The following is a 57,671-nucleotide window of genomic DNA, read 5'->3' as shown; positions in this document are numbered from 1 at the left end:
TATTTACTTTATTAAAGTATGCTGATATATCTATGTATGAGGCAAAACAAAGAGGCGGAAATACATATAAGATATTCTCAGAAGAAATGTTAGAAAATTTAAATCTAGAAAGTAGACTGAGTATGGCTATAGATAATGATGAAATTGAAGTATATTACCAACCAGTATATGATGTTAAATCTAAAAAGATAGTAGGTGCGGAAGCTTTAAGTAGATGGATTACTCCTACTGGAATAATTTCACCAATAAAGTTTATACCATTAGCTAAAAAAAATGGAGATATAATTAGAATAGATGAGTTTGTACTAAAGGAATCATGTAAATTTTGCAAAAAAATGAGAAATTTAACTGAAACTGATTTTAAAGTCTCAGTAAATATATCATATACTGCTTTAAAGCAAGTTAACTTTTTAGAGAGGATTATAAGTATAGTAAATGAATGTAATGTAAATCCTAATTTTATAAAGATAGAAATTACTGAAGATGAAATAATAGATAATATTGAGTTTACTGTAAGCATATTAAATCAGTTGAGAAAACTTGGCTTTAATATAGCTTTAGATGATTTTGGTGTAGGATATTCTTCTTTTAATTACGTAAAAACTTTACCATTAGATACTCTAAAAATAGATAGAAGTTTACTTATAAGTGTAGAAAATGACAAAAAAACATTCGCTATTATTAAAACTCTAATTAATTTAGCTCATACTTTAGATTTAGATGTGGTTTGTGAAGGTGCTGAAATAAAAAATCAAATTGAACTACTTACAAATATAGAGTGCGATAAAATACAAGGGTATTATATAAGTAAGCCTTTGAATTTAAATGATTTTAATAATTTTATATTAAATTTTAATAATACAGAATCTTGTTTTGAAGAAGTAGCAGTAACAAATTAAAGTTAAGTTTTAATAAATAAGTTTTGATAAAGTTAAAATTAATTTATATTATAGAAAGAAGGTTTTTTATGAATATAATAAAAAAAGATGGAAGACTTGAAAAATTTAATATAAGAAAAGTTAAAACTAGTATAGAAAATGCTGCAAGAGATTGTGGTGCAATGGTAAATGAGTCAGATTTAAATATATTAGTAGGTGATGTTGAAAAACTATTGTCAAAGATTAGAAAAGATTCTTTAATTACTTCTAGTTATGAGGTAATAGGTGTAATTTTTGAAGTATTAAAAAGAGATGGGTTTAATTCAATTTTAAGATCTTATGTTGAATTTGATAAATAAAATATAATGTAGAACAACTTAAGATGAATAGAATAAATTCATTTATAGTTATTGTTATGATATAATTTAATTAACTTTAATTATAAACGGAGGATTAAGAATGTATAAGTTAGTAGCCATGGATATGGATGGAACTTTACTTAGGGAAGATAAAAGTATATCTAATAGAACTAAGAGGGCTATCCAAGCAGCAAGAGATAAAGGTGTTACAGTAGTTTTAGCAACTGGAAGACCAATAGAAGGTGTTTCAAGATATTTAGAAGAATTAGATATGCTAACAGAAAATGATTATGTACTTAGCTATAATGGAGCCTTAGTACAAAAAACAAAAAGTAAAGAAGCAATAAATAAGGTAGCATTAAATGGTGCTGATTTACATTACTTAAAAAATTTAAGTGATGAATTAGGAGTTAATATTCATGCCTTTTGGGAAAAGAAAGGGTTAATTACTCCTAAAAATAGCAAATATACAGAAGTTGAAGCTCAAATTAATAATATAGAGATTCATGAAATGAATATAGATTCCATAGCTGATGATGAGGTTATGATAAAAATTATGATGATAGATGAGCCTGAAATACTAGGACCAGCTATAGAAAAATTACCAAAAGAAGTATATGAAAAATATACTGTTGTAAGAAGTACACCATATTTCTTAGAGTTCTTAAATAAAGATGCTAATAAAGGTGTTGGAGTTGAATTATTAGCAAAGCATCTAGGTATAAAGAGAGAAGAAATAATAACTTTAGGTGATGCAGGTAATGATATACATATGTTAGAATACGCAGGCCTTGGAGTAGCTATGGGAAATGCTTTTGATGAAATAAAAGAAATGGCTGATTATATTACAGACACAAATGAAAATGATGGGGTTGCTAAAGTAATAGAAAAGTTCATACTAGAAAATAATTAAAAAATCAGAAATAATTAAAAATGAAAAATTATCAAAAAATGAAAAAATATTAAATTAGAACGGGCTGAGTATTAGCGGATAAAAGATCCTTAATCAGTAGCCCGTTTTTAACTTTTATAATATATTAATAAAAACATTTAAGATATACTAATAAATAATTTTATAATTAAATAAAATTACATACTGATTAATCACTTAATTTAAGTATAGGCAAAAAACATGCTACAAATTATATTATATTTTATTATTAATATAAACTAACAACTTATAACAATACTATATATTCATTTCTAAATATATACAGATGTGTTTTAAAAAAATGTTGTTAATAAAAAGAGTTAGATTTTAATAGTAAAAATAGAACTGTATAATAATACAATACAAAATTAATAATTACCAATACAATTATATTGATATAATAATTTGAAATTTTGAAAGTCCTTCACTTTTAACAATATATTTTCACAATTTAATTTTTTAAATAATGAAATTTGATTAGCACAGTTAAGAGAAAAGTTGAATTTATAATCAAGTATATACCAACTTAAATAATTTTCTAAGTATTTAGTTGCAACCCCTCTAAATCTAATAAGCCATCTATAAATGTTAAAAGTAAATTTAGATACTGTTGGTAATCTATTATAATAGCTACTAGGATTTTCAGCATTAAAATTTTCAACTGTATTTTTAGTATAATTTTCTATTTCATTTTTAGATAGCTTAGAGTTGTGATTTTTGGCAAAAGCAATTAAGCATCTATCATTAAAAGCAGATAAAAATGCTGATTTATCTAAATTAGGATAAAAATTTTTAGATATTGATGCCAATGAAATAGAGTATCTACCTATTGCCTTAGATAGAATTGAATTATTATTATCAATAGCACAGACTACAAAAATCTTTTCTTTGCTTAAGTATTTAGCATCTCTATTTCCTTTAAAGTTTTCGTTTAGCATTATTTTGTTAACTTCAACATAATTTTTTAGGGTTTTGAAATTATTATTAGAAGCTGCTGCAACAAGAATTTTATGGCGCCAATAAAATGATGTAGCTAGGTTTATGCTCAAAATACTTGAACAATCTCGTAAAGAAAAGCCACTATTCATAAGAACTAAGTATTTCATCCATAATGTAATATCTTTTTTTGAATAGCTAAAAGGTGAATTAGTTTTTGTAGAAAATGTTTTAGAACAATTTTTGTTTTTACATTTATAGCGTTGAATACTTTTAAATTTACCATTTTTAATGAAATTAGTACTATTACAATGAGGACAAACTTTGATTTCTTTATCTTTAAATAAATCTATTAAATTAAGTTGATTTAAATGATCAGCTATTAATTTAAAATTTCTTTTAAAATTATTTTCTTTTATTAAATTATTATTAGACTCTAGCCTTTGTTTAATAATATACTCCATTTCACTCACCCTTAACTTAAAAGTATAAAAAGAATAATCATAGTTTAAGTGCATATAATATGTATTTTTATTCTAGACAAATATGGTAGAGTTTAATCAACAAACAGGTTATTATATTTAAAACAACACGTTTTTAAAACACATATTCATATGGTACAAAATATTAATTATAGGTAATTAGGATTAAAAGTTATATTTATTTTTAAATTAATTATGCACTCAGTTTAAAGAGTTAACTTTAAGTGATACAGTTTTTGATTTAAAGTATCATTTTTTATCATTTCATTTCTTATCATTTTATCATTCTTTCACTTTTTCACCGTATTTTTAACGAACTATTGTCAAAACATAATCATATAACTATATATAATAGACAAATAGAGAAAGAAGGATGATTATGTGTGGAATAACAGGATTTGTGAATTTTAAGGAAAACATCAAAAATAATATAAAGACCTTAAAAGAGATGACAGATACACTAATTAATAGAGGACCCAATGCCGAAGGTACTTATATATCCAATAATGTAATGTTTGGACATAGAAGACTTATTGTAGTTGATCCAGAAGGTGGAAGGCAACCAATGAAAAAGGTTGTTAATGGAAAAGAATATGTAGTGGTATATAATGGTGAATTATATAATACAGAAGATTTAAGAAAAGAATTAATAAATGACGGATATACTTTTGAAGGGTATTCAGATACTGAAGTATTACTTATTTCTTACATTAGATGGGGAATAGATTGTATTAAAAAATTTAATGGTATATTTGCATTTGCAATTTATGATGAAAGAGAAAAGAGAGTTTTACTTGCAAGGGATACTATGGGAGTTAAGCCGCTATTTTATACAATGAAAAATGGTACATTTATATTTGGATCAGAAATAAAAGCTTTATTTAAGCATCCATATGTGGAACCAGTAGTAGATAAAGATGGTTTAACAGAATTATTTGCACTTGGGCCAGCAGTAATACCTGGAACAACAGTATATAAAGATATTGAAGAAGTTAAACCAGCACAATATATAGTTGTTAATGAAGATGGAATTAAGAAAGATATGTACTGGGAATTAAAAGCTGAAGAATTTAATGAAAGCGAAGAAGAAGCAGTGGAACATGTTAGAGAATTACTTATCGATGCAATTAATAGGCAATTAGTTGGAGATGTTCCACTTTGTACCTTCTTATCAGGAGGATTAGATTCCTCAGCTATATCAGCAATAGCTGCAAAGGAATATATAAAGAAAAATAAGACACTTACAACTTATTCAATAGATTATGAAGATAACGAAAAGTTCTTTAAATCATCATTATTTCAACCAACATCTGACCAGCATTTTGCAGAATTAATGGCTGAATATATTGGTAGTAACCATAGGACTGTTGTATTAAATCATAGAGATTTAGCAAATGCATTAGATGATGCAGTACTTGGAAGAGATTTACCAGGAATGGCAGATGTAGATTCCTCTTTATATTTATTCTGTAAGGAAGTTAAAAAGGAATTTGTTATAGCATTATCTGGAGAATGTGCTGATGAGTTATTTGGAGGCTATCCATGGTTTACTAATGAAGAGATGATAAATGCTAATACTTTTCCTTGGTCTAGATTTATAGGTGAAAGAAAGGCGATTTTAAGTCCAGATTTAAAAAAATTAAAAATAGAAGAAGTTGCTCAAACTGCTTATAATGATACTTTAAAGGAAGTTCCTCATCTAAGCGGAGAAAGTAAGTTAGAGTATAGAATGAGAGAATTATTTTATTTGAATTTACGATGGTTTATGGTTAATTTATTAAATAGAAAAGATAGAATGAGTATGGCAAATAGTCTAGAGGTTAGAGTACCTTTTGCAGATTATAGAATAGTAGAATATGCATTTAATATTCCATCAAATATAAAATTATTAGATGGAAGAGAAAAAGGATTATTAAGAAAATCATTAGAAGGAATATTACCAGATTCAATAATATATAGAAAAAAGAGTCCATATCCAAAAACTCATAATCCTATATATACAGACATGGTTTGTAATACTATGACTAAAATATTAAATGATAAATCTTCACCTATTTTAGATATAATAGATACAACAAAGGTAAAAGAAATAGTCGATACAAAAGGGGCAGCATATAAAACACCATGGTATGGACAATTAATGACTGGCCCACAAATGATAGCATATTTAATACAAGTAAATAATTGGTTGAAATTTTATAATGTAAAATTAATATAGTTTTATGATTATCTCTATAAAATATATTTTAAAATAGAAACTTATATAATTTTTATAAGCATCTTGTAAATTCAAATTTGTGAGATGCTTATTATTTTTGTTACTTTCTCCAATTTATTAATAACTATATTAGTAGTACAATTTAATAAAGAATACAAGGGGGAGAGATAATGGATAAGAAATTAGAATTAATTTTGGAGGAAATAATAAGTGATTTCAAGGATATAAAAGAGGTAGCGGCTATAAGTTTTGCAGGTTCGTCTACATCCAAAAGAAATGATAATTTATCAGATATAGATATTGATGTATTTACTTACTCAGATATTCCAGTAGAGATAAGAGAAAATATAGTTAGTAAGTATGCAGATTATAAAGAGGTTGGAAATGACTATTGGGGACAAGGTGATGAATTTATACTAAGGGATACAAATACGCCAATAGATATAGCTTATTTTAGTATAGATTGGATAGAAGATGTAATAAACAATATATTAATAAAACAAAATGCATCTGTAGGATATAGCACATGTTTTTGGCACAATGTAAAAAATTCTAATATTATTTTTGATAGAGAAGGAAGATTAACTCAATTAAAGAAAATTACAAATTGTAAATATCCTACGAGACTTAAAAAAAATATTATAGAAAAGAATTATCCATTATTAAAAAGAAATATATCTTCTTATTATAATCAAATAAGTAAAGCAATAAATAGAGGAGATTTAAATAGTATTAATCATAGATTATCAGGATTCCTAGCAAGTTATTTCGATATAATATTTGCTATTAATGAAGTGCCTCATCCAGGAGAAAAGAGATTAGTAAATATAGTTAAAAATACATGCAGTAAAATTCCAAAGAATTTTGAAGTGGATATTAATAACGCGTTAAAGTCAGCTGGAAAGTTAGATAAAACTTTGTTATCAAACTTAGATTCACTTATAAGTAATTTAGATAACATTATATAAATAGTTATCTTCTCATACGTAATATTTTGCGAAGCAAAATAGTGAAAGAGGAAATGGTGAAGAGTAAAAAAGTTAATGTGAAAAGTCATCGGAAAATTTTTGATTAGAATATGTTTCATATAGTTATAAATCTAAGTTTTGCAGCGAAAAACATCCTAAATAATTGTATATTAATTTTATTGGAACTATAATATAAATAAAAACTTTAGGTGGGATGATAATATGGCAACAGCGATTTATATAAATGGAGATATAAAAGAAAATATAGATATTAATAAGAAATCACCTAATATAGCTGGATATTTATATAACTCTAATAATTCAAAAAAAGTAAGCAATAGGAGTTTTACAAATATTCATAAAGATATAATAATAAAGAATAAAGAAATGGTAATTTTAAAGATACCTGTTGTAATTGATGGGGAAAAGATTATAGTAGATGCATTTATTAATAAAAATGAATTTATAATAAATTATGAAACTGATATACTAATAGAATTTTTAAAGGAAAAAATATCATTACATGAAAAAATAGATAAGTATATGTTGTGCTTATTTTTATTTCAATACCTCGCATATGAGTATACAGAGGAATTATTGAATATAGAGGAAAAAGTAGATGATTTATTTCAAGAAGCAGTTTATAAGGGAAATGCAGATAATAAAGAAATCTTAGAAGTGAAGAAAAAAGTATCATTAATAAAGAGATTTACTTCGTACTATAAATCTATGATAACTTATTTAGATGATGAATTTGGTGAATTAGATCTTTATAATAAAGTTTTATTAGTTTTAGATAATACCTTAAGTTTAGTAGATAATATTGAAGCTTCAATATATTCTTGTATAGATATTTATAATTCAGAGTTATCAAATAAAATGAATAAAACTATGCAGCTATTAACAGTTATTACTGTTTCTACATTGCCCCTAACAATCGTATCAGGGATATTTGGAATGAATTTTAAAAATATGCCTTTGTTAAATAATGACTATGGTTTTCTTATATCGATTGGGATTACATTAGTAATTATATTATTAGAAATATTATATTTTAGAAAAAATAAATATATTTAAAAAATAAATATATTTAAAAAATAAATACTAAAGAGATATTTTCATACACATTATAAAAATATTTAGATACAATAAATTAGTTATCTAAATATTTTTTTTTGCATAAATTTATAATAATTATATAAAAATAGTAAAAATATGGAATATAATATGTTAAAATACAGTTAATAAAAGATGGAAGAGGAGGTAAGATGAAGGGCTTTAAATTTATATTTTTATTTATTATCCCTTTTTTTACTTTTACATCGTGTGATGTGGAAGTGGAAGAGCTTAAAGAAATAGATATATATTTTTTTAATGTAGGGAAGGCTGATAGTATTCTTATTAAAAGTAATGAAGTTACTATTCTAATCGATACAGCTAGAGATGAAAAAGGAGATTATATAGTAGAAAGAATAAAAGATTTAGGAGTTGAAAAATTAGATTATATGATAATAACTCACCTTGATAAGGACCATGTTGGTGGAGCAGATAAAATATTAGAAAAAGTAGAAGTTGGAAAGATTTTTACATCCTATGTAAATGAAGAAAAAAAGCAGTATAGAGAAATGGTGGAGGTAGCTAATAAAAAGAATATAGAAATAGCAAAGGTTGAAGTAGAAGAAAAAATATTTGATGGAGATTTAAAAGTAGAAGTTCTAGCTCCAAAGGACAATTATATTAATGAAAATGAGAATTCTATAGTACTAAATGTAAGATATGGGAAAAATAAATTTCTATTTACAGGTGATATAGAAGAGAACGCTACAGAGGAGTTATTAAGAAATTCAAAAATTAAAAATCATGATTTATTAAAAATTCCTCATCATGGAAGAAATAATGATTTTATGGTTGATTTTTTAGCTAAGGTGAAACCAGAATTTTCTATAATAACAACTGATAATGTAGAGCATACGCCTAGTAAAAAGCTTATGCAAGCATTAGAAAATATAAAAAGTAATGTACTAATTACAGGAGATGGAGAAATTCATGTTACTAGTAATGGCATTAAAATAAATATAGAACAATGAGGATATCTTAAAAAATAATGGGAGGAGCAATGGAGAAAGCTTTAAATGTAGAAAGAAAAGAATTAAAGTACTTGATAAATGAATTTAATAAGCAATATTTGTTGTCGGCATTAAAAGCTACACTAAGTGAGGATAATCACAATGGTGAAGTAGGGTATAGTGTAAGGAGTTTATATTTTGATAGTATGGATAATAAAGATTACTTTAGTAAAATGAATGGCGAAGAAAATAGAAAAAAGATAAGACTTAGAGTCTATGGAACAAATGATAAAAACGTAAAATTAGAGGTGAAAAGAAAATTTAATATAAATCAACGGAAGGATACTCTAATAATAGCAAGGAATGTAGCTGAAAGAATAATAGATGGGGATTTTTCAGTTTTATTAAATTATGATGAGCCCTTAGCAAATGAAATATATACGATAATGACAACTGGTAATTATAGACCAGTAGTTATGATTGAATATGAAAGGATAGCATTTTATCATGACTTTAGTGATATTAGAGTTACTTTAGACTTTAACATTAGAAAAAGTGAAGCAAATTTTGATTTGTTTAGTGATGATATTGTTATGGAACCAATATTTTTATATCCATATATAGTATTAGAAGTTAAGCATGGAACTTATATTCATAAATGGCTTACAGAAATTATATCAGAATGCGAAGCAGTTCAAAAATCAGTTAGCAAATATTGCTTATCAAGATCAATATTTGAAGGTTATTTTATTTAGAAAGGGAGAAAAATATGAGTTTTAGAACGTTTTATTACTATCTTATGGATAATGTTATTTTAGAAAGAGTGTTGCCTATAGCTTTGGGAATGACAGTAACTTTAATTTTATCATTATTAATTTATGTAACTTATAAGTACTGTTATAGAGGAGTTTCATATAGTAGAAATTTTAATCTTTCACTTATCATGATGAGTTTAGTTACAGCGGTAGTAATGATGGTTATTGGAAGTAATATAGCCTTATCGCTTGGTATGGTGGGAGCTTTATCTATAGTAAGATTTAGAACAGCTGTAAAAGATCCAAGAGATACTGTTTATATTTTTTGGAGCATATCAGTTGGATTAGCTTGTGGAGTTGAAATATATGATATTGCAATTATTGGTTCATTATTTATAGCAGTAGTAGTGTTTATATTTAGTATAAATACTACCTCAAGAGAAAAATATCTTTTAGTGATTCGTGGAAAAATTGGGATAGAAGAAAATATATACTCAGTAATATTTAAACAAGTTAAGCATTATAAAGTTAGATCTAGAACTATAAATAATGAAAATATGGAAATAGTATGTGAAGTAAGATTAAAGAAAGATGAAGATATAAGACTTATTAATAGGTTAAGTAGCATAGAAGGAATAAAATCTATGAATTTAGTTTCACAAAGTGGTGAAATGATAGGATAATTATGAGAAGTGGAAAAAGAACCTCAAAACCAAATTATAAGATGATTATTTTAAATATTATAAAGACTATTGCTATAGGTTGTATAGTTATAGTTAGTTTACTTTTCCTATTTAAAGTATCTCTTAAAGATTATTATGATACAAGCAAAGAAGAATCAGTTAAGTATAATTTTGATTTTCAAAGTGAATTACCATTAATAGTTATTGATACTAAAGGACAAGAGATTAATAAAGAATCAACTATAGTTGCAGATATGAAGATATATAATAGTAGGAAAGAGTATAATAACATTTCTGATGAAATTCAATTGGAGAGTGATATATTAATAAAAATTAGAGGAAATACTACCTCAAGTAAGCCTAAAAAGCAATATTCAGTTACTTTGATAGATGGCGATGGGAATAATAATCCAAAGGAAGTACTTGGTATGCCAGTAGAAAGTGATTGGGTTTTAAATGGACCATACATGGATAAATCATTAATAAGAAACCACATTGTCTATAGCGTAAGTAGAGAAATAATGGATTATGCGCCTAGAACAAAATATTGTGAGGTGTTTTTGAAAACTTCAGGAGAAGAGCAGGACTTAAAAGAAGAGGATTATGTAGGTTTATATATAATGATAGAAAAAATTAAAGTTGATGATAATAGAGTTAATTTATCAAAGCCAATTTCTTATTTAGAAGAAACAAGCTATATGATTTTAAGGGATTCTATAAAGGATGATGATATTTTATTAGACACATATTCTCAAAGACTAAAGACTGAAAATGGAAGATATGCGAATGAATTAATATGTGCATATCCATCATCGAAAAACTTAACTCAAGAAAAATTAGATTATATTACAAAGGATGTTGATGAATTTGAAAAGAGGTTATATTCACCATTCTTTACAGACAAAGATTTAGGATATAGAAATCATATTGATATAGAAAGTTTTGCTACTTATGCTGTTATAAATGAATTTTTTAGAAATGTTGACCAAGGAGCAAGAAGTGCTTATTACTACAAGGAGATAGGTGGAAAGCTTAAGGCTGGGCCAGTTTGGGATTATAATTTTTCTATGGGAAATGCAACTTATAGTGATGCATGGGTCCCAGAAGGGTTTGAACTTGAAGATATGCCATGGTTTGATCAACTAGTTCAAGATGATTACTTTGTTGAAAGTTTTGTGAAAAAATATAGAGAGCTAAGAAAAACTTATTTAAGTGAGGATTATTTATATAAGTTAATAGATAATACTGTATTATCATTAGGAGATGCAATAGAAAGGAATTTTGCTAGATGGCCTGAAGTATACGGAGAAAATGTATGGCCTAATCCAAATGATCCAGCAACAGAAAATCATGAAGAGGAAATAGAAGCTATGAAAAAGTTTATTAATAAGAGAGGTAAGTGGATGGATGAAAATATATATGAGGTAAAGAGTGAAAAGTAGTAAGGTGAAGTTATGAGTATAAAAGTTTTTTTAAAAAGAGTTTTAATAATAACAATGATAATATTAATTATTATATCAGCATTATATATATTTCAAGATAAGAAAAGATTTACTAAAAAAACAGGAACAATAAACTTTTCTACTAAAACTGAAGAGAAAAATATATTAGTAAATAAAAATGGAGAATGGGAAAACTTTTTTGTAAAGGGAGTTAATTTAGGAGCATCAAAACCGGGATATTTTCCAAATGAATATGGTGTTACTAAAGAAGAGTATCTAAGATGGTTCAATCTTATAGCAGAAATGAATGCTAATACAATAAGAGTATATACAATATTAAAACCAGAATTTTATGAAGCGTTATATGAATTTAATAAAGATAGGGAAAATCCGTTATATATAATACATGGAATGTGGGTCAATGATAATTCAATCGAAGAAACTATGAATGCATATGATGATAGGATAATAAAAAATATGAAAAGAGATATAACTTCATTAATTGATGTAGTCCATGGTAATGCATATATTCCTCAAAACTCCACACATGCATCAGGAAAGTATAAATATGATATATCACAGTATGTACTAGGATTTATACTGGGGATTGAGTGGGAAGGATACTTTGTCTATGGAACAGATTTATTTAATGAAGAGATAACTTCCTATGATGGTGAATATTTGAAATTAGAAGAAGGAACTCCATTTGAAGCATTTTTAGCTCAAGTTGGGGATTATGCTGTTGAATATGAAAGTGAGAAGTATGAAGAACAAAGAATAATTGCTTTTGCTAATTGGCCTCCTACAGATCCATTAATACAACCCTATGAACCAGAAGATTATAATGATATTGCCCAAATAGATGTAGATAAAATAAAGGGAACAGAAAAATTTGAAACAGGAATGTTTGCTTCATATCACATATATCCTAATTATCCAAATTTCTTAAATATGGAACCAGAATATACTGAATTCATTGATGATGAAGGAAAAAATAATTCATATAGAGCATATCTAAAAAAGATAAATAATCATCATGAGATTCCAGTAATTGTTACGGAATTTGGAGTTCCAAGTTCACGTGGAATAGCCCATTTCGATTCAACAAGAGGATTTGATCAAGGAAATTTAAGTGAAAATGAACAAGCAGAAATTATTCCAGAATTATATGAGGATATAGTTAAGGAAAACATGGCAGGTGCAATAGTTTTTTCTTGGCAAGATGAGTGGTTTAAAACATCATGGAATACAAATGACTTAATAGATACAGAAAGAACAGCCTATTGGTTAGATGAACAAACCAATGAACAGTTTTATGGTTTATTATCATTTGATACAGGAGAAGAACATGTTAAATCATATCCAGATGGAAATTTTAGTGAATGGGAAAATAGTAAAGCAATAATAAATGATGATGAAGCTAAGCTTTATATGGATAGCGATGAAAGTTATATATACTTTAAACTTAATATAAAGGATTTGGATTTAGAAAATGATAGCGTGTATATACCTATAGATGTAACACCTAATTCAGGAGCATATAAAAGTAGTCTATTTGGATTAGAATTTGATAGAGGTGTTGATTTTATAATAGAAATAAAGGGAAAAGAAAATTCAAGAGTATATATACATGATTATTATGATTATTTAAGATATAGAGCTAAAAGTTTACCTTCAATACAAAAGTTTACTGAAGAAAGAACTAAGGATATGGATAACTTTAATTATATATATCAATACTTAATGGAAAATGTAGATATTTATATAAAAGAGACTAAGCAAAAATTAATTAAGGATGAACAAATTTTTGAGAGTGGAAAGCTGATTTATGGTAATGGAAATCCTAATTCAGATGAATATAATTCTTTAGCAGATTTCTTTATAGTGGGCGATGAAATAGAGATTAGAATACCATGGCAGTTATTAAATTTCTATGATCCATCAAAACAAAAAGTAGCAGGAGATTATTGTGTTGAAGGATTAAATCCAAAACCAATTAGAATTAGTAAAATATATTCGGGCATCAATGTAAAGAGGGGTGAGGAGCTAGTATATAGTAGTAATCTACAATCATATAGTTGGAAAGAGTGGAATACTCCAAGTTATCATGAAAGGTTGAAACCTGCATATTATAGTGTTCAAAAGATGTTTGAAGATGAGTAATAAAAAAGGGGTGATAGATTTCAATGAATGTAAAAATAGTGTTTTTTATAGTGGGGCTTCTTGCATATATAATGTTAAGCATTATAATATTTGTATTTTTATCTAGATTGATAAAAAGAAAGAATATGAAAATGATTATTAAGGCAAGAAAAGAAATAAATCCATTAATTGATAAACAAATAGAGAATATTAAATTAAATAATAAGATAGATAATGATGCTATTATAAAAATAAATGATAGAATAAATAATCCAATTTATCTAGATGTATTTAATGATAAGATTATAGAACTTAGAAGTAAAAAGGAAGACAAGGAGGCAGTAAATGCTTTCCTAGATAACTTTAGAAAAAGATTTATTCAAGAGTTTAAGATGCTAGACAAAGATGACTATTTAAAATATGCACATAGTATTTTTGTTTATGGTGAATATAGATATCACGATATTAGAATTGTTGATAGATTGATCGAGGGATTAAATAGTGAATCAAATTATGTAAAAATAAATTCTATAAGGGCTTTAGCAAAAATAGGAGATAAAGATAAATTTATAAATTCACTAAAAATTATTTCAGATAGAAACATATATATAAATGATAAGATTTTAATTGATTCAATGGATATATTCGAAGGCGATAAAAAAGATTTTAATGAGGAATTAGGTAAAAATATAGATAGCTTCTCAGAAAGAATAAAGATTTTAGTTATAAATCACTTTACGAATAATAAATTTGAAGAGGTAAATAAGCAGCTATTTAATAAGTTAAAAAGTAATGATGAGAGTACAGAAGTTAAGTTAGCTATAATAAAATATTTTGGAAGAATTAAGTATGCTTATATGGAGATAGAATTAATAAATTTATTAAATAATGAAAGATGGGAAATAAGAGCATTAGCAGCAAAAATAGCAGTAAATTATAGTTCTAAAGTAATAAAAGAAGGGCTGTTAAAAACATTATGCGATTCAAATTGGTTTGTAAGATACAATTCGGCAATGTCCATTATAAATTTTGATAATAATACTTTACTAATTGAAAAAGCCATGAAGCTTGATGATAAGTATGCTAGAGATATTATGCTGTATAGCTTATTTAATAAAAAGCTTATAACTTATAATGAATATATAAATCTTACAGTAAAAGAGAATAATTCATTAGTTGAGGGGGGCTTTAAATGATTGAAAGTATAGTTATAGTATTAAATAAAATATTTTTTTACTACATGTTTATTTATTCAGTAATTTTCTTCATAACAACATTATTATCAACTGTGGATATAGAGAAATTTACTAAGAGGAGAAAATTTGTATCATCTTTAACTTTAAATAAGAATGAAAATTATATTCCAATTTCTATATTAGTTCCAGCTTATAATGAGGATGTAACTATAATAGATAGTATAAAATCCCTTTTAAACTTAGATTATCCTGAATATGAGATAATAGTTGTAAATGATGGTTCTACAGATAATACAGAAAAATATGTTATAGATACTTTTAATTTAAAAAGAATAATTACACCTATCAGAAAGCAAATTGATTGTAAGGATGTTATATCTGTTTATGAAAATACAATAGACAATATAAGAATTGTTCTTGTAAACAAGATGAATGGAGGAAAAGCAGATGCCTTGAATATGGGGATAAATGTAAGTAAATATCCTTTATTTATTTCACTAGATGCAGATTCTATGCTACAAAAAGATTCACTTTTAAAAATAGTTGAGCCTTTTATAGAAGATGATAGAACTGTAGCTGCTGGAGGAAGTATTCAAGTTGCTAATGGATTAACAATAAAAGAGGGGAAAGTAATAAAAGAAGTAACACCTAAAAAGTTTATCGTTTTATTTCAAATGATAGAGTATATAAGGGTATTCATAGCATCTAGAGTTGCATTTAATAAGTTTAATTTAAATATGATAATTTCAGGTGCTTTTGGATTGTTTAATAAATCAATAGTTATTTCTACAGGGGGATATAACTCTAAAACTGTAGGTGAAGATATGGAACTTGTTGTTAAGCTTCATACCTATTGTCTTAAAAATAAGAAAAAATATAAGATAGAATATGTTCCAGATGCAATTTGTTTTTCACAAGTACCAGAAAGATATTCGGATCTTAAAAAGCAAAGAAGAAGATGGCATATGGGTTTAATTCAAAGTATATGGAGGCATAAATACGTATTTTTAAATATTAAATATGGAGCATTAAGCTTTATATCATATATTTATTATTTAGTTTTTGAGGTTATATCTCCAATTATAGAGATATTAGGTTTATTATCTATATTTTTAGCTTTTATAATGGAAGTTGTAAATATAAAATTTATGCTTTTATATTTATTCTTATTTATTTTTTATAACGTAATTGTTTCTTGGGTCTCTATAACTTTAAATAACTTTTTATTTGACTATAAGTTTAGGAGAAAAATATCAGTAAAACTATATTTATTTAGTATTTTAGAGTGTATTGGCTTTAGACAATTATGTTCTCTTTATAGAATAAGTGCTTTTATAAATTATAGAAAGAATAGATATCAATGGGGAAAAATTACAAGAATCAATATGAGTGGGGGTATAGATGAAAAATAAAAGATTAATTAAAATAATAATCATAATAGTTATTTTATTAATTGTAACAATGCCTTTTTATCTATGGGAACTTAAGGGCAGTAGTGATATAAAGGCTATAATCTTAGATAAGACAGTACCTACCGAAGAATATAGGGAACACAAAAATATTATGTGGATACTTAATAATAAGAAGATATTAAATAAGTACACAAATGCAGCATTTCAGTATAATGAAGATTATTATGGATTTTTCCCATATAAATTAAAGGAAGATTCTACAGAGGATTATTTTATTAAAGAGATTCCAGAAGAATTAGATAATGACTTAGATTTAATATATTTAGCTGATACTTTTGGAGTTCACAGCAATGATTATGAACTTGATAATTTTAAATATAAGGATTTATCTTATGGAGGAATTACTGATAAAGAATTAGATGCAATATATGATGTATTAAATGGAAAGACAATAGTTGGAGAATTTAATATATTTAATTCTCCAACTCAAGGAGAAGCAAGGGAAAGGACTATGGATATCTTCGGAGTTGAATGGTCTGGATGGATAGCAAGATATTTTAAAGATTTAAGTAGGTCTTATGGAGAAGTACCGAACTGGATAATTCAAAATTATGAAAAGCAATATCAAGAAGAATGGAGCAAGGAAGGAACAGGAATAGTATATGTTCATGAAGATGGGCAAGTTATTGTTCTAGAAGATAAAAAACATTTAAATGAAAATTATGTTTATCTTTCATTTACTGACCAGGCAAAAAGCCAATATAATTTAAAAGATAATGTTAAATATTATTATTGGTATGAAGTGATAACAGTAAAAGATAATGCTAAAGTATTAGGAAGCTTTAATATAGATGTTACAGAAGAAGGAAGTAAGGTATTAAGCAAATATGGCTTAGATACATCATATCCTGCATTTATAGAGAAAAAAGGAGATTATAACTCATATTACATGGCTTGTGATGCTTCTGATAACAATAAAATTTTAAACAACTATAAAGTAGAGTTTTATGCACCTTTTATGAATAAACTATCAATAGATAATACGATTAGTAATAAAAACTTTTTCTGGAAATGTTACTATCCATTTTTTAATAAAATTTTAGATGAGATAGTGGATTAAAATAATAATAAAATATAACGGGGGTCGCGTTTCGCGCCCCCCGTTATACTTTATTAAATTTACTAATTTTAATAACTTTATACTATTAAATATGAAATTTAATACAAAATGAAAATTATATTTAATATTTTATATATAAATATTTTGTATTTTGTATTTTGCATTTTTATTTTCAAAATAGAACTTTTTACATTAGATATCTAATCCCTATAGTCTTATAATCTTTTATATATATTCTTGGAGCCCTTCTACCAATAAGGCAAAGAACTTCATAGCTTATTGTATTTATTAATTTAGCCATATCATCAGCATCAAATTTAACACTTCCATCAGATCCTAGTAATATAACTTCATTTCCAAGATGAACATTTTCTATATCAGTAATATCAACCATAAACTGATCCATACAAACATTGCCTATAATAGGTGCTAACTGACCGTTTATAATAACTTTTCCTTTGTTTGAAAGTCCCCTAGAATATCCATCTGCATAACCAACAGGTAGTGTTGCAACTATGGTTTTTCTAGTTGTTTTGAAGGTTTTACCATATCCTATATATTCATTTTCTTCAACTTCTTTTATGTGAATGATTTTAGTTTTCCATGTTAAAACTGGCTTTATATCAAAATGCTCTTTATCAACTTCATTTGAGGGATAATAACCATATTGAATTATACCAGGTCTTACACAATCATAATGACTTTCTGGCAAATCAATTATAGCAGCACTATTAGATAAATTCTTTTTATTTATATAAACACCGGCTTCTTGAAGTTTATCCAAGAAAGTATTATAAATTTCAATTTGTTTTAAAGAGTAACTCTTATCCTTACAATCAGCAGTGGAAAAATGAGAAAAAATACTTTCAATTTTAAGATTGCTTAATTTAGAAATATTTAGTATATCTTCTAAGCCCTTATCAGTTTTTCTAAAGCCAATTCTACCCATTCCAGAGTCTATAGCTATATGAATATTAATAGTTTTATTTAAGGCTTTTGCTTTTTTATTAAGATTTATAGCAAATTCATAAGTTGATATTGTAGGTTCAACATCATATTCTACTAAAGCGTCTATCGCATAATCTTCACTAATACCAAGTAGCATTATAGGAGCTGATATTTCATTTTCTCTAAGTTCAATTGCTTCAACTATATTAGCAACTGCAAGTCTATTAATACCATGATTAAGTAAAACCTTTGATATTTCTACTGCACCATGACCATATGCATTTGCTTTTACGACTCCAATTATTTCACTATTACCAGATTTATTCTTGATTTGCTCTATGTTATATATTAAATTATTTAAATTAATTTCTGCCCAAATTGGATGTAATAAATTCATATCTAAACCCCTCGCTATCATTGACTTATTAGTACTACCACTGATACTATTATATACATAAACTGAAACTTTGATAAGTGTCAGTTTGTATTAATTTAATGATGCCAGTTTTGAAGATAATATAAAGGCTACCATAACTAGATGTGTTTATTTTGTATATTCTATTTATCTTCGCTAACTTATATTTATCAGTTACTATTGCTAAATTAAGAAATATTAACATTAATGATATGTATTAAATTGGAGGTGTTATATAAAAATCGAAAAATTAATATATATCATTACGGTTAATTCGAAAGAGGTGTTTATTGTGGATTTTATTAATATTAATTTAGATACTAACAGTAGTGTTCCTTTATATATACAATTATATAATTTTATAAAGAAGGAAATTCAAAGCGGAAAGTTAGAATCGAATAGTAAGTTACCATCAAAAAGAAAGCTCTCTAAACATTTAGAGATTAGTCAAAATACGATAGAATCAGCATATGAGCAACTTATTACTGAAGGATATATAATATCAAAACCTAAGAAAGGGTATTATGTATCAGAATTTCAAGGAGTAATAAATATTAGTTCAATCAATGATAAATATGATAATAAAAAAACAGTTGGGAAGAAGTATAAATATGAATTTTTTTCAAGTAGAGTAGATTTGGAAAGTTTTCCTTATACAGCATGGAGAAAAATAAATAAAGATATAATAAATGAGGAAAATAAAAATTTATTACAAATAGGACATTCTCAAGGCGATAGAAATTTAAGAGAAGCTATTTCGAATTATTTAAAATTTTCTAGAGGAGTAAATTCAAGTGCAGATAACATAGTTATTGGAGCAGGAACAGAATATTTAGTTCAAATATTAATAAATATTTTAGGTAACGATAAGATTTATGGCATGGAAGACCCAGGTTATTACAAGATAAGAAAAATATTAAAAACTCATAATATAGAAGTTAAGCCTATAAAGATAGATACCCAAGGAATAGATGTAGAGAATCTTAGTAAAAGTAATGTAGAAATAATTCATATAACACCATCCCATCAATTTCCTACGGGAGTTATAATGCCAATAAGTAGAAGAATGCAGCTTTTATCTTGGGCAAATGAAAAGAGTAATAGATATATAATTGAAGATGATTATGATAGTGAGTTTAGGTTTGAAGGTAAACCAATACCAGCTCTGCAAAGTTTAGATACTAAGGAAAAAGTTATATATTTAGGTACTTTTTCAAAATGCTTTGCTCCTTCAATTAGAATAGGATATATGGTTTTACCTAATGAGTTAATTAAAATATATAGAGAAAATTTTAGTTTTCTTACTTGTACAGTTTCGAGAATAGATCAACAATCTTTATTTAGATTCATGGAAGAAGGATATTTTGAAAGGCATCTAAATAAAATGAGAAATATATATAAGAAAAAAAGAGAATTTTTAGTTTCATTAATAAAAAAATATCTTAAAGGAACTGAAATAATAGGAACTAATTCGGGATTACATTTGTTACTAAGGGTTAACAATGGAATGACAGAAGATGAATTAATTCAAAAAGCAGAAGAAAAAGAAATAAAAATTTTAGGCTTATCTAATTCATATTTTAAAATGAAAGATAAGATTAGTATAGTTTTTCTAGGATATGCTAGTTTAACGCATAAAGAAATAGAGGAAGCTGTAATATTATTAAAAGAAGCTTGGAAACTATAATAAAAAGGAATTAATAAAATAATATATAGGCATAATAATACAGGTAAATAAAATACCTATTTATAAGGAGTTTGTACTATGTCTTATATTAATTTTAAAGAAGAAGTATGTGTAGCTAAAATACAATTACAGAATAGAATTGATAACAATGAAAAGTTATTCAATCAAATTAAGCAATATAAAAATATATCTAGTAACTATAACCCAAATGAAAAATATAGTTTTAAAGAGTTTAACGACATTGTTTTAGGTGGAGGTCATCCACAAAGTGAAGATGAATTTCAGGAGATAAGTTATACAGATATAATTTGTGCGAAATTTATAAACTGTAGATTTTCAAATATAAAATTTAAAGGATGTAAGTTTATAGGATGCTATTTTATAAATTGTAATTTCATAGGTGGTGGCGCAGTATTTGATGAATGTATCTTCATTAAGCAAGAAAGCGATACAAAGCCTAATTTAAATAAGGAAGACAATTTGTCATGTGAATTTAATGAATGTAATATATATGCAAAGTTCTTAAATTGTGATTTAGGTCACATAGTATTTAATAAGTGCCTTTTGAATAACACTAATTTTGAATTAAGTGATATGACAAGTGGAATTATATTTGATTGTGATTTAAAGAAAGTAATAATAATAGATACTGATTTATCTGGTGCTAAAATAGTAAAATCTTATATAGAAGACTTAGAATTTAGGGATAAGTATAAAAGTAAGTTAGATGAAAAAACATTTATAGATAAAATAAAATTAAGAAAGAAAAATAGAGATGAATACGAAGGAATATATACAGTATATGAAAATATAGCAGATAAATTTAAGGAAAACAACTTAGTTAATAATTTCGGGGAGTATTATTTTTTATGTAGAAAAACACAAAGAAAGGTTTTAAAGCCTATACCAAGAATAATGTCTTTTTTGGGATTTGTAACTTGCGGATATGGCGAAAGACCATTGTATGCAGCATATTTTTCACTTTTTGTAATATTTGTATTTTCAATTATATATTTGATTTTTGGAATAAAGGTAGATGAAGAAATTATTAGATACACATTTTTAGAAAAAGGTTTTACATTTAGACAATTATTAAAGGATTATAACGAAAGCTTAAATTTAAGTGTAGGTATGTTTGCTGGAGTGGGACTTAATGAAGCTCAACCAGCCCCAATTTCATATATGCTAAGTAATATAGAAATGCTACTAGGCGTTTTAATGATGGGGATAGGAATAGGAGCATTAGTTAAAAAGATAGTAAGGTAAATTAAAAAATATAAAATCTATGTAGGTACTGAAAAGAAATTTATAGCACCTACATAACTGAGAAAAAATAAATAATATTACAAATAGAAAAAGAGATATTTTATACATCTCTTTTTTTTATTTGTAATATGAAATTTTTATGATTTCTCTTAGTTGGGTGCCTAATTTTTTAAAATGTTAAAATTTTAATTTGATATAGTTTCATACTCATAGAATTAAGTATAATGCATATGCATAATTTAAAATAATTCTTATAAAATATTACATCAGATTAATTTAAGAATATATATAGCTTATTCATAATATAAAATAAAAATATATTGTTTTTCGATAAAAATAGCTTGATAAACAATTTTGTGAATGTTAATATAATTATTAGAAAAGGAGAGATTACCATGAAGTTAAAAGATGAAAAAACTTTATCGAAGGTATTATCAATTATTCTTAATATTACTATAGTATTTGGAATAATTCTTACGGCTATGGTATTTTATATGACATTCTATAAAAGAGGAATACAAGACATTGTTATTAATGAAGTCTTAGTTACAATACTATTAATTGTTGGTATAGCTAGCTTGTTTTATATAGTATTTCAGCTTAAAGGAATAATAAAGACATTAATAATTGGAGACCCATTTGTTAGATCAAATGCAATTGCTTTCAAGAAAATATCAGTATCATCATTAATAATATCAGTCTGTTATTTAATTAATTTATTTGTAAATTCTAATTTTAAGGAATTTAAATTTATATATGTTGATAATATGGGTATTCATACAGATATGGAAGTATTTATATTTTTATTTGCTTCAGCTTTTATATTTATATTAGCGAAGGTTTTTGATAAGGCAGTTACGTTCAAAGAAGAAAATGATTTAACTATATGATGAAGGAGCACAATATGGGAATAGTCGTAAATTTAGATGTTATGATGGCAAAAAGAAAAATTTCATTAAATGAATTAGCAGAAAGAGTTGGTATAACTAATGCTAACCTTTCTATATTAAAAAATAACAAAGCAAAGGCAGTTAGATTTTCTACATTAGAAGCTATTTGTAGAGAACTTAATTGCCAACCAGGAGATATATTAGAATATATAGATGAATAATGGAGGGAGAGAAAATATGGTCAATACTGTAGCTTTAGTTTTAATGAAAGGAGATAAAATCCTTTTATTAAAACGATCAAAAAATAGGTTACCTATAATAAGTATGAAAAACGAAGAAAAACCAGAAGAGTGTATTGAGAGATGGAAAGAAGGAAGAATAGAATTTGAAGATTCTCCAATTATCAATTATAGCAAGAAAATCAATATAGAAGATTATAATGTTAATTTAATGTTTATCGATGTGACAAATTCAGAAGTTAAATTAATAGATGAAAGCTTGGTATTTGAAGAATGTAGATGGGCAAATAATATTAATAAAGTAGAAAATGATTTGCTTATAAATGTTTTAACTGAGTGTAGTATAAATAATTATCAATCTTTTGCAGTTGAGGCATTAAAAGAATTTATAAATATGAATAGTAAATATAAAGTAAGAAATTCTAAGATAGATGTTGAAAAACAAAGCATTGATACTAATAAAGCATTGATTCTTATAGCTTTTTCTTTAGGTATAGGAATATTATTTTCAAGGTTTATTTTTGGTTATCTAGGTATTTCAGTTGCTATTTTAACTATTTTAATGACAGTGATATTTATGTTAATCATAGGAGTAAAAAATAAAAGCTTTCTTGGATATTTCTTTGTAGCATCTAGTATAATTTTATCATTTACTTATGGCATTTTTACAAATGAATTTTTTAGAGTATTAAATTTAATAGTTATACCTATTTCACTATTTTCAGGATTTTTGTTATTAACATTTAAAAATATTGAATTTAAGTTAATAAGCTTTGGAGCATCATTTTTAGAAACAATTATAGGGCAATCTTTGGGGAATTCAACTAAAATTCCTTCAATATTAAACAAAGCATTGAAAAAAGGAAACATTAAAAAAGAAAATGATCATGTTAAATCTATATTAATTGGGTTAGCTATATCAATACCTTTAATTATAATACTGGGAATCTTACTTGCAGGTGCAGATGAGATATTTAGTTATTACTTGGCAAATATATGGAGATATCTTAATATAGAAAATATTTATGACTTTATACTAAAAGCCTTTATAGCAATAATAGTAATGTTTTTAGTATTTGGTTTATACTATAGTTTAAATTGCACAGAGGTAAGAGATGTAGAAAGTAATTTAATAAAAAAAGATTTTAATTCAACAACAATAATCACAATATTAATTTCAATAACTATACTTTATTTAGTATTTACTAAAATACAGATTTCATATTTATATCTAAATAAAGCTTTACCAGCTGGATTTAATTTTGCGGATTATGCTAGAACTGGATTTTTCCAACTAGTTGCACTTGTAATAGTAAACTTATCAATGATAACAATAATGAATTTCAAAACAGCAACAAATAGTAAAAACGTTAAAAATTCATTAAATACTTTATATAGCGTAATAACAGTATTAACAATGAATATGGGAGCTTCTGCTATATATAAAATGAACTTATATATAGGGGAGTTTGGATATACTAGACTAAGAATTTTAGTTCAAGCATTTACAGTTTTTTTATTTATTTCTTTAATTATATTACTTGTATTTATATGGAGAGGGAAGTACTTACTTAAGCCAATGGCAATTGTAGGATTAACTATATATTTATTTTTAAATTATATTAATATAGATAATTATATAGCAAAACAAAATATAAATATAATTAATACTAAACATGAAATGGATGATAGATATTTGACTAGATTATCATTAGATGCTCAAGATGCAGTAAAAGATGGTTATGATAAAGGCTTAATAGAAAGCAAGTATTATTATGATTGGTATAATAAAAGAGTTATTACTAAGCACTGGTACGAATATAATTACTTTAATAATAGAATATTTAAATAAAAGGTTAATTATTTTAAATTAAATTTATTAAGTTTTGAATTTATTAAGTTTTAAATTTATTTAGTTTTAAAGTTAAATATAATGAGTTGAAAACTTAGTTAGAAGATATAAACGATGAATAAACGATAAAGAACTTCCCAATTGAAACGATAATCTAATTAAGTTAAGGGGGAGATCTTATGCAGATTCAAAGAATAAATAATTGGGATAATCCAATATATAATAGGCTTAAAGAAGCTTCAGAAAATCAAAAGAAAGAAAAAGCAGAAAAAGAAAAAAGTATAACTGTAGAAAAAAGTTCGAATCAAATAATAAAAAACTTACAGCAACTAAAAGAAAATTTTAAGGAACAAAAAATAAAGCTTCAAGAAACTGAAATGGATCCTAAGGAAAAAAGAATGAAGCTTGAAGAGATAAATAAAAAAATAGCTGAAGTAGAAGCTGAAATACAACAAATGAAATTAGTGGAAAAAGAGAAAGAAGCTTTAGAAAATCAGCGTAAGCTAGAAGAAAAAAATAAAAAGGATGAAAGCATTAACTCTAAAAATAAAATAAACTTTCATGAAAATAGTGGCGGAATAATAGTTGAAGATAGTCTGAAGAAGTTAATTTCAGCTAATAATAAATTAAGAAATACAAATGATTTTGGAAAAACTAAAGCAGCAATGGAAGTAGAAAGGGGACATCTAGAGATTACTGGGAAAGAAAACTCTTTTGTTGATAAGCAATACGCTAAATTAACTAAAGGAATAAAAGGATTAGAAAATAGAATCTTATATGAAGTAGGAACAGCTAATAAAGAATCTAATGATAATTATAAAGATAAAGAAGCTTTTAAAGATAAAAACAGAGAAGAATAAAAAATGCATTATTTACGAAGTTATTTTCTTTTCTTATAATTTTTAAGTGGACATATGTAAGGTTGCATTTACCTTCAAGGAAGGGATGAAATCAAGCTTATATATGCCCACTTTTTATTTATCATTTTATTGTTATAGTAAGAAGTAATATTTGCCAAAGTGTAGAAATATATTCTTAAATTATACCTAAATCAAGTTTTAGTTTAAGAATTCTTAATACAGATTCATTTATACGATCTTCTTTAATTTCTCCATTTCTTATAGCTTCTAATACAGATGGTATTTGTATATCAAAATCAGATGCTATTATTAAATCATTACCAGCAATTATAGCAAGTACTGCTGATGTAGAGTCACCTATATATTCTTTTATAGCACTCATTTGTAAGTCATCAGTCATTATTACTCCATCAAATCTTAATTCATCTCTAATGATTTTATTAACACTTGGAGAAAGTGATGCAGGAAGATTTGCATCCATAGACTTTACTATATTATGAGATACTAATATGCTACTAGCTCCAGCCTCTATCCCAGCTTTAAATGGTAGAAAATCGGAATTTTGAAAGCTTTCATAACTTCTCTCATCAATAGATATTCCAGTATGAGTATCTACATTATTTCCATAGCCAGGAAAGTGTTTTAATGCAGACCCTATTTTATTTTCGTTCATAGTATTCACTACTGTTTTTATATATTCAGATGTTTCTAAAGCATTCATTCCAAAGGTTCTAGGGTAAATAAAATCGTTTGGATCTACTGATACATCACATACTGGGGCTAAATTCATATTAATTCCCATACTTTTTAATAGCTCTGCTTTTTCTTTAGTATCGCTAGCTATTAATGGATATCCACCTTCATTATATAATTCTTGAGGTGAATAAAAAGGAACAGCCCTAAATTCAGGATACCAGCTTAATCTATTAACAATACCTCCTTCTTCATCTATTCCAATTAGAAGTTTTATTTTAGAATTGTTTTGATAGCTTAATAATGTTTGAGTTAAGGATTCTTTAGTTTCATCCTTTATATTATTATCAAATAGAATAAATCCACCAACTTTATAATTTTGTAAATCTTCAAGTGCAGTTTCTTTTCGGCATCTAATAAAGAACATTTGTCCAACTTTTTCTTCTAAGGTCATATTAGATAATAAATCCTTTGCCTTTTTTGAATTAATTTCTTCAGTAGATGGTTTATTTGAATTATTATTTGAGTCATTATTTGAATTGCTATTGTCTATAATTGAATCAGAACTTTCTCCTCCTGGAGTTTCATTAATTTTTTTAGAATTAAAATATCTATAACTTAGAGCAAAAGAAGCTATAAACAATAAAATAATAGAAATTATTAAAATTAATTTTTTCATAATAAGTCTCCAATACAAATAAAGTTTTAAAAAAGTTTTTAATAAAGATTTTAACTTTATCCTAAACATATAAATAAGTGATAATTTTAATATAAGTTGCTAGAGTACTAGATTTATTTAAGTTTTATTAATTTATATAGTTTAATTACTGTTAAATCCTTAGTGTAACTTATATATTAATAATTATAGCTATATTATATGTATCTATACACAATTAGGCAATTTTTATTAACTATTTATAAAATTAATATTTTAAATTTTAATTCAAAATCAGAGTTTTCACCTAATTAAGTTTGAATTATATAATAATATTAATAATAATTTTTTAGAAGTGAAGTAGTATGAGTAGTATAATTCTTTATTTAGCAACAGCTATATTATTTTTAATATCATATAGAAAAGATAAGAAAAAAACTAAGAAGGCATTATTAAAAGGGTGGAAGTCAATAGAAAATATACTGCCTCAATTCTTAGGAATAATCTTAGTTGTTGGGTTGACTCTTTCAATATTAAAACCAGAGACAATATCAAATATAATAGGAAGTAATAGTGGTATATTTGGAGTGATTTTATCTGCAGTTTTAGGAAGTATTGCAATGATGCCTACCTTTGTTGCATTTTCTACTGGAGATATGCTACTTAAAAGTGGAGCAGGGATAGCACAAGTTGCAGCACTTATATCAACTCTTACTTTAATTGGCATAATTACTATTCCATTAGAAGCTAAACATATAGGTAAAAAAGCAGCTATTTATAGGAATATAATAGCTTTTGTTTTTTCAATAATAGTAGCATTTTTTGTTGAAATGGTGGTGACAATGATATGATAAAAGCTTTAGTTAAAAGATATTCCTTTTTTATTATATTACTTATAGTAACAGTAATTGTAACAATTTTTAATAAAGAGTTAGGTTTAAAATCATTTAGCACAGCTTTTTCAAGTTTTAAACAAATGATTGAGGTGGTACCACCAATAATGATAATGCTTGGGCTTATGGATGTTTGGATTCCAAGAGAAACTATGATGAAATACATGGGAGACGATTCAGGAATAAAAGGAATTTCTCTTGCAATATTAATAGGATCAATAGCGGCAGGACCAATGTATGCAGCTTTCCCATTTACAAAAGTCCTCCTTAAAAAAGGTGTTAAATTTAGTAATATAATAATATTTATGAATGCTTGGTGCGTAACTAAAATATCTACATTGATGTTTGAGTTCTCGTCACTTGGTTATGAATTTACTTTAGCAAGGCTTTTGATTGACATACCTGGAGTAATAATAATGGGATATTTAGTTCAAGTTTTAATGCCAAAGGATGAATTAGATAGACTTTATAGTGAGAATTTAGATTGAAAATTATCCTAATGAAGTGAATAGTATAAAATTATTTACAAATGCTAAATGTATAGTTATAATGTTTATGATAAACTATAAATAATAAGCAATGAAAGAGAAAAGTAGATAGATAGTCATTTAACAGAGATTTAAGTATAGGTGGAAGCTTAAAATTTGATCCTATTGAAGAAGCTCTAGAGCTATAAACTGAAACAGCATATTAAAAAAATTGCAAGTAAGTTTGTGGGATTCTCCCCTTAAAGAGAATGAGCGGATTAATTTTAATTAATCAATTTAGGTGGTAACGCGGAATTTTGTCTTTCGTCCTAATATTTATAGGATGAAGGGCTTTTTTTATGTATAGGAAATTATAAAAATGTTACCCGTATTAATAACATTTTATAATTTCCATTCTTTAGTTTTCAAGTTGGCATATGTAAGTTTGCGTTGACTTGGAGAGAAGCGACGGAATAAGTAAATTTACATATGCCAACTTTTTTAATTATATAAAATTTTAAACTACGGAAGGAAGATGAATATGAGTTTTGAAAAATTAGCAGAATTAATATTTCCAAATGTTGATAAAACACCAGAATATTATATTGCAAAGTATCCAAAAAGAAATTTAAAAGAAGGTGCTGTTGTTTCAAGATATGCACCATCACCAACAGGTTTCCAACATATTGGAGGTGTTTTTGCAGCATTAATAAATGAAAGATTAGCAAGTCAAAGTGAAGGTGTTTTCTTCTTAAGAATAGAAGATACTGATCAAAAAAGAGAAGTTGAAGGTGCTATAGCAGATACAATTCAAACAATGCATAACTTTGGAATGGACTTTAATGAAGGAATGACTGGAGATAAAACATCTAAAGGTGAATATGGTCCATATAGACAAAGTGAGAGAGCTGATATTTATAGAGCTTTTGCAAAAGATTTAATTAAAAAAGGATTAGCATATCCAGCATTTGATACACCAGAAGAATTAGCAGAACTTAGAGAAAAGCAAACAGCAGCTAAAATAACACCAGGATATTATGGAGAATTTGCTAAGGATAGAAACTTAACTCCTGAGGAAGCTATGGAAAAAATAAATAATGGTGAAAGCTACATAATTAGATTCAAGTCACCAGGTAATATAGAAAATAGAGTAGAGTTCCATGATTTAATAAAAGGAGATATAAGTTTCCCAGAAAATAATCAAGATATAGTTATAATAAAGGGAGATGGACTTCCAACATATCATTTTGCACACGTTGTAGATGATGCTTTAATGAGAACTACTCATGTTATAAGAGGGGAAGAATGGTTATCATCACTTCCAATACATGTTCAATTATTTGATGTATTAGGATTAGATAGACCTAATTATGCACATATACCAACAATAATGAAAAATGATAATGGCTCAAAGAGAAAATTATCAAAGAGAAAAGATGCTGAAGCAGCAGTTTCATATTACAAAGAAGTTGGATATCCAATGGTATCAGTAATAGAATACTTATTAAATATAATAAACTCTACATTTGAAGATTGGAGAGCAGAAAATCCAACTGTAGATTATCATGAATTTAAAGTTGCTTTAGACAAGATGAGTAAGTCAGGAGCATTATTTGATATAGTTAAGTTAAATGATGTAAGTAAAGAAGTTATTTGCAAAATGAAAGCAGATGTAGTTTATGATTACTATACAGCTTGGGCTAAAGAGTTCGATAAGGAAATGTACGATTTAGTAACATCTAATGAAAAGATGTCAAAAGAAATCTTCAATATAGATAAGGAAGGTCCAAAGCCAAGAAAAGATTTTGCTAAGTGGGATGAAGTAAGAGGAAAAGTGGATTACTTCTTTGATGAATTATTCAATAAGGAAACAGCAGAAAATGTTGAACTTCCAAAGACTTTAAGCTTAGAAAATGCCAAAGAAATAATTAAAGTATATAAAGATAAATTCAACTTCAATTCTGGAAGCCAAGAAAATTGGTTTGAAGAGTTAAAGGTTATTGGAGCAGAACTTGGATACTGTGCAAATAGAAAAGAATATAAAGCAAATCCAGATGCATTTAAGGGAATGATTTCTGATGTTGCTGGAGCTGTAAGAGCCGCTCTATCTCATAGAAGCAATACTCCAGATCTTTATACTATTATGCAAATATTAGGTGAAGATAAAGTAAGAGCTAGATTTGAAGCATTTTTAAACCTATAAAATAAATACTTGAAAAGGGATCAAGATATTTTGATTTCTGATTATAATAAAAAGGACGTCGCGTTACGCGACGTCCTTTTTGAATATTCTATATAGACTAAAGTAGATATAAAAATAATTTTACAATGAAGTTTAAAAGTGTTTTTATTTGTATATAATTTAAATATTAATATTATAAAATATAAAAGATTATCAGAAATATTAAAATGGAGTATAAAACAATTAATTTTATAAGATTTCAATTACAGATATTAAATATTAGTTAATAATTTAAAAAAATTAAAAATAATTATTGAAATTGATATATAGTATTATGTAAAATTATAGTAACAAATACAAAAGGAGATGAACATATGGAAAATTATGATTTAGTTTTAGATTTCTTTACTAAAAATGATAAACCACTAAATGCTACTGCAGTTGCAGAAGGAACAGGGGTAGACAAAAAAGAAGTTTCAAAAGTTATGGATAAACTTAAAAAGGAAGAAAAAATTTATTCACCAAAAAGATGTTATTGGCAAATAAAAAGATAAGAGGTGCTATAACAATGCATAATTGATAATGCATAATTATAGTGAAAACTACTAGAAGTAGTTTTGAAAGTTATAGTGTAAAATTAGTTAGATATGATTCTCTATTTTTAGTGAGAAAGTTAAAGAGAAGAGATTAGATTGAAATTCCACTTTTGGTGGAATTTCTTTTTTTATTACATAATAGATTTCTTCACGAAAAATGTAGCCAGTAGATAGGAGAATATCAACTAAAGATATCTTTAATTAATAATTTCACCTTTGGTATTAGCTAATTTTTTACTCCATTGGCTAAGTTCTTCAGGTGTCTGTTCCATCCAGTCTGTTTTTTCACCTACAATTCTTAAAGGTGCTTGAGAGCGATAAGAACATGTTAAGTTTCCTGGAAATTTCTTATCAGTTACATTTGGATCATTTTCAAAGGCTCCTGTTGGCTCTACAATATAAACATGTTCTCTACCTTCTCCTTTTGCTAATCCAGCTGCAAGTCCTGCACCATTAAGATTGGATGTGAAATAAATGTGATTCATCTTAACTTCAGAATTATAATTTGAATTTCGACCTGCTACAAGCAAATCACCAATCTTTAAATCTGCTCTAGTTCCATGATAAAAAGGTCCTTTATCATAAGGTTCAGTATTAGATGAATTTGACAATTCATAATTTGCTTTCGCCTTATCAGAATCACCTAATTCTTCATAGCATTTTGAAATGCTTAAATATATTGTGGGAAAAGCACTCTTAACACTATCATCATTTGATTTTATGGCATACTCTAAAGCTTTTTCCATCCATTTTAATTTATCTGAAATATCTTTTTTATGTTTAGCTACTTGGTAGGCTGCAATAAATCTTTCAAAGTCATTTACTGATTCATTCAAAGCTTGAAGAAATAATGCACTTGCTTCTTCAGAGTTACCTTGATCTTCCATATTCATTCCCAACATACATAGTCTTATAATTTTGTTTTTTGGATCAAATTTAGTGCTCATTTAATGTACCCTCCTCTTATTATTATAGGTACATTATCTTAACATATATATAATAATAAATGTATACTTATATTTTCATTTTATACATGGTATAATTAAATTATAGGGAGTGATTTTTACTAAATAGGATTACTCTCTTTTTTGTTATTTTTAACAAAGCAGCTCATTAGGTAATGGCTTCCACTTTTCTAGGTGTGTACGCTAATCTAACTCTTATTCAATTTGTATTATAATACAATTATTCAATTCAAATAAATTAATAACCTCATAATAGATTTAAGATTAAGTAACAAACTATTATAAGTTAAATTCTATTTTTCGCTTTCTTGTACACATCCAAATTGACTCGTAAAATTTAAGTGCATCTTCATTAAATTCCTATACATTCAAAAGTAAATAATTGTATATTTATATTAGTAAGCATAATATAGTCTTATAAGAAGCATTTATTCTATTAGGTATTAATTATTTTTAAGTGAGTGGGGGAATTATCATGTTAAATAATTTAGTCAATAGTAGGAGTCAGTATAAGTATCCTATGAAAAAATTAATTTTCTTTATTAGGGCTTTTTGTTTAATTCTATTAATAACAGGATGTAGTAAGTGTAAAGCAGAAAACTATATGAATGCAGTGGTTAAAGATATTACAGAGGAAAGTCTTGATGTTAGTCCCATAGATAATGAAAGTGTTAATTCAGATAAAGATATTATTGATGCAGATAGTATTATCATAGATTTAAATAACATATCTATTGGGAATCTTCCACAATTAAATAAGGGTGATAGAATAAGAATTGTTTATAATGGTGAAAGTGTTAAAGAAGATCCAATGAAAATTGAGATAGTTTTTGCAATATATTTATTAGATGAAAATGGTGATGTTATATCTAACTAATAAAGTATAAAAGTTGATAATTAAATTTATCAACTTTTAATTTGTAATAGTTTAAAACTATTAACTATTTAATTTCTGCAAAAATTTCATGTATATTTACAGCGGGGTCAGCAAATAATGCTGTTCTTTGATTCCAAGTCATATCTTGTGGTTCATGAACAGAAGTTGTTCTTTTGCTGATTAACATATTAAATGATTCCTCAACATCCTTAGGACTTTCACATGGAAAAGCAAGTTCGAACCCTTGTCCAGATGACTCTTTCCTATATTCACTACTTTGATCATACATAACGTCTCTCATGCAAATAGCAAATCTTATTCCACCATTTTCAAATTCAACATAATTACCAAGGTCATTTTCAATTCTAAATCCTAGGACTTTATTATAGAATGCTTTCATTTTATCTATACCATTTGTCAAAATAGTAATAAGATTAATTTGTGCTTTCATCGTATATTTCCCACTTTACTAATTTAACATATAATTTAACTTATCATGCCATTACAAAGAGATTACAGTATTTAGCATAGTATTTTATTAATAAAGTTCTAATTGATATTTTTATTAATTCATAATAATTTTAAATTGAGTCTTAAGTATCAAGTTCTTTTTAAGATATAATTTCCAATATAAAATCCATAACGGTTATAAAATGGTATTGCTTCATCATTTGCATATACTACATTTATTTGTATATCAGTTATTGAATAGGATTTAAACCAATTTAAAGTATTAACCATAAGTTTATTCTTCCAATAAAATTTACTTACACTATTAATAATATTGTTAATTAATGTATATTTTTATCATACATTAATTAGAGGTTGAAATTACAAAAATATTTAATAAATTATGCAAAAATTATGAATATTAATATATAATGAATATAATGGTAAGTTTTGTTTTACCATTAATTATCTGAAAGGATGTGATGTTTTATGATGAGTTTAGTAAGAAAAAATAAAACCTATATTGTTGTTAATGGGAAGGTGACTACAGTATAGCAATGAATTAGATATCCTTCCCAATATGTTTTAGTTTCGGGAGGAAAAATGAATAATAAAAACTTACTAGAATTAGGAGTAAATGAAGGATACGTAAAGGAAGCAAGTATTTATAATGAAAACTTTTATTTAGGGAGAGTTTCAGTACAATATAAAGATATTTATAAGGTTTTTACTGAAGAAGGAGAAGTACTTGCAAGAGTATCTGGGAAATTATCATATTCTTCAAATAGTACTTTTGATTATCCTGTTGTTGGAGATTGGGTACTATTAGATAGGATAAATAATAAAAATGGAGATGCAATAATTCATAATATATTAAATAGAAAAAGCTATTTTTCAAGAAAGGTAGCAGGTACTAGGTATGATAAGCAAATAGTTGCATCTAATATAGATTTTGTTTTTATATGTATGTCATTAAATAATGATTTTAATATAAAAAGGCTAGAAAGATATATTGCAGTAGCTTGGGATAGTATGGCTACTCCAGTTATAATATTGACTAAATCAGATTTATGCGAAGATATAAATGATAAAGTAAAACAAATAGAAGAGATAGCTATAGGAATAGATATAGTGGTAACATCAAGTATTAATGAAGATGGATATGATGAAATAAGAAAATATATAAAAACTGGAGTAACAATAGCATTTATAGGGTCATCAGGGGTAGGGAAGTCAACTCTTATTAATAAGATAATGAATAAAGAAGTTTTAAAGACCAATTCAATTAGTGAAAATGATAAAGGGAGACATACTACAACACATAGAGAACTCTTTGTTATAGAGTCTGGTGGAGTAATTATTGATACACCTGGAATGAGAGAACTTGGATTAATATCAGCAGATGTAGATAAATCCTTTAGTAATATTGAAGAGTTAGAAAAACAATGTAAATTTTCTGATTGTACTCATAAAAATGAACCTAAATGCGCAGTAAGAGAAGCTATAGAAAATGGAAATTTAGATCCAGAAAGGCTAGAAAGATATAGAAAGCTTAAAAAAGAAGAAGCTTATAATTTATTAAAATCTAAGCGACAAGAAAAACAAAAACTAAAAAATATGCATGGAAGTAAGTCTGAAGATAAAAGAAAGAAATATAATTAGAGGTAAGAGGCAAATGAATAATTATTTAAATTAACTATAGATTAAGTTAATTATAGAAGAGAGCAAATCATAAGGGACAGTAGTTAGTTTTTTGTAAAACAAAACTAACTACTGTCCCGTGATGAGAGAATAGATAATTCTGTGTAATTATCTATTCTCTCAACTATAATATGATATGCTCTTTTTTTATTAAAGAAAAATAACTAAAACACCTTGAAGTACTCCAATAATAGCTCCAAGGACAAGGCCTAGAATTTCAATATGCTTTAGCTCTTTTTTAGCAACACTAATTATTATATCTTCTAGTTTTTCCAAATCTAATTGATTAATTTTTTCTTCAACAATTTCTTGAATATTAACATTTTCTTTAGCTTTATCTAATAGGTCAACGCTAATTTCATCAACTGCATTAGGTACTTCCTTGTTTAAAATATCATCAATATAAGGAGAAGCCATCATTCTAAACGGCATAGGAATTATATTTAGCTTTTCATTTATAATGTTTTTTATTTTATCTATTATGTAAGAGTTGAAATTTTCTCCATTTGAACTACTTAAAGCTTGATCTAATATGTCATCTATTGAAAGTAACTCATTAGAAATTACTTCACCAATATTAGCAGCAATTTCATTTTTCCTTTTAGGAATTAATCCTAATATTTCAATATTTAAAATAGGAATTTTAACAGGTTTAATTGGTCTAAACAAAAGCTTTATTGCCAAGATATTAGTTATCCATCCAATAAGCCCACCAACAATCGTTAATATTAAAATAGTAATAAAATTATTCATAAGTACCTCCTAGTTATGTAAAGTATAATAGCATAATTTATAAAAGTTTATAATTAGATTTAATATAAAGAGTATTTAAATTCATACATAATTTTATAAGGAATATAGAATTATTTCAATAGAAAATTGACTAATTAGTATAAAATTATATAAGAAACAAAAATATTTTAAAGAATAAAGAATTTAAAAAGAATAAAGAATTTAAAATAGATAAAAAGTTTAAAATAGATAAAAAGTTTAAAATAGATAAAAAGTTTGAAGATATTTAAAATATAATTTATATAAAATAGAAAAAGAGTTGCGATGCAACTCTTTTAAATTAATTCAGCATAGCTGAATTATATCCATAATTTTTCACTTTTTCATTCTTTAATTATTAATTTTAAATGAACTCTTTAAAGATACTATTCTATTAAATACTAATTTATCATCAGTAGTGTACTTAGGATCTACATTAAAGAAACCATTTCGTACTAATTGGAATTTATCTTGTGGTTTTGCAATCTTAGCAGTAGTTTCTTCAATAAATCCTTGTAATACTTCTAATGAATTAGGATTTATTTGTTCTAAGAAGTGCTTACCTTCATTTTCAGGAGCATCATCTAATATTAATGGTTCATAAAGTCTAAATTCAGCAGGTTTAGCAGTTTTTGCATCTACCCAGTGAATAGTTCCTTTAACTTTTCTTCCAGTAAATCCAGAACCACTCTTAGTTTCTGGATCATAAGTGCAATGTAATTCAACTACATTTCCATTTTCATCTTTTATAACATCGTTACATTTTATAAAATAAGCACCGATTAATCTAACTTCGTTACCTGGGAATAATCTGAAATACTTTTTAACAGGTACTTCCATAAAGTCATCTTGTTCTATATATATTTCTCTTGAGAATGGAACTTCTCTTGTACCAGCATCTTCATTTTTAGCATTGTTTGGAACTGGTAGCATTTCAGTTTGACCTTCTGGATAGTTAGTAATAACAACCTTTAATGGTCTCATAACAGCCATAGCAGCATTTGCTTTAAGTTGTAAATCTTCTCTTATAAAATATTCAAGCATTTGAGAATCTACAACTGAATTAGCTTTAGAAACACCAATTGCACTACAGAAATTTCTGATAGCTTCAGGAGTATATCCCTTTCTTCTCAAACCAGATACAGTAGGCATTCTTGGGTCATCCCAACCATCAACTATATTTTCATCTACTAGTTGTTTAAGTTTTCTCTTACTCATAACAGTGTTAGTCATGTTAAGTCTAGCAAATTCTATTTGTCTTGGAGTGCTTTCCATTTCACATTCTCTTACAAACCAATCATAAAGAGGTCTGTGATCTTCGAATTCTAAAGTACAAATTGAATGAGTTATACCTTCTATTGCATCCTCAAGTGGATGAGCAAAATCATACATAGGATATATACACCAATTATCACCAGTATTATGATGAGTAGCATGTGCAATTCTATATATAATAGGATCTCTCATATTTATATTAGGAGAAGACATATCAATTTTAGCTCTTAATACTTTTTCTCCATCTTTAAATTCACCTTTTTTCATTCTTTCTAATAAATCTAGATTTTCTTCAACCGATCTATTTCTATAAGGACTTTCTTTTCCTGGTTCAGTTAAAGTTCCTCTATATTCTTTTATTTCTTCAGCTGTTAAATCACATACGTAAGCTAATCCTTTTCTTATTAAAAGTTTTGCTTTATCATACATTATATCAAAGTAGTTTGAAGCAAAGTAAATGCTATCCCAATCTCCACCAAGCCACTTAACATCTTCCTTAATAGATTCAACATATTCAGTATCTTCTTTAGTTGGATTTGTATCATCAAATCTTAGGTTGAACTTTCCGTTAAATTCTTTTGCAAGACCTGAATTTAAAACTATTGATTTAGCATGACCTATGTGTAAATATCCATTTGGTTCAGGTGGGAAACGAGTTATAATCTCATCGTGTTTTTTGCTTTCTAAATCTTCAATTATTATATTTCTTATAAAATTTGATGAATTAATTTCATTTGACATACGAATACCTCTCCTATATAAATTTATCTTTTTAATGCTTATATATTAGTTATATACTATTTTTTTACTTTTAAATCAATTTATCATATATATGTTTCAATTAATAATAAAACAATTGAGATTATAAGTGCATTAAAGAGATTATATTCTTAGTTAATTAAAATAGCAAAATTGAAACTATATATAGTATGTAATTTTTATATAAGTTACTAAAATATTAACTTATCTATATTCTATCAATTACTGATATTTTTTATTAAGAAGTTAAATTATTACTATAACTTATATATTCGTGATTTTAATAAATTTATGTATATATCTAGATAATAATATGTTAGTTTTACTTCTAATTTTAAACTAAGGATGAAAAAAAATAAAGATATAAGTATGGTAAAAATGAGTTTTTTATGAGTATTTAACCAAAAAGTTAAAGAATTTATAAAGTATATAAATAAATTTATGATAAGAGTAGTATAAATTTATAAAAATATGTTTTTTTATTTATGCAAAAATCTTATTTTCTTATATGATTATAGTTAAATGTACAAATGTAATATATAATTATATTAGGGAAAATATGGTATAAAAGTTTACTAGAAAGAGGGTATGAAAATGAAAGAAAAATTAAAAAGTTTTTTTGCAGCAGTTGGGTATTTATTTTTAACATTTGGAATTCAGTTAATAGTATCAATAGTGGGAGGGGGAATAATTGGAGTTATATATGCAATGAATAATTTAAATGAATTAAATGGATTAAATCCTGAAGAGCTAACTAATAAGATATTAGGATTAACAAATTATATTCTATTAGCATCTTCAATAATAACAGTGCTAGTATTTTTATTAATATACAAGATAAGAAAGAAGAACTTTAAGGAAGAGTTACAAATAGTTAAGACTGCTAAAGTAAATCTTATAATTGGAATTACTTTAGGTATAAGTGCGTGGTTATTCAACTCTGGTGCATTAAGTTTAGTTCAAGAAGCAGGATTATTCAAAGATAATTTTTCTATGATGGAAAATCTTCTTGCACCATTAAACCAAGGTAATATATTTATTGCTTTATTAACAGTAGGAATAATAGCACCATTTACAGAAGAATTTATGTTTAGAGGTGTTATATTTAAGACTTTAAATAAGAATATATCTATTTTATGGACAATAATTATACAAGCATTATTCTTTGGTATTTTCCACGGAAATTTAATTCAAGGGACATACGCTACACTATTAGGTTTGGTATTTGGTTATATAACATACAAAACAAAATCATTATGGCCATCTATAATTATGCATATGATTAATAATAGTATAGCTACTTTATCACCATATATCTTAAAAAATGTTCCAGATTTAACAAGTATTCTTATAGGCTTTGTAGTATTTGGAGCTATAGGGTTAATAACATCACTTTACTTTGTTAAAAAGAAAAATATTAGCTATGAAGATGTAACAATTAATTTTAATGATTATAGAGATTTAAATTAGTATCTAGTAGGAGTTATTTTTTAAATAGCTCCTTTTATAATTTTCTTTCTTAAGTTTTTAAGTGACTATGTATGTGGTATTGACTTGGAGAGAAGTCATATAGTAAGCAAATATATATATGTCCACTTTTCTTTATAAACTATAAATCCAATTTATTATCCTTGAATAATAATAATAAATGTTATAAAATGATATTAAAAGATAATGAGTGATAACAAACGATAATAAGTGAGATTAGTTTTGTAGGGTAAAGGAGGGGATTTGTTTGTTTATGGAAGAAAGGCTAGAAGATATATTAGAAATGCTTAAGAGAGATGGTAAAGTAAGAGTAAGAGACTTAAGTGAAAAATTTAATGTTTCTGAAGGTATGATTCGTAAAGATTTAAGTAAGCTAGAACAATGTGGTAATATCAAAAGAACATATGGCGGGGCAATTTTAGAAAGAAAAATAATTCATAATGACAATACAACTTCAAGAATAATAAGCAATATTAATGAAAAAGAAAAAATTGCAAGTTTAGTTATGGATGAAATTGAAGAAAATGATGTAATATTTATGGATATTTCAAGTACTAATTATACTGTTGCAACAATGATGGCAGGATTTAAAAAGAATATAACATTAATAACAAATATGAATAGAATTGCAATGGCTTTTGATTCAATACCTAATATAGACATAATCCAAATAGGAGGTATGTATAATAAAAAAATAGGTGGAACTGCTGGAGCATTTACTTCAAATGAAATTAAAAAATTTAAAATTGATAAAGCTTTTATTGGAGCTGGTGGAATTAATATAGAAGATAATTTTGTCAGCAATTTTAACCTAGATGAAGTTAGTACAAAAGAATCAATTATTAAAATGAGTAAAAAGAAATATTTAATTACTATTAATGACAAGTTTTATAATGATGGATCATATAAGTTTTGTGAATTAGGAGATATTGATTATATAATTACAGATAAGAAACCAGAAGAAAATATAGTTGATGGCTTAACAAAATATAATGTTAAAGTGATATATTAAATATAATAATTAGGAGTGATCAAGCATATGATAAAATTTATAGCATCAGATATGGATGGAACATTGCTAAATGGGAATAATGAAATAAACAAGGAGTTTTTTGATATTTTTCATAAGCTTGTTGAAAAGGACATAATATTTGCAGCTGCAAGTGGAAGACAATATTATAACTTATTAAAAAGATTTGAAAAAATAAAAGATAATATGATGTTTATAGCCGAGAATGGAACATTTGTAGTATATAAAGGTGAAGAAATTTTAGTTAATTCTTTAGATAAAAATGTTGCAATAGAGCTTATTAAAATAGGTAGAACTATAGAAAATGCTCATGTTATAGTATGTGGTAAAAAATCGGCTTATATAGAAAGTAATGAAGAGAGATTAGTAAAAGAAACAAAGAAATATTATGAGAGATATGAAATAATTGATGATTTAACTAAAGTTGAAGATGATATATTAAAAGTAACAATATGTGATTTTTCTGGTTCTGAATTTAATAGTAATAATTACTATAATGAATATAAAGACAAGCTTCAAGTGACAGTATCAGGAGAAATTTGGCTTGATATAACTGCTAAAGGTGTTAATAAAGGAGTTGCAATAAATAAAATTCAAGATATGCTAGAGATAGATCATAAAGAAACAATGGTATTTGGAGATTATCTTAATGATTTAGAAATGATGGGTAGCGCTTATTATAGCTTTGCAATGGAAAATGCACATGATGATTTAAAGAAGGTATCAAGATTTATTGCAAAAAGTAATAATGATAATGGAGTAGTAGAAGCAATAAAAGAAGTTGTAGGTGTATAAAATTTATACAGGGTTTGTATCAAAATAAATTTTTATATTAGCTAGTAAAAATGTAAGTTCTAATTAGAGCTTACATTTTTGCATGTATGTAAATAATAGACAAAATCTCTATTTAAGTTTAAAAACGCCTTTAAGTAAGTAAAATCAATGGTTTAAAGGGATCTCACGTTTCGTGAGACCCTTTATAAAAATAAGAAATTAACTTTTAAAGGTAATAAATCTTACTTAAAATTGAATAAATTTTATATTAAATAGATTTCTGAGACTACGATACTTTTTACTTTACTTCTTCTAATAATACAATACCATTACTATTAGCTTTGACAGCAACTTTACCATCCTTAACTGTATATTTCTTTCCAGTATAAAAATCTCTTATAGATGTGGAGTTTTCCCATATAGATGATACATCTATAGTAGCTTCATTAGAAACGCCAGTTGCAACAACAACTTTATCATTAAAATCATTTTTATTATAAATTCTACTAAAAGCATAAGGAGAAGTTTGGATTTCTTTATGTTCTCCTGCACCTATTGAAATATGGTTTGACCTAAACTTACCAAGTTTTTGCCAGTGAGATAACACATCCTTATCTATACTATCCCAATTCATATCTGATCTTGAAGGTTGATCTTTAGCGGTAGTTATAGTATTAGTTGAAGGTTTACGATTTGATTCATCACCATAATAAATTTCTATACCACCAGGAGAAAAAATAAGCTTTGTCCCTAAATTAATCATATTTCCTCTAGTTAATCCAGTATCATGTGAGGATATATAACTTAAGACATTAAATGAAGAGTCAGAATTTATTTTATTAGCATATTCAGAATAAATTTCCTCTAATGAATCTATACTATCACCTTTTGGAAATTTAAAGTTTATTATTGAATCAAAGCCATTATTATAGTATTCATTTTTATCAAGACCTTGTCCGAAAACTTCACCTGTCATCCAAAAATCATCTGTCCATTTAGCACCAGGTTTATTAGGATTTTTTTCTCTCCAAATTGTTAGAGCTTTATTTGATTCTTCCTTTAATTCTTGCCATCTGTACATATCTATATGTTTAGCAGTATCACATCTAAAGCCATCTATTCCAAATTCCTCTACCCAAGCTGATAGCCATTTTATTATATACTCTGAAGGCGCTATATTTAAGTTTTCTCTATATTTTTCAGCAGCTGGAATTATCCATTTATCATTTTTTTCTGTGGCATCTTTTCCCCACTTTACTTTAAGTATTGGAGGAATATCTACAGGATTTGTAGATTCTGTTTTTATATCGGGTAACCCAGAAAGATTCATTGTTATATCATTTGAACCACCAGGAGTGTATCCAGGTATACCAGCTCTTATCCAATCAGGTCCCCACCATTTGGACCACTCCTCTTTATGACCAGAATAATCAACTATGGTTTTATTATAAGTATCAAAGTTTTCATTTTCATTAGGAATCCAATTAGAAATATCAACTGTATCATTTTTTATTGGATAAAAATCATAGTCAGACATATCTTTTAAAGTAGAAAATCCAGTATGATTCATTACAACATCTAAAACAATTCTTATTCCCTTTGAATGAGCTAAGTCAACAAATTCTCTCATTTCTTGAGCAGTCCCCATATTCTTATCTATTGAAGTCCAATCCAAAGCATAGTAGCCGTGATAACCATAATGAGCAAAGGAACCGTTTGAGTCTCCAGATATAAATCCATGTATTTGTTCTACTGGAGATGTAAGCCAAATTGCATTGATTCCTAAATCATCAAAATATCCTTCCTTCAATTTTTTAGTTAAACCCTTAATATCTCCACCATGAAAAGTTCCAACGGTTGATCCTTTAGAATCTACACTAACTCTTCCGTATGAATTATTATTAGATTTATCACCATCATAAAACCTATCAGTCATTACAAAATAAAGACTAACATTATCCCATGAGAATGGTTTGTTTTCAAGTTTATTATTATTTTTTGTCAATAGATTAAAGGAAACTATTATAGCAGTTAAAGCTAAAATTATTGATATAGATAAATAAAATATTTTTTTCTTCTTCATTTTACCCCTCCTAGAAGTTTCATAAGTTGAATTTAACACAGTTCATTTATGACAACAATTACAAATGTTGAGTATTAGATATATTTGTACGGGAGTACAAAAATATAAATTCAATTTTGTAGTATTTTCGAATTAAACTTAATGATATGTATTAACTTTCCGATTTTCATATAATATCTCCAATTTAATACATATCTAGTTAGCGTAGCCTTTATATTTGCAAAATATAAATATGGATTATTAATTGAAACAAATATATAATATAGAAATAAGAAGCAGAAAGGATAATTTGTACATTGAGGATAAATAAGCTACTAAGTAACTATGGATATTGCTCAAGAAAAGAAGTAAGTAGATGGATTGAAGATAAAAGAATAATTGTTAATGGAAAACTATGTGAACAAGGTCAATGGGTTGAGGAAAATGATGAGATATTATTAGACGGTGAAAAGGTAAAGCCAAAGGAAAAGGTATATATAGCATTAAATAAGCCACCAGGAATAGTTTGTACCTCTGCAAGAGAAATAGATAATAATATAATTGACTTTTTAAATTATAAGGATTATGTTTTTCCAGTTGGAAGATTAGATAAGGACTCTCAGGGGCTAATCTTAATGACAAACGATGGAGAGTTAGCAAATAAAATATTATCTTCAGAAAGTTATCATGAAAAAGAATATATTGTAACTTTAGATAAAGATTTTGATGATAGCTTCATTGAAGGCATGTCTAAAGGTGTTGAGATATTAGGGACTGTTACTAGACCATGTAAATTAAGAAGAATAGATAGAAATGTGTTTAGTATTATTTTAACTCAAGGATTGAATAGACAAATAAGAAGAATGAGCAAAGTTTTTGGATATAATGTTACCAAGTTAGAGCGAATAAGAATAATGAATATTGCGCTAGATGATATAGGGATAGGGCAATGGAAACTTATAGATAAGAAAATTATAAATAAGATTATAGAAGAAGTTTAATGTAATATTTAATTAATTTTAAAAAATATTTCCAAAATGGGACTATGGTCCTATTTTTTTTATGACTATTTTTGAAGAAAATAGGACTTTTAAATTAAATAAAAAAGTATAAGAATATAAGTAGATAATATTATTCAATACAAAGCATTTGCTATAACTATATTTTAAATTAAAGGAGGCTTAATATGGATTGTATTGGAATAGATGAAATTCTATCAACTACAGTGTTGTATGAAGGTTTTTTTAATTATAATGAATTTTTTAAAATATCGAAAGAGAGTATAAATAAGATTTTATATATAGCTAATAAGTATAAAAGTCATTGTAGTGATTTGGACTTAAATAAAAATGAAGTATATTTAAAAAGTATTGGAGATTCATTTTCAAGAGAATTTATATATAAGTTTAATGAGTATATTTCAATTGATAAAATAAAATATTCTTCACAAGGAAGAGAGCTTATGTATTATGAGGTTTATGAAATAATAGATTTTGAAAATGAAATTGATAAATTAATACTATTTGGTTCATATACAGGAAATAATGAGGATTTTATAGAAATATTTTTAAATGGCGTTAGTTTAAAGAATATAAAAATAAAGCTTGCAAATAAAACTAATATTTGGCCAAACTCTTCAGAAATTATTTTTGAAAAACATATATAAGATTTATACTATTAGAGGCTATTAAAGATGAATTCACAGATTAAATATATTTAACTGTGGATTTTTTTGTTTTATAAAGAAATATGCCTTTATTGACTTTTAGATAAATTTTAATATATTATAACAAAAAAAGAAGTAGATTAAGGGGGAAGGGCAGTGGGTCACAGAGAAGTAGTTGAGGAAGTAATAAGAAATATTGAAGAAATAGATTATAAGGTTAAAGATGAAGCAAGGGGAAGAGTAGATTCTTTAGCAAAGCCTTTAGGAAGTTTAGGTAAACTTGAGGAGATTGCTATTCAACTGGCTGGTATAACAGGAAAAATAAAAAATAGAATAGATAAAAAATGCATAATAATTTTTTCGTCAGATAATGGAGTTGTGGAAGAGGGAGTTGCATCTGCCCCTAAATATGTTACTTTAGCACAAACTATCAATTTTTCAAAAGGACTAACAGGTGTTGCTGTTCTTGCAAAAGAAAATAAAACTGATTTATTAGTAGTCGATATTGGTGTTGATTGTGAGGGAGATATACCAGGGGCAATAAGTAGAAAAATTAGAAGAGGGACCAATAACATAGCTAAAGAAGAGGCAATGACTTATGAAGAGTGTATTGAAGGTATTTACATAGGGATTGATATGGTTAAAGAAGCTAAGCAAAAGGGATATGACATAGTTGGTGTTGGAGAAATGGGAATAGGTAATACAACTACTAGTAGTGCTGTTTTGGCAGCTTTAATAAACTGTGAAATTGAAGATGTTGTAGGAAAAGGTGCAGGTTTAACAGATGATGCTTTTGAAAAGAAGAAGAAAGTAGTAAAGCAGGCTATAGAGGTAAATAAGCCAAATTTTAATGATCCAATTGATGTTGTAGCTAAAGTTGGTGGATTTGATTTAGCTGGAATGGTAGGAGTTTTTTTAGGAGCTTCATATTATAAAATACCAGTTGTAATAGATGGCTTTATATCAGCTGTTGCAGCCTTAGTAGCTACTAAGCTAAATAAAGATGTTAAAGATTATCTTATATCATCTCATTGCTCAAAGGAAATTGGATACAATATTGCAATGGGTAATATAGGATTAGAACCTATGCTTAATTTAGATATGCGACTTGGAGAAGGCAGTGGGTGCCCAATAGCTTTTTCCATAGTTCAATATTCATGTGCTATGATGAATAATATGGCAACCTTTAGTGAAGCTGAAATAGATCCAAGTTATTTAGAAAAAGTTAAAAATAAAAAAAATTATATTGTAGATAGGAGAAATTAAATGAATTTAGGATTTATTCATATGTATTGTGGAAGTGGAAAAACAACTGCCGCAATGGGAGTAGGAGTAAAGGACGCCGGTAGAGGAAATAAGGCATTGCTTACTAAATTTATAGATAAAAAAGTTCTAGTAAGGATTGGAATAGAAAAATGATTATATTAATAGTTGGCGGATCAAAAAGTGGAAAGTCAATGCTTGGGCAGCATCTATCGAAAAAATTAGAAGATAAAGATTGTGATTTATACTACATTGCTACAATGGAGCCTTACGATAAAGAGGATATAAAAAGAATTAATAATCATTTAATGGAAAGGGATGGCTGGGGTTTTAAAACAATTGAGCAAAGTAGGAATATAGAAGAAGTAGCAGCAAAAGTAAAAAAAGGAGATACACTTCTATTAGATAGTGTTACATCAATAGTTACTAATGAAATGTTTATTGAAGAGCAAGTTATAATGGATGTGAGTGGGAAAATATTTGATGGAATAAGAAATTTATCTAGTAAAGATATAAACTTAGTCATAGTAACAGATTATTTGTTTAGTGATTCTATAGTATATGATGATTTTACAGAAGCTTTTAGAAGAGAGATGGGAAAAATAAATATAAGTTTAGCTAAAATTTCAGATGTTGTTATAGAGTGTTGTTATAATAATAAGATAATTCATAAAGGAAGAAAATATATAGGTGATTTAATATGATTAAATTAATAAATGCTTTTATAATGGCTTTAAGTATGTTTACAATATTACCTATGCCTTATAAGAAGTGGGATGATAATGGAGTAAAGCATATGATGAAGCTTTATCCATTAGTAGGACTTGTTGTAGGATTAATACATTATACTATCTATAAAATTGTTAGCATTTTTAATATATCTACCATTTTAACAGCAGCAATTACTATGATAACTCCATTTATTATAACGGGGATGTTACATTTAGATGGTTATATGGACGTATGTGATGCTTTATTATCAAGAAGAGATCAAAAGGAAAAAGTAAGGATATTAAAAGATCCTAATACAGGAGCCTTTGCAGTAATATCATTAGCAATTTTATTTATAATTGATTTTTCAGCTATTTACACATTAGTAGATAAAAAAGAAAACATAATTGGATTAATTATTATACCTATTATTTCAAGAAGTTTAATGGGACTTATGTTATTAAAAAAGGAATCAATGAAAGAAAGTTCACTTGGATCATACTTTAAAAAAGGAACAGGAAAAATTGATATACTTGTTTTATATTTATTTTTACTTATAACAAGTTTAAGCTTCATATATTTTATTGGCGCTAAGGGGCTGATAGTTTCATTAGCTATGATAATTTCAGCAATAATTTCAGTGAATAAGAGTTCGAAGGAATTGGGTGGTATGTCAGGAGACAGTGCTGGGTATGGCCTTGTGATCTCAGAGTTAATAGGAATACTATGTTTAGCAATAATAATATAAAAATGCGAACATTTTTATAATTGATAATGCACAATGGACAATAATTATCCATTATCAATTGTCTATTATCAATTTGAGTTGCTTCGCAATTTATTACGGAGGGTGTGTTTAATTTTGATTCTTGTATTTGGTGGAGCTTATAGTGGAAAGTTAAGCTTTGTTAAAGAGAAGTTTAATATTTCTGATGAAGAGGTATTAAATTTAAATAATATAGATAATTTAGAAATAGATTTTTCAAAAAAGGTAATAAATAAATTTCATAAGTTTACTTATAAGATGTCTTTAGAAAATAAAGATCCATTAAAATATATTTTAGAAAATGAAAGTTTATTTAAAGATAAGATAATTATTAGTGATGATATATGTGAAGGGATAGTTCCATTAAAGAAAGAAGATAGAATATGGCGAGAAAGCACAGGAAGATGTCTTCAGTACTTAAGTAATAATTCTAAAGAAGTATATAGAGTTTTCTGTGGAATTCCAATGGTGATTAAAAATGAGTAGTATGGAAGTTTATTTATTTAGGCATGGTAAGACTATTTGTAATGAAAAAAGATTATATTGTGGTAAAACTGATATAAGTTTAAGTGATAGAGGAATAGAAGAGTTAAATTATTTGAAATCTAGAATTAACTATCCTAAGTGTGATAAATATTTTACTAGTGGTGCAGCTAGGGCTAATGAAACTTTTAATATTATTTATAAGGATGAAGCTTATGAAGAATTATCAGGATTTTTTGAATATGATTTTGGAGACTTTGAAATGAAATCATATGAAGATTTGAAAGAGGATAAGCTCTATATAAATTGGATAATGGATGAAATTGGAGAGGTAAGATGTCCAAATGGTGAAAGTAAAAATCAATATAAAAACCGTATTAAAGAAGAGTTTATTAGTTTTATAAAATATATAAAGAAAAACAACTATAAATCAGTTTTGTTAATTTCACATGGCGGAACAATAGGAAGTATATTAGAATGCTTTTATGATGATAGTAAAAATTTTTATAGCTGGCAACCTAAATGTGGAGAAGGATATAAGCTTAAAATAGAATTTCAGGAGCAAAACTTTACAATAAAAGAAGTTTTAAAAATAAAGAGTTAAAAATAGATAAAAGTAAAATTATCAAAGAGGTAATAAGATGACACAACTAACTATAGGATATATTTTGGATTTAATAATAGGAGATCCTCAAAACCCCATTCATCCAATAAGATTAATAGGTAATACTTGTAGATTTTTAGAAAATATATTTAGAAAACTATGCAAAAATACTTTAAAGATAGCTGGATTACTAACATGGATATTTAGTATTTTAATAGTGTACTTTGTTAATGTCTATATAATTAAAATTAGTTTTAATATTAATTATATTTTAGGGATTATTATAAGCGGTGTAATAGTATATTTTTGTATCTCAACAAAAGCTTTAAAAGTAGAAGGATTGAAGGTAGTATCATATATCTTAAAAAACGATATAGAAGGAGCAAGAAATCAACTTTCATATATTGTTGGTAGAGATACTAAAGAGTTAGATAAAGAAGCAATTTTACGAGCAGTAGTTGAGACAATTGCAGAAAATATGTCTGATGGTATAGTAGCGCCTATATTTTATGCAGGAGTTTTAGGTGCTCCATTTGCAATGGTATATAAAGCAGTTAATACAATGGATTCAATGTTTGGATATAAAAATGAAAAATATAAAGATTTTGGATTTTTTCCAGCAAAGTTAGATGATTTATTTAATTATATACCAGCTAGGTTAAGTGGTATTCTCATAGTAATTGCATCTTGTATATTAAAATTAAATTATAAAAATAGTTTTAAAATTTACATAAGAGATAAGAGTAATCATAGTAGTCCAAATAGCGCACATCCAGAAGCTGCAGTTGCAGGGGCCCTAGGGCTTAAGTTAGGCGGAGCAAATTATTATTTTGGAAAGTTAGTAAAAAAGCCAACTATAGGAGATGAAATTAAAAAAATAGAGGTTTTAGATGTTTATAAAACTAATAATATTTTATATTTAGTATCATTTCTTAGTTATTTAGTAGCAATGCTTTTATCTTTGATTGGAGGGCTTTTATAATGAGCAAAGTAGTTCATGGTGGAAATATAGATGAATTATCAAGAAAATATAATTTAAATAAGGAAAAACTTATAGATTTTTCAGCAAATATAAACCCTATTGGAATAAATAAAAATGTTAAGATGGAGATGATGAAAGCTATAGATAAGATTGAAAGGTATCCAGATATAACATATTATGATTTAAAATCATCAATAAGCAAGTTTGAAAGTATAGAAATTGAAGATTTAGTATTAGGAAATGGGGCAGCTGAAGTTATATTTAATTTAGTTAGAGCTTTAAATCCTAGAAAGGTTCTTATTCCAGCACCAACATTTGGAGAATACGAAGAAGCAGTTTTAAGTGTTAAAGGTAGAATAGAATATTATTATTTAAGAGAAAATAATAAATGGAATATAGACGAAGATATATTAAATTACATTACTGAAGATATAGACATGGTTTTTATATGCAATCCAAATAATCCAACAGGAAATTTAACAAATAAAGATATAATATTAGAGATTGCAAAGAAAGCTTTGAAAACTAATACAATAGTAGTTATAGATGAATCCTTTTTAGATTTCGTTAAAGATAGTAAAAACTATACAATAGTAGAGTCATTAAATGAATACAAAAATATATTTATCTTGAAGTCTATGACCAAATTTTTTGCTATACCTGGAATTAGAATAGGATATGGGATATCAAAAAATCAAGATATTATGAAAAAGATAAATGATATATCTGTTCCATGGAATGTTAATGTTATTGCTGAAAGGGCAGCTATAGTTGCTTTAGAAGAAAAAGAATATATGGAAGATACAATAAAATACATAGAAGAGGAAAAAAACTTTTTATTTAATGAGCTAAGTAAAATAGAACAAATAAATATATTTAGACCTACGGTAAATTTTATAATGTTTAAGACTACAGAGCTTATAGATTTAAAGGAAAAAATGTTAAGTAAAAATATAATTATTAGAAGTTGTAGTAACTATAAAGGGTTAGATAAAAATTATTTTAGGATTGCAGTTAGAACTAGAGAGGAAAATGAAAAGTTCATAAGTACTTTAAAAGAGATAATAAAATAGCATATTTTAATTGACATATTATATCATTAATAATATAATTCTATTTGAAATTTAGACTATATTAGCTATATAAGGTGCTTTTAAAGCTTAATAGGGAATCAGGTGCAATGCCTGAGCTACCCCAGTAACCGTGAAATGGACGAAATCTATTAACACCACTGCAAAATGCGCGGGAAGGTTAGAAAGTAGGATGAAGTAAAGCCGGGAGACCTGCCTTTTATAGACGGACTGTTATCTTCTGAGGGTGAGATAATAGGAATACTATCATAGTTTTAAGTTGTTTTTAATAGATAATACAAGCTATTTCTATTTTCAATAACTTAAGATTATTAAATATGTATTTTAGACATACTCTTAGTATGTCTTTTTATTTTATAGAAAAATAAAAATTAATTTCTATAAAATGAGCCCTAATAAAAATTAGGAGGAGATTATTATGAAAAAGAGAAGTAAAATTCTTTCATTAGTTTTTGCAATGTTATTTTCTTTAGCATTATTTGCGGGCTGTTCAGAAACTACAAAAACTATGACAGACAGAGAGGGAAATGAATTCACTCTACCAAAGAAAATAGAAAAAATTATATCCACTGCACCATCTAATACAGAAGTATTGGTGGAGTTAGGACTGGCAGATAAATTGGTCGCAGTAGATAATTATTCAGTAGATGTAGAAGGAATAAATCAAGATCTACCTAAGATAGATTTTAGAAATCCAGATGCAGAAACTATAATAGCATTAGAGCCAGATATAATAATTGCATCAGGACATAATAAAGCAGGAGATAATGATTCATTCCAATTAGTTAAAGATGCTGGAATTCCAGTTGTTTATATTCCAAGTAGTTTTAGCATGGATGGAATATATGGAGATATAGAGTTTATAGCTGAAATAACTAAAACTCAAAATAAAGGTAAAGAAATTGTTGATAACATGAAAAAGGAAGTTGAGGCTATAAAAGCTATTGGAGATAAAATAACAGATAAGAAGAAAGTATATTTTGAAGTAGGATCAGGTGCTCAATTAAGTAGTTTTGGTCAAGATACTTTTTTAAATGAAATGATTGAAATAATTGGAGCAGAAAACATATTTGCTAATGAAAAATCATGGATATCACCAGCACCAGAATCAATAATTTCAGCTAATCCAGATGTTATATTAACAAATATGCCAGATATAAATGGAGTAAAAGCTGTTGATGATATAAAGAGCCGTGATGGATGGGATAGTATAACAGCTATAAGGGAAGGTCAAGTTTATGGGATAGATACAAACGAATCATCAAGACCGTCTCAAAATGTTATAAAAGCTTTGAAAGAAATGGCTAAGGCTATTTATCCAAATGAATATAAGTAAAGATAAAAAAAGTAAAACATTGATGATACTATCAATACCGATAGTTATATTAATAATTTGTATTGGAACTTCCATTGGAAGTTCCAATATTAGTATTATGGATATTATTTCGATAATACTTCATAAAATATTTAATACAAATTTACTAGAAGGTATTGAATCAAAGGATGTTGCAATAATTTGGAGTATTAGATTGCCAAGAGTACTATTAGCATTTACTGTTGGAGGAGCACTTGCAGCAAGTGGGGCTGTAGTACAATCGGTTTTAAAAAATCCATTAGCATCACCTTATACTTTAGGGGTATCATCAGGAGCATCTTTAGGAGTAGGATTGTTAATAGTTTCAGGAATATCTATCCCTTTCCTTGGAAACTTTTCACTACCTCTAGTGGGGTTTATAAGTAGTTTATTAACAATGATAATAGTATTACTATTTGCAAGTAAAGTAGATAAGGAATTATCAAATAGTACAATTATATTATCGGGAATGGTTTTTTCTTTATTCTTTAATGCTGCACTAACAACTATAACGGCTTTATTTACTGATAAGATAGAATCTATAACAATGTGGCAAATGGGATCATTTTCTATGAGAGGATGGAGCTATCTTAAAGCAGGAATTCCATTTTTTCTAATTGGAATAATTGGAGTAATGGTATTTTCTAAAGAAATGGATGTATTAACATTTGGAGAAGAACAAGCAAAAGCTATTGGTGTTGAAGCTGAAAAAGTTAAGAAGTATCTTTTTTTATTTGTGGCAGTATTAACAGGAGCAGCAGTATCAATAAGTGGAACTATAGGATTTGTGGACTTAATTGCTCCGCATATAGTGAGAAAGATATTTGGATCAAAGCATTCATATGTTATTCCTATGTCAATTGTATTTGGGGGATGTCTTATGGTGGTTACTGATTTAATCTCAAGAACTATAATAGTGCCATCAGAACTTCCAGTAGGTGCAGTAACAGCTATAATAGGAGCTCCATTTTTTGCTTATTTATACTTTAAAAAATCAAAGTAGGTGATTTAATATGCTAGAAGTTAAAAATGTTTGTTGTGGCTATAATGGAATAGACATTGTAAAACAAGTTAGTTTTAACATAAATAGGGGAGAAAACTTATGTATAGTTGGTCCTAATGGATGTGGCAAGAGTACTTTGTTAAAAGCTATATCTAATTTGATTTCTTTTAATGGAGAAATTAAGCTAGATGGAAAAAATATAAATACTTTAAAAAGAAAAGAACTTGCAACTAAGATTGCATTAATGACACAAAGTTCGAACATACAATTTCCTTATACTATTTATGAAACAGTGGCATTAGGAAGATATGCCCATTTAAATAGTATTTTTTCAAGATTAACTAAAAAAGATGAAGTAATTATAAATGAAAGCTTAAAGATGGTTGGAATATTAGATATAAAAGATAAACTTATAAGTGAGTTATCTGGAGGACAGCTTCAAAGAGTATTTTTAGCAAGAGCTTTTGCGCAAGACCCAGAAGTTATACTTTTAGATGAGCCAACAAATCATTTAGATTTAAGATATCAAATTGAAATATTAGATTATCTTAAAAACTGGGCTAAAGAAAAAAATAAGATTGTTATAGCTGTATTGCATGATTTAAATTTAGTTCAAAATTATGGAGATAGAGTATTGATGCTTAATGATGGAGTCATAAAAGGGAATGGAAATACAAAAGAAGTATTAAATAGTAATGATTTAGAAGAAGTTTATGGAATAGATATAAAAACTTTTATGGTAAGAACATTAGAAAAGTGGAAGTAGAAAGGAGTAATTTAAATGAAGAAAGAGTTTGTTATGTCATATAGTTGCGGAAAAGACAGCACATTATCTTTATACAGAATGATAAAGAATGGACATAAGCCAGTTGCCTTACTTATCACTATTGATAAAAAGGTTTTAAGATCCTGGTTTCATGGAGTAACAAATGATTTATTAAATGAGGTATCTCAATCTTTAGGTATTCCTCTTTTATTAGTGAAATGTGAGGGAGAAGAATATTCAGAAGCTTTTAAAAAAGCATTACATAAAGCTAAAAATGAATTAGGGGCAGAAGCTTGTGTTTTTGGAGATATAGATTTAGAAGAACATAGAACATGGTGTACAGATAGATGTAATGAAGCAGGAATAGAAGCTATATTTCCACTTTGGCTTGAAGATAGAGAAAAGTTAACCTATGAATTTATAGATACTGGATTTAAAACAGTTATAAAAAATGTTAGGTTAGATGCATTATCAACTGACTTTTTAGGAAAAGAACTAACGCATAAAGTAGTTGAAAATATAATTAAAACAGGTTCAGATGCATGTGGAGAAAATGGTGAGTATCATACTTTTGTGTTTGATGGACCAATATTTAAATATCCAATTAAATTTAAAGAAAATGGTATAATTACTAATGAAACTCATGGATTTTTAGATATAGTAGGTGTTATTAATGAGTAAAAGTATTATGTTGCTTGGAACAGCATCATCAGTAGGTAAAAGTACAATTGCAACAGCACTTTGTAGATATTTTAAAAATAAAGGTTTAAAGGTAGCTCCATTTAAGGCATTAAATATTTCTTTAAATTCATATGTAACAGAAGAAGGTCTTGAAATGGGAAGGGCACAGGTCGTTCAAGCTGAGGCTTGTGAAATAAAACCAAAAGCTTGGATGAATCCAATTCTTTTAAAGCCAAGTGGAAATATTAAAACACAAGTTATAGTAAACGGGAAAGTAAAATGTGATATGGATTCATATAAATATAAAGATTTAAATGTAGAATTAAAAGATATAATTAAAGAGACTTTTAATAATTCATCTAAAAGTTATGATTTAATAATTCTTGAAGGTTCAGGAAGTTGCGCAGAAATAAATTTAAAAGATACTGATATAGCAAATATGTTTATGGCGAAGATAAGTGACTCACCTGTCATATTAATTGCTGATATTGATAGGGGCGGGGTATTTGCATCAGTAGTAGGAACTATAATGCTTTTAGATGAAGATGAAAGAAAGAGAATTAAAGGTGTAATAATAAATAAATTTAGAGGAAATGTAGAATATTTTAAGTCTGCAATGAAGCAGCTAGAAGATATTATAAAAATACCTGTACTTGGAGCCATGCCTTATTTTGATTTAGATATAGAAGATGAAGATAGTGTAACAGAAAGAATAAAAAATAAAGATAATAATAGTGGAAAGTTAGATATTGCGGTAGTAAGACTACCTTATATGTCAAACTTTACAGATTTTAATTCATTAGGAAGATTAAATCAAGTATCGCTAAGATATGTAGAAAGTGCAAAGGATATTGGGAACCCTGATCTTTTAATAATACCAGGTAGTAAAAACACAATAGAAGATTTAAGAGCCATAAAGAAAAATGGAATATTTAATAAGATCATAGAACTTGAAAAAAGTGGAACTTTGATTTTAGGGATTTGTGGAGGATACCAAATGCTTGGTAACATTATTGAAGATGATTTAGGAGTAGAAGGATATATAACATCAGAAACTGGATTTGGATTTTTAGATATATGTACTAGATTTAATAAAACTAAAATAACAAAACAATCTGAAGGAAAGGTAGTTTTAGATAAAATTAGTCTTATTAAAGATATAAAAGTATTTGGATACGAAATTCATAATGGCATTAGTAATGTAAATAAAAATGCGATTCCATTCATTAAGCTAAATAATGGAGAAATAGCAGGTGTTACAAATAAAGATTCTACAGTTTTTGGAACCTATCTTCATGGTATATTTGATAACGGAGAATTTCTAAATTATTTTATAAAGTATTTATTAGAATTAAATAACATGGAAGATATCATTGAAGATACAACAAGTTATGATGAATATAAACTAAAGCAGTTCGATGAGCTTTCTAAAATTTTAGAGAATAATATAGATATGAAAATGGTAGAAAAAATAATAAATATATAATGTATATTTAAAGGTATTACTCTCGTATAATTAAAAATCATATAATTAAAAATCGATCATTAAATTAAAGAGATGTTTGTTACATCATCTTTTTTTAAAGAATATCTAAAGGAAACCTTATAAAATTCTTAAACTTCCTTACTTAAATGCACAATATAATTTAAATATTGTAAAATAGTTAGTAAGGAATAAATTTATATAATTTATAGTAATAATAGTATATTTATTATAAAAAACAATTGATAATATTTAAGAAAAATAGTTTTTTAATTATATAAAGATCCAAATAGTATATATAATTTCAATTTAACGTTTTTAATAAATAAATTAAGTAACTATTTAATATTATATTATTTTGTGTTATGTAGATAATTAATTGAAGAATATATATAATAACATATTTTATATAAACTATGTTTTATAGGGGTGTGATTAAAAGTGAGGGATGCATTAAAAAGGTTTATATTAAAATACAAGTTAAATGAATTAAGGTGGCTAGATTTAGCATGGCTTGCTTTATTTCCAATAATAAATATAAACTATGTCATTGCAGGGTCAATAGCAGAAAAAGGAAAAGACCTTAGTTTGTTTTTAGATAAAGAAATTCCGTTTGTAGCTATGTTTATTTTTCCATATATATATTGGTATGTTTATATTTTTATAGGATTAATATTTATTTTATTAAAAGATCGTAGAAAATATATAAGGGCTCTTTTAGCAGTGTATGTGGGAATGTTTGTATGCTATTTTATTTATTATTTATTTCCTGTAGAAATAGTAAGACCAACAGTTGTTAACAATAATTTACCTAATAAGCTTGTTAATATTATTTATCAAAATGATAGACCATTTAACTGTTTTCCATCTATACATGTATTAAACACTTATATAGTTATGAGATACACAAATAGAAAAGAAAACAAATCATGGTTTTACTATACTATAATAGTTGGTATTATGATAATTTTATCTACTCTATTTATAAAACAACACTTTATATTAGATGGAATAGCGGCTATGATATTAGGAGAAATAGCAATATTAATTTCTAAGAAAATAGAAGACAAGCATATAGATAATATTTTATTATTACCGTATAAATTAATCGATAGAATAAAAGGTAAAAATGATATTCCTATAAACTAATTTTTTTGAAGTTTACTTTTAAAATAAATAAGAATGAGGATTTTTTATTATAAACTCTCATTCTTATTTTTTTTATTATTAGCTATAAATAATTTTAAAATAAATTATAAAAAACTATTTACAACTAATAATAATTATTATATAATAAAAACATCAATTAAGTTATACATAATCAAGTATATAAATAATGTGGAATTTAGGAGGAGTTTAAATTATGAAGAAATTTGTTTGTACAGTATGTGGATACGTTCATGAAGGAGATGCAGCACCAGAAGTATGTCCAGTA

Annotated in this window: 54 protein-coding genes, 1 pseudogene, 1 riboswitch and 1 other annotated feature (1 of these 57 running past the window's edge); of the genes and pseudogenes, 46 read left to right on the top strand and 9 right to left on the bottom strand. The window is 26.3% G+C overall.

Annotated elements, in window-relative coordinates; genetic code table 11:
• The 3 genes from I2E83_RS04015 to yidA all read left to right on the top strand — a co-directional run.
• On the top strand, positions 1–899 hold the 3' portion of the coding sequence (locus I2E83_RS04015; protein WP_195428671.1) for a bifunctional diguanylate cyclase/phosphodiesterase. 1,153 nt of this gene lie to the left of the window's left edge; only the last 899 of its 2,052 coding nucleotides appear in the window; the start codon falls outside the window, past its left edge; the stop codon is at positions 897–899.
• A 68-nt stretch (positions 900–967) separates the two neighbouring features.
• Positions 968–1,237, top strand: a complete 270-nt coding sequence (locus I2E83_RS04010) for an ATP cone domain-containing protein (RefSeq protein ID WP_195428669.1) — start codon at positions 968–970, stop codon at positions 1,235–1,237.
• Between the two features lie 100 nt (positions 1,238–1,337).
• Entirely contained in the window at positions 1,338–2,150 is an 813-nt protein-coding gene (gene yidA / locus I2E83_RS04005; protein ID WP_195428666.1) for a sugar-phosphatase, read from the top strand.
• A 386-nt stretch (positions 2,151–2,536) separates the two neighbouring features.
• On the opposite strand, the gene I2E83_RS04000 is transcribed toward yidA, so the two are convergent.
• Complete coding sequence (locus tag I2E83_RS04000; RefSeq protein ID WP_195428664.1) at positions 2,537–3,568, bottom strand: IS1 family transposase; 1,032 nt, start codon at positions 3,566–3,568, stop codon at positions 2,537–2,539.
• 397 nt (positions 3,569–3,965) lie between these two features.
• On the opposite strand from I2E83_RS04000, the gene asnB reads away from it, so the two are divergent.
• The 11 genes from asnB to I2E83_RS03945 all read left to right on the top strand — a co-directional run bounded on the left by asnB (position 3,966) and on the right by I2E83_RS03945 (position 17,588).
• Entirely contained in the window at positions 3,966–5,804 is a 1,839-nt protein-coding gene (gene asnB / locus I2E83_RS03995) for an asparagine synthase (glutamine-hydrolyzing) (RefSeq protein ID WP_195428662.1), read from the top strand.
• A gap of 170 nt (positions 5,805–5,974) precedes the next feature.
• Complete coding sequence (locus tag I2E83_RS03990) at positions 5,975–6,772, top strand: DUF4037 domain-containing protein (protein WP_195428660.1); 798 nt, start codon at positions 5,975–5,977, stop codon at positions 6,770–6,772.
• Positions 6,773–6,994: 222 nt separating this feature from the next.
• Positions 6,995–7,849 (top strand): CorA family divalent cation transporter, encoded by an 855-nt coding sequence (locus I2E83_RS03985; RefSeq protein ID WP_195428658.1) that lies wholly within the window; start codon positions 6,995–6,997, stop codon positions 7,847–7,849.
• Positions 7,850–8,040: 191 nt separating this feature from the next.
• Positions 8,041–8,859 carry an MBL fold metallo-hydrolase gene (locus I2E83_RS03980; protein WP_195428656.1) on the top strand — a complete coding sequence of 273 codons (819 nt, stop codon included), beginning with the start codon at positions 8,041–8,043 and terminating at the stop codon, positions 8,857–8,859.
• Positions 8,860–8,888: 29 nt separating this feature from the next.
• Positions 8,889–9,593 (top strand): polyphosphate polymerase domain-containing protein, encoded by a 705-nt coding sequence (locus tag I2E83_RS03975; RefSeq protein ID WP_195428654.1) that lies wholly within the window; start codon positions 8,889–8,891, stop codon positions 9,591–9,593.
• A gap of 14 nt (positions 9,594–9,607) precedes the next feature.
• On the top strand, positions 9,608–10,276 hold the full coding sequence (locus tag I2E83_RS03970; protein WP_195428652.1) for a DUF4956 domain-containing protein: 669 nt from the start codon (positions 9,608–9,610) through the stop codon (positions 10,274–10,276).
• 2 nt (positions 10,277–10,278) lie between these two features.
• Positions 10,279–11,718, top strand: a complete 1,440-nt coding sequence (locus I2E83_RS03965) for a CotH kinase family protein (RefSeq protein WP_195428650.1) — start codon at positions 10,279–10,281, stop codon at positions 11,716–11,718.
• Between the two features lie 12 nt (positions 11,719–11,730).
• Complete coding sequence (locus I2E83_RS03960; RefSeq protein ID WP_195262473.1) at positions 11,731–13,881, top strand: family 2 glycosyl transferase; 2,151 nt, start codon at positions 11,731–11,733, stop codon at positions 13,879–13,881.
• A gap of 23 nt (positions 13,882–13,904) precedes the next feature.
• Positions 13,905–15,056 carry a hypothetical protein gene (locus I2E83_RS03955; protein WP_195428648.1) on the top strand — a complete coding sequence of 384 codons (1,152 nt, stop codon included), beginning with the start codon at positions 13,905–13,907 and terminating at the stop codon, positions 15,054–15,056.
• A complete protein-coding gene (locus tag I2E83_RS03950; RefSeq protein ID WP_195428647.1) occupies positions 15,053–16,468 on the top strand; it encodes a glycosyltransferase in 1,416 nt (471 codons plus the stop codon). The genes I2E83_RS03955 and I2E83_RS03950 overlap by 4 nt, the downstream gene beginning before the upstream one ends.
• Positions 16,458–17,588, top strand: coding sequence for a hypothetical protein (locus tag I2E83_RS03945; protein WP_195428645.1), 1,131 nt, complete (start codon positions 16,458–16,460; stop codon positions 17,586–17,588). The genes I2E83_RS03950 and I2E83_RS03945 overlap by 11 nt, the downstream gene beginning before the upstream one ends.
• 187 nt (positions 17,589–17,775) lie before the next feature.
• Here I2E83_RS03945 and alr read toward each other — a convergent pair whose 3' ends face one another.
• The gene (alr, locus tag I2E83_RS03940; RefSeq protein ID WP_195428643.1) at positions 17,776–18,933 is read right to left on the bottom strand and encodes an alanine racemase; all 1,158 of its coding nucleotides are present in this window, start codon (positions 18,931–18,933) and stop codon (positions 17,776–17,778) included.
• A 310-nt stretch (positions 18,934–19,243) separates the two neighbouring features.
• Here alr and I2E83_RS03935 point away from each other — a divergent pair, with 310 nt between their 5' ends.
• The 6 genes from I2E83_RS03935 to I2E83_RS03910 all read left to right on the top strand — a co-directional run bounded on the left by I2E83_RS03935 (position 19,244) and on the right by I2E83_RS03910 (position 25,745).
• Entirely contained in the window at positions 19,244–20,638 is a 1,395-nt protein-coding gene (locus I2E83_RS03935) for a PLP-dependent aminotransferase family protein (RefSeq protein WP_195428642.1), read from the top strand.
• 78 nt (positions 20,639–20,716) lie between these two features.
• On the top strand, positions 20,717–21,904 hold the full coding sequence (locus I2E83_RS03930; RefSeq protein ID WP_195262467.1) for a pentapeptide repeat-containing protein: 1,188 nt from the start codon (positions 20,717–20,719) through the stop codon (positions 21,902–21,904).
• Positions 21,905–22,299: 395 nt separating this feature from the next.
• Positions 22,300–22,794 (top strand): DUF2975 domain-containing protein, encoded by a 495-nt coding sequence (locus I2E83_RS03925; RefSeq protein ID WP_195262466.1) that lies wholly within the window; start codon positions 22,300–22,302, stop codon positions 22,792–22,794.
• A 14-nt stretch (positions 22,795–22,808) separates the two neighbouring features.
• Positions 22,809–23,015, top strand: coding sequence for a helix-turn-helix transcriptional regulator (locus I2E83_RS03920; protein ID WP_195262465.1), 207 nt, complete (start codon positions 22,809–22,811; stop codon positions 23,013–23,015).
• 16 nt (positions 23,016–23,031) lie between these two features.
• On the top strand, positions 23,032–24,885 hold the full coding sequence (locus I2E83_RS03915) for a DUF4173 domain-containing protein (RefSeq protein WP_195428640.1): 1,854 nt from the start codon (positions 23,032–23,034) through the stop codon (positions 24,883–24,885).
• Between the two features lie 179 nt (positions 24,886–25,064).
• Positions 25,065–25,745 carry a hypothetical protein gene (locus I2E83_RS03910; protein ID WP_195428637.1) on the top strand — a complete coding sequence of 227 codons (681 nt, stop codon included), beginning with the start codon at positions 25,065–25,067 and terminating at the stop codon, positions 25,743–25,745.
• Between the two features lie 175 nt (positions 25,746–25,920).
• On the opposite strand, the gene I2E83_RS03905 is transcribed toward I2E83_RS03910, so the two are convergent.
• Positions 25,921–27,117 (bottom strand): glycoside hydrolase family 3 N-terminal domain-containing protein, encoded by a 1,197-nt coding sequence (locus tag I2E83_RS03905; protein ID WP_195428635.1) that lies wholly within the window; start codon positions 27,115–27,117, stop codon positions 25,921–25,923.
• A 341-nt stretch (positions 27,118–27,458) separates the two neighbouring features.
• Here I2E83_RS03905 and I2E83_RS03900 point away from each other — a divergent pair, with 341 nt between their 5' ends.
• The 4 genes from I2E83_RS03900 to I2E83_RS03885 all read left to right on the top strand — a co-directional run bounded on the left by I2E83_RS03900 (position 27,459) and on the right by I2E83_RS03885 (position 31,189).
• Complete coding sequence (locus I2E83_RS03900) at positions 27,459–27,944, top strand: permease (protein WP_195428633.1); 486 nt, start codon at positions 27,459–27,461, stop codon at positions 27,942–27,944.
• Complete coding sequence (locus I2E83_RS03895) at positions 27,941–28,474, top strand: permease (RefSeq protein WP_195262460.1); 534 nt, start codon at positions 27,941–27,943, stop codon at positions 28,472–28,474. Before I2E83_RS03900 ends, I2E83_RS03895 begins: the two co-directional genes overlap by 4 nt.
• 82 nt (positions 28,475–28,556) lie before the next feature.
• Positions 28,557–28,788, top strand: a binding site (T-box leader).
• A gap of 206 nt (positions 28,789–28,994) precedes the next feature.
• A complete protein-coding gene (gene gltX / locus I2E83_RS03890; protein ID WP_195428630.1) occupies positions 28,995–30,656 on the top strand; it encodes a glutamate--tRNA ligase in 1,662 nt (553 codons plus the stop codon).
• A 353-nt stretch (positions 30,657–31,009) separates the two neighbouring features.
• A complete protein-coding gene (locus I2E83_RS03885) occupies positions 31,010–31,189 on the top strand; it encodes a MarR family transcriptional regulator (protein WP_195262458.1) in 180 nt (59 codons plus the stop codon).
• A gap of 239 nt (positions 31,190–31,428) precedes the next feature.
• On the opposite strand, the gene arr is transcribed toward I2E83_RS03885, so the two are convergent.
• Positions 31,429–32,178, bottom strand: coding sequence for an NAD(+)--rifampin ADP-ribosyltransferase (arr, locus tag I2E83_RS03880; RefSeq protein ID WP_195262457.1), 750 nt, complete (start codon positions 32,176–32,178; stop codon positions 31,429–31,431).
• Between the two features lie 493 nt (positions 32,179–32,671).
• Here arr and I2E83_RS03875 point away from each other — a divergent pair, with 493 nt between their 5' ends.
• Positions 32,672–33,073, top strand: a complete 402-nt coding sequence (locus I2E83_RS03875; RefSeq protein ID WP_195428628.1) for a hypothetical protein — start codon at positions 32,672–32,674, stop codon at positions 33,071–33,073.
• Between the two features lie 64 nt (positions 33,074–33,137).
• Here I2E83_RS03875 and I2E83_RS03870 read toward each other — a convergent pair whose 3' ends face one another.
• Both I2E83_RS03870 and I2E83_RS03865 read right to left on the bottom strand, forming a co-directional pair.
• Positions 33,138–33,524, bottom strand: coding sequence for a VOC family protein (locus I2E83_RS03870; protein ID WP_195428626.1), 387 nt, complete (start codon positions 33,522–33,524; stop codon positions 33,138–33,140).
• A 149-nt stretch (positions 33,525–33,673) separates the two neighbouring features.
• On the bottom strand, positions 33,674–33,814 hold the full coding sequence (locus tag I2E83_RS03865) for a hypothetical protein (protein WP_243241896.1): 141 nt from the start codon (positions 33,812–33,814) through the stop codon (positions 33,674–33,676).
• A 312-nt stretch (positions 33,815–34,126) separates the two neighbouring features.
• Between I2E83_RS03865 and rsgA the strand changes: the two genes are divergently transcribed.
• Positions 34,127–35,185: a ribosome small subunit-dependent GTPase A gene (rsgA, locus tag I2E83_RS03860; protein ID WP_195262454.1), complete on the top strand. Its 1,059-nt coding sequence runs from the start codon at positions 34,127–34,129 to the stop codon at positions 35,183–35,185.
• Positions 35,186–35,374: 189 nt separating this feature from the next.
• On the opposite strand, the gene I2E83_RS03855 is transcribed toward rsgA, so the two are convergent.
• Together I2E83_RS03855 and I2E83_RS03850 are read right to left on the bottom strand one after the other, a co-directional pair.
• Entirely contained in the window at positions 35,375–35,977 is a 603-nt protein-coding gene (locus tag I2E83_RS03855) for a DUF445 family protein (RefSeq protein ID WP_195262453.1), read from the bottom strand.
• A gap of 369 nt (positions 35,978–36,346) precedes the next feature.
• The gene (locus I2E83_RS03850) at positions 36,347–38,011 is read right to left on the bottom strand and encodes a glutamine--tRNA ligase/YqeY domain fusion protein (RefSeq protein WP_195428624.1); all 1,665 of its coding nucleotides are present in this window, start codon (positions 38,009–38,011) and stop codon (positions 36,347–36,349) included.
• A 612-nt stretch (positions 38,012–38,623) separates the two neighbouring features.
• On the opposite strand from I2E83_RS03850, the gene I2E83_RS03845 reads away from it, so the two are divergent.
• The 3 genes from I2E83_RS03845 to I2E83_RS03835 all read left to right on the top strand — a co-directional run bounded on the left by I2E83_RS03845 (position 38,624) and on the right by I2E83_RS03835 (position 41,342).
• Positions 38,624–39,499 (top strand): type II CAAX endopeptidase family protein, encoded by an 876-nt coding sequence (locus I2E83_RS03845; protein WP_195428622.1) that lies wholly within the window; start codon positions 38,624–38,626, stop codon positions 39,497–39,499.
• A 271-nt stretch (positions 39,500–39,770) separates the two neighbouring features.
• The gene (locus tag I2E83_RS03840) at positions 39,771–40,529 is read left to right on the top strand and encodes a DeoR/GlpR family DNA-binding transcription regulator (RefSeq protein WP_243249547.1); all 759 of its coding nucleotides are present in this window, start codon (positions 39,771–39,773) and stop codon (positions 40,527–40,529) included.
• 27 nt (positions 40,530–40,556) lie between these two features.
• On the top strand, positions 40,557–41,342 hold the full coding sequence (locus tag I2E83_RS03835) for an HAD family hydrolase (protein ID WP_195262449.1): 786 nt from the start codon (positions 40,557–40,559) through the stop codon (positions 41,340–41,342).
• Positions 41,343–41,619: 277 nt separating this feature from the next.
• On the opposite strand, the gene I2E83_RS03830 is transcribed toward I2E83_RS03835, so the two are convergent.
• Positions 41,620–43,404, bottom strand: coding sequence for an alpha-amylase family glycosyl hydrolase (locus I2E83_RS03830; protein WP_195428619.1), 1,785 nt, complete (start codon positions 43,402–43,404; stop codon positions 41,620–41,622).
• 296 nt (positions 43,405–43,700) lie between these two features.
• Between I2E83_RS03830 and I2E83_RS03825 the strand changes: the two genes are divergently transcribed.
• The 17 genes and pseudogenes from I2E83_RS03825 to I2E83_RS03745 all read left to right on the top strand — a co-directional run.
• Positions 43,701–44,384: a pseudouridine synthase gene (locus I2E83_RS03825; RefSeq protein ID WP_195262447.1), complete on the top strand. Its 684-nt coding sequence runs from the start codon at positions 43,701–43,703 to the stop codon at positions 44,382–44,384.
• A 185-nt stretch (positions 44,385–44,569) separates the two neighbouring features.
• Complete coding sequence (locus I2E83_RS03820; RefSeq protein WP_195262446.1) at positions 44,570–45,049, top strand: hypothetical protein; 480 nt, start codon at positions 44,570–44,572, stop codon at positions 45,047–45,049.
• Positions 45,050–45,205: 156 nt separating this feature from the next.
• A complete protein-coding gene (gene cobT / locus I2E83_RS03815) occupies positions 45,206–46,315 on the top strand; it encodes a nicotinate-nucleotide--dimethylbenzimidazole phosphoribosyltransferase (protein WP_195428618.1) in 1,110 nt (369 codons plus the stop codon).
• A pseudogene (locus I2E83_RS03810) lies at positions 46,316–46,429 on the top strand (cob(I)yrinic acid a,c-diamide adenosyltransferase); the annotation flags it as partial. It abuts the gene before it with no gap.
• A gap of 35 nt (positions 46,430–46,464) precedes the next feature.
• Positions 46,465–47,016 carry a bifunctional adenosylcobinamide kinase/adenosylcobinamide-phosphate guanylyltransferase gene (locus I2E83_RS03805; protein ID WP_195428616.1) on the top strand — a complete coding sequence of 184 codons (552 nt, stop codon included), beginning with the start codon at positions 46,465–46,467 and terminating at the stop codon, positions 47,014–47,016.
• Entirely contained in the window at positions 47,013–47,771 is a 759-nt protein-coding gene (locus I2E83_RS03800) for an adenosylcobinamide-GDP ribazoletransferase (RefSeq protein WP_195428615.1), read from the top strand. The genes I2E83_RS03805 and I2E83_RS03800 overlap by 4 nt, the downstream gene beginning before the upstream one ends.
• Positions 47,772–47,885: 114 nt before the next feature.
• The gene (locus tag I2E83_RS03795) at positions 47,886–48,275 is read left to right on the top strand and encodes a bifunctional adenosylcobinamide kinase/adenosylcobinamide-phosphate guanylyltransferase (protein WP_195262441.1); all 390 of its coding nucleotides are present in this window, start codon (positions 47,886–47,888) and stop codon (positions 48,273–48,275) included.
• Positions 48,268–48,876: a histidine phosphatase family protein gene (locus tag I2E83_RS03790; RefSeq protein WP_195428614.1), complete on the top strand. Its 609-nt coding sequence runs from the start codon at positions 48,268–48,270 to the stop codon at positions 48,874–48,876. The genes I2E83_RS03795 and I2E83_RS03790 overlap by 8 nt, the downstream gene beginning before the upstream one ends.
• A 37-nt stretch (positions 48,877–48,913) precedes the next feature.
• Complete coding sequence (locus I2E83_RS03785) at positions 48,914–49,858, top strand: cobalamin biosynthesis protein (RefSeq protein WP_195428613.1); 945 nt, start codon at positions 48,914–48,916, stop codon at positions 49,856–49,858.
• Positions 49,858–50,931 (top strand): threonine-phosphate decarboxylase CobD, encoded by a 1,074-nt coding sequence (cobD, locus tag I2E83_RS03780; protein WP_195428612.1) that lies wholly within the window; start codon positions 49,858–49,860, stop codon positions 50,929–50,931. The genes I2E83_RS03785 and cobD overlap by 1 nt, the downstream gene beginning before the upstream one ends.
• A gap of 55 nt (positions 50,932–50,986) precedes the next feature.
• Positions 50,987–51,164: riboswitch (cobalamin riboswitch) on the top strand.
• Between the two features lie 203 nt (positions 51,165–51,367).
• Entirely contained in the window at positions 51,368–52,285 is a 918-nt protein-coding gene (locus I2E83_RS03775; RefSeq protein ID WP_195262437.1) for an ABC transporter substrate-binding protein, read from the top strand.
• Positions 52,272–53,306 carry an iron ABC transporter permease gene (locus I2E83_RS03770; RefSeq protein WP_195262436.1) on the top strand — a complete coding sequence of 345 codons (1,035 nt, stop codon included), beginning with the start codon at positions 52,272–52,274 and terminating at the stop codon, positions 53,304–53,306. The genes I2E83_RS03775 and I2E83_RS03770 overlap by 14 nt, the downstream gene beginning before the upstream one ends.
• 10 nt (positions 53,307–53,316) lie before the next feature.
• Complete coding sequence (locus I2E83_RS03765) at positions 53,317–54,072, top strand: ABC transporter ATP-binding protein (RefSeq protein ID WP_195428611.1); 756 nt, start codon at positions 53,317–53,319, stop codon at positions 54,070–54,072.
• A gap of 15 nt (positions 54,073–54,087) precedes the next feature.
• Positions 54,088–54,753, top strand: coding sequence for a diphthine--ammonia ligase (locus I2E83_RS03760; RefSeq protein ID WP_195262434.1), 666 nt, complete (start codon positions 54,088–54,090; stop codon positions 54,751–54,753).
• Entirely contained in the window at positions 54,746–56,239 is a 1,494-nt protein-coding gene (locus I2E83_RS03755; protein WP_195428610.1) for a cobyric acid synthase, read from the top strand. The genes I2E83_RS03760 and I2E83_RS03755 overlap by 8 nt, the downstream gene beginning before the upstream one ends.
• A 438-nt stretch (positions 56,240–56,677) precedes the next feature.
• Positions 56,678–57,385: a phosphatase PAP2 family protein gene (locus I2E83_RS03750; protein ID WP_195428608.1), complete on the top strand. Its 708-nt coding sequence runs from the start codon at positions 56,678–56,680 to the stop codon at positions 57,383–57,385.
• Positions 57,386–57,599: 214 nt separating this feature from the next.
• On the top strand, positions 57,600–57,671 hold a 72-nt coding region (locus I2E83_RS03745; protein WP_347707743.1), incomplete at its 3' end, for a rubredoxin-like domain-containing protein.

Source organism: Clostridium sp. D46t1_190503_E9 (assembly GCF_015555225.1).
Lineage (GTDB): Bacteria > Bacillota > Clostridia > Clostridiales > Clostridiaceae > Clostridium.
Note: the sequence above shows the minus strand (reverse complement) of the source record. Positions and strands in the feature narration are given on the sequence as shown.

What these genes read in the sequence shown, in the direction of transcription:
- I2E83_RS03845 (WP_195428622.1), top strand. Translation starts at nt 38,624, where the DNA reads ATGAAAGAAAAATTAAAAAGTTTTTTTGCAGCAGTTGGGTATTTATTT.
- I2E83_RS03830 (WP_195428619.1), bottom strand. Translation starts at nt 43,404, where the DNA reads ATGAAGAAGAAAAAAATATTTTATTTATCTATATCAATAATTTTAGCT.
- alr (WP_195428643.1), bottom strand. Translation starts at nt 18,933, where the DNA reads ATGAATTTATTACATCCAATTTGGGCAGAAATTAATTTAAATAATTTA.
- I2E83_RS03985 (WP_195428658.1), top strand. Translation starts at nt 6,995, where the DNA reads ATGGCAACAGCGATTTATATAAATGGAGATATAAAAGAAAATATAGAT.
- I2E83_RS03900 (WP_195428633.1), top strand. Translation starts at nt 27,459, where the DNA reads ATGAGTAGTATAATTCTTTATTTAGCAACAGCTATATTATTTTTAATA.
- yidA (WP_195428666.1), top strand. Translation starts at nt 1,338, where the DNA reads ATGTATAAGTTAGTAGCCATGGATATGGATGGAACTTTACTTAGGGAA.
- I2E83_RS03840 (WP_243249547.1), top strand. Translation starts at nt 39,771, where the DNA reads ATGGAAGAAAGGCTAGAAGATATATTAGAAATGCTTAAGAGAGATGGT.
- I2E83_RS03775 (WP_195262437.1), top strand. Translation starts at nt 51,368, where the DNA reads ATGAAAAAGAGAAGTAAAATTCTTTCATTAGTTTTTGCAATGTTATTT.
- I2E83_RS03960 (WP_195262473.1), top strand. Translation starts at nt 11,731, where the DNA reads ATGAGTATAAAAGTTTTTTTAAAAAGAGTTTTAATAATAACAATGATA.
- I2E83_RS03870 (WP_195428626.1), bottom strand. Translation starts at nt 33,524, where the DNA reads ATGAAAGCACAAATTAATCTTATTACTATTTTGACAAATGGTATAGAT.
- I2E83_RS03910 (WP_195428637.1), top strand. Translation starts at nt 25,065, where the DNA reads ATGCAGATTCAAAGAATAAATAATTGGGATAATCCAATATATAATAGG.
- I2E83_RS03785 (WP_195428613.1), top strand. Translation starts at nt 48,914, where the DNA reads ATGACACAACTAACTATAGGATATATTTTGGATTTAATAATAGGAGAT.
- I2E83_RS03885 (WP_195262458.1), top strand. Translation starts at nt 31,010, where the DNA reads ATGGAAAATTATGATTTAGTTTTAGATTTCTTTACTAAAAATGATAAA.
- gltX (WP_195428630.1), top strand. Translation starts at nt 28,995, where the DNA reads ATGAGTTTTGAAAAATTAGCAGAATTAATATTTCCAAATGTTGATAAA.
- I2E83_RS03855 (WP_195262453.1), bottom strand. Translation starts at nt 35,977, where the DNA reads ATGAATAATTTTATTACTATTTTAATATTAACGATTGTTGGTGGGCTT.
- asnB (WP_195428662.1), top strand. Translation starts at nt 3,966, where the DNA reads ATGTGTGGAATAACAGGATTTGTGAATTTTAAGGAAAACATCAAAAAT.
- I2E83_RS03875 (WP_195428628.1), top strand. Translation starts at nt 32,672, where the DNA reads ATGTTAAATAATTTAGTCAATAGTAGGAGTCAGTATAAGTATCCTATG.
- I2E83_RS03850 (WP_195428624.1), bottom strand. Translation starts at nt 38,011, where the DNA reads ATGTCAAATGAAATTAATTCATCAAATTTTATAAGAAATATAATAATT.
- I2E83_RS03970 (WP_195428652.1), top strand. Translation starts at nt 9,608, where the DNA reads ATGAGTTTTAGAACGTTTTATTACTATCTTATGGATAATGTTATTTTA.
- I2E83_RS04000 (WP_195428664.1), bottom strand. Translation starts at nt 3,568, where the DNA reads ATGGAGTATATTATTAAACAAAGGCTAGAGTCTAATAATAATTTAATA.
- I2E83_RS03945 (WP_195428645.1), top strand. Translation starts at nt 16,458, where the DNA reads ATGAAAAATAAAAGATTAATTAAAATAATAATCATAATAGTTATTTTA.
- I2E83_RS04010 (WP_195428669.1), top strand. Translation starts at nt 968, where the DNA reads ATGAATATAATAAAAAAAGATGGAAGACTTGAAAAATTTAATATAAGA.
- I2E83_RS03895 (WP_195262460.1), top strand. Translation starts at nt 27,941, where the DNA reads ATGATAAAAGCTTTAGTTAAAAGATATTCCTTTTTTATTATATTACTT.
- I2E83_RS03770 (WP_195262436.1), top strand. Translation starts at nt 52,272, where the DNA reads ATGAATATAAGTAAAGATAAAAAAAGTAAAACATTGATGATACTATCA.
- rsgA (WP_195262454.1), top strand. Translation starts at nt 34,127, where the DNA reads ATGAATAATAAAAACTTACTAGAATTAGGAGTAAATGAAGGATACGTA.
- I2E83_RS03905 (WP_195428635.1), bottom strand. Translation starts at nt 27,117, where the DNA reads ATGAAAAAATTAATTTTAATAATTTCTATTATTTTATTGTTTATAGCT.
- I2E83_RS03965 (WP_195428650.1), top strand. Translation starts at nt 10,279, where the DNA reads ATGAGAAGTGGAAAAAGAACCTCAAAACCAAATTATAAGATGATTATT.
- I2E83_RS03805 (WP_195428616.1), top strand. Translation starts at nt 46,465, where the DNA reads ATGATTATATTAATAGTTGGCGGATCAAAAAGTGGAAAGTCAATGCTT.
- I2E83_RS03820 (WP_195262446.1), top strand. Translation starts at nt 44,570, where the DNA reads ATGGATTGTATTGGAATAGATGAAATTCTATCAACTACAGTGTTGTAT.
- I2E83_RS03755 (WP_195428610.1), top strand. Translation starts at nt 54,746, where the DNA reads ATGAGTAAAAGTATTATGTTGCTTGGAACAGCATCATCAGTAGGTAAA.
- I2E83_RS03980 (WP_195428656.1), top strand. Translation starts at nt 8,041, where the DNA reads ATGAAGGGCTTTAAATTTATATTTTTATTTATTATCCCTTTTTTTACT.
- I2E83_RS03920 (WP_195262465.1), top strand. Translation starts at nt 22,809, where the DNA reads ATGGGAATAGTCGTAAATTTAGATGTTATGATGGCAAAAAGAAAAATT.
- I2E83_RS03790 (WP_195428614.1), top strand. Translation starts at nt 48,268, where the DNA reads ATGAGTAGTATGGAAGTTTATTTATTTAGGCATGGTAAGACTATTTGT.
- I2E83_RS03765 (WP_195428611.1), top strand. Translation starts at nt 53,317, where the DNA reads ATGCTAGAAGTTAAAAATGTTTGTTGTGGCTATAATGGAATAGACATT.
- I2E83_RS03955 (WP_195428648.1), top strand. Translation starts at nt 13,905, where the DNA reads ATGAATGTAAAAATAGTGTTTTTTATAGTGGGGCTTCTTGCATATATA.
- I2E83_RS03925 (WP_195262466.1), top strand. Translation starts at nt 22,300, where the DNA reads ATGAAGTTAAAAGATGAAAAAACTTTATCGAAGGTATTATCAATTATT.
- I2E83_RS03835 (WP_195262449.1), top strand. Translation starts at nt 40,557, where the DNA reads ATGATAAAATTTATAGCATCAGATATGGATGGAACATTGCTAAATGGG.
- I2E83_RS03800 (WP_195428615.1), top strand. Translation starts at nt 47,013, where the DNA reads ATGATTAAATTAATAAATGCTTTTATAATGGCTTTAAGTATGTTTACA.
- I2E83_RS03865 (WP_243241896.1), bottom strand. Translation starts at nt 33,814, where the DNA reads ATGGTTAATACTTTAAATTGGTTTAAATCCTATTCAATAACTGATATA.
- I2E83_RS03930 (WP_195262467.1), top strand. Translation starts at nt 20,717, where the DNA reads ATGTCTTATATTAATTTTAAAGAAGAAGTATGTGTAGCTAAAATACAA.
- I2E83_RS03990 (WP_195428660.1), top strand. Translation starts at nt 5,975, where the DNA reads ATGGATAAGAAATTAGAATTAATTTTGGAGGAAATAATAAGTGATTTC.
- arr (WP_195262457.1), bottom strand. Translation starts at nt 32,178, where the DNA reads ATGAGCACTAAATTTGATCCAAAAAACAAAATTATAAGACTATGTATG.
- I2E83_RS03760 (WP_195262434.1), top strand. Translation starts at nt 54,088, where the DNA reads ATGAAGAAAGAGTTTGTTATGTCATATAGTTGCGGAAAAGACAGCACA.
- I2E83_RS03950 (WP_195428647.1), top strand. Translation starts at nt 15,053, where the DNA reads ATGATTGAAAGTATAGTTATAGTATTAAATAAAATATTTTTTTACTAC.
- I2E83_RS03915 (WP_195428640.1), top strand. Translation starts at nt 23,032, where the DNA reads ATGGTCAATACTGTAGCTTTAGTTTTAATGAAAGGAGATAAAATCCTT.
- I2E83_RS03975 (WP_195428654.1), top strand. Translation starts at nt 8,889, where the DNA reads ATGGAGAAAGCTTTAAATGTAGAAAGAAAAGAATTAAAGTACTTGATA.
- cobD (WP_195428612.1), top strand. Translation starts at nt 49,858, where the DNA reads ATGAGCAAAGTAGTTCATGGTGGAAATATAGATGAATTATCAAGAAAA.